Source organism: Aquimarina sp. TRL1, from assembly GCF_013365535.1.
GTDB lineage: Bacteria > Bacteroidota > Bacteroidia > Flavobacteriales > Flavobacteriaceae > Aquimarina > Aquimarina hainanensis.
The window spans coordinates 3,152,373-3,210,043 of record NZ_CP053590.1 but is presented as its reverse complement, the minus strand read 5'-3'; the positions used below and the strand labels follow the sequence as shown (position 1 = coordinate 3,210,043).

General features: G+C 34.9%; 51 protein-coding genes (2 of these 51 cut by a window edge). 19 read left to right on the top strand and 32 right to left on the bottom strand.

Annotation, left to right across the window (positions count from 1 at the left end; all coding sequences use genetic code 11):
• The 6 genes from HN014_RS12985 to HN014_RS12960 form a co-directional block, all read right to left on the bottom strand.
• On the bottom strand, positions 1–2,647 hold the beginning of the coding sequence (locus HN014_RS12985; protein ID WP_176029286.1) for a gliding motility-associated C-terminal domain-containing protein. Its footprint begins 8,969 nt before the window's first position; 2,647 of the gene's 11,616 nt are visible here — the first part of the coding sequence; the start codon lies at positions 2,645–2,647; its stop codon lies beyond the left edge, outside the window.
• 343 nt (positions 2,648–2,990) lie between these two features.
• Entirely contained in the window at positions 2,991–3,407 is a 417-nt protein-coding gene (locus HN014_RS12980; protein ID WP_176029285.1) for a hypothetical protein, read from the bottom strand.
• 166 nt (positions 3,408–3,573) lie between these two features.
• Entirely contained in the window at positions 3,574–4,527 is a 954-nt protein-coding gene (locus tag HN014_RS12975) for a MoxR family ATPase (protein WP_176029284.1), read from the bottom strand.
• A gap of 6 nt (positions 4,528–4,533) precedes the next feature.
• Positions 4,534–5,955: a peptidylprolyl isomerase gene (locus tag HN014_RS12970; protein ID WP_368660058.1), complete on the bottom strand. Its 1,422-nt coding sequence runs from the start codon at positions 5,953–5,955 to the stop codon at positions 4,534–4,536.
• The gene (locus tag HN014_RS12965) at positions 5,939–6,787 is read right to left on the bottom strand and encodes a peptidyl-prolyl cis-trans isomerase (protein ID WP_176029282.1); all 849 of its coding nucleotides are present in this window, start codon (positions 6,785–6,787) and stop codon (positions 5,939–5,941) included. The genes HN014_RS12970 and HN014_RS12965 overlap by 17 nt, the downstream gene beginning before the upstream one ends.
• Position 6,788: 1 nt before the next feature.
• Entirely contained in the window at positions 6,789–8,735 is a 1,947-nt protein-coding gene (locus HN014_RS12960) for a peptidylprolyl isomerase (RefSeq protein ID WP_176029281.1), read from the bottom strand.
• Between the two features lie 265 nt (positions 8,736–9,000).
• On the opposite strand from HN014_RS12960, the gene HN014_RS12955 reads away from it, so the two are divergent.
• The 3 genes from HN014_RS12955 to HN014_RS12945 all read left to right on the top strand — a co-directional run bounded on the left by HN014_RS12955 (position 9,001) and on the right by HN014_RS12945 (position 11,799).
• A complete protein-coding gene (locus tag HN014_RS12955; protein WP_176029280.1) occupies positions 9,001–9,246 on the top strand; it encodes a hypothetical protein in 246 nt (81 codons plus the stop codon).
• 298 nt (positions 9,247–9,544) lie between these two features.
• Positions 9,545–10,051, top strand: a complete 507-nt coding sequence (locus HN014_RS12950; RefSeq protein ID WP_176029279.1) for an OmpH family outer membrane protein — start codon at positions 9,545–9,547, stop codon at positions 10,049–10,051.
• A gap of 896 nt (positions 10,052–10,947) precedes the next feature.
• A complete protein-coding gene (locus tag HN014_RS12945) occupies positions 10,948–11,799 on the top strand; it encodes an AraC family transcriptional regulator (RefSeq protein ID WP_176029278.1) in 852 nt (283 codons plus the stop codon).
• A gap of 77 nt (positions 11,800–11,876) precedes the next feature.
• Here HN014_RS12945 and guaB read toward each other — a convergent pair whose 3' ends face one another.
• From guaB to HN014_RS12850, 19 genes are all read right to left on the bottom strand, one after another.
• The gene (guaB, locus tag HN014_RS12940) at positions 11,877–13,349 is read right to left on the bottom strand and encodes an IMP dehydrogenase (protein ID WP_176029277.1); all 1,473 of its coding nucleotides are present in this window, start codon (positions 13,347–13,349) and stop codon (positions 11,877–11,879) included.
• Positions 13,350–13,471: 122 nt separating this feature from the next.
• Positions 13,472–14,740, bottom strand: a complete 1,269-nt coding sequence (locus HN014_RS12935; RefSeq protein WP_254884000.1) for a DUF3570 domain-containing protein — start codon at positions 14,738–14,740, stop codon at positions 13,472–13,474.
• A 25-nt stretch (positions 14,741–14,765) separates the two neighbouring features.
• Positions 14,766–15,005: a DUF4266 domain-containing protein gene (locus HN014_RS12930; protein WP_176029276.1), complete on the bottom strand. Its 240-nt coding sequence runs from the start codon at positions 15,003–15,005 to the stop codon at positions 14,766–14,768.
• Complete coding sequence (locus HN014_RS12925; protein ID WP_254883999.1) at positions 14,992–15,987, bottom strand: FAD:protein FMN transferase; 996 nt, start codon at positions 15,985–15,987, stop codon at positions 14,992–14,994. The genes HN014_RS12930 and HN014_RS12925 overlap by 14 nt, the downstream gene beginning before the upstream one ends.
• A gap of 3 nt (positions 15,988–15,990) precedes the next feature.
• Positions 15,991–16,440: a thioredoxin family protein gene (locus HN014_RS12920; RefSeq protein WP_176029275.1), complete on the bottom strand. Its 450-nt coding sequence runs from the start codon at positions 16,438–16,440 to the stop codon at positions 15,991–15,993.
• Between the two features lie 543 nt (positions 16,441–16,983).
• On the bottom strand, positions 16,984–17,493 hold the full coding sequence (locus HN014_RS12915) for a ferritin (protein ID WP_176031110.1): 510 nt from the start codon (positions 17,491–17,493) through the stop codon (positions 16,984–16,986).
• 99 nt (positions 17,494–17,592) lie between these two features.
• Positions 17,593–18,594 carry an ABC transporter ATP-binding protein gene (locus HN014_RS12910; RefSeq protein WP_176029274.1) on the bottom strand — a complete coding sequence of 334 codons (1,002 nt, stop codon included), beginning with the start codon at positions 18,592–18,594 and terminating at the stop codon, positions 17,593–17,595.
• Complete coding sequence (locus HN014_RS12905; RefSeq protein ID WP_176029273.1) at positions 18,595–20,247, bottom strand: iron ABC transporter permease; 1,653 nt, start codon at positions 20,245–20,247, stop codon at positions 18,595–18,597.
• A gap of 65 nt (positions 20,248–20,312) precedes the next feature.
• Entirely contained in the window at positions 20,313–21,359 is a 1,047-nt protein-coding gene (locus HN014_RS12900; RefSeq protein ID WP_176029272.1) for a Fe(3+) ABC transporter substrate-binding protein, read from the bottom strand.
• Positions 21,360–21,488: 129 nt separating this feature from the next.
• Entirely contained in the window at positions 21,489–22,442 is a 954-nt protein-coding gene (locus HN014_RS12895) for a peptidase (protein ID WP_176029271.1), read from the bottom strand.
• 56 nt (positions 22,443–22,498) lie between these two features.
• The gene (locus HN014_RS12890; protein WP_176029270.1) at positions 22,499–24,919 is read right to left on the bottom strand and encodes a TonB-dependent receptor; all 2,421 of its coding nucleotides are present in this window, start codon (positions 24,917–24,919) and stop codon (positions 22,499–22,501) included.
• The gene (locus tag HN014_RS12885) at positions 24,900–26,261 is read right to left on the bottom strand and encodes an HTTM domain-containing protein (protein WP_176029269.1); all 1,362 of its coding nucleotides are present in this window, start codon (positions 26,259–26,261) and stop codon (positions 24,900–24,902) included. The genes HN014_RS12890 and HN014_RS12885 overlap by 20 nt, the downstream gene beginning before the upstream one ends.
• Positions 26,262–26,341: 80 nt before the next feature.
• Positions 26,342–27,457 (bottom strand): imelysin family protein, encoded by a 1,116-nt coding sequence (locus tag HN014_RS12880; protein WP_176029268.1) that lies wholly within the window; start codon positions 27,455–27,457, stop codon positions 26,342–26,344.
• A gap of 143 nt (positions 27,458–27,600) precedes the next feature.
• Positions 27,601–28,830: a DUF4856 domain-containing protein gene (locus HN014_RS12875; protein ID WP_176029267.1), complete on the bottom strand. Its 1,230-nt coding sequence runs from the start codon at positions 28,828–28,830 to the stop codon at positions 27,601–27,603.
• A gap of 150 nt (positions 28,831–28,980) precedes the next feature.
• Entirely contained in the window at positions 28,981–29,847 is an 867-nt protein-coding gene (locus HN014_RS12870) for a hydroxymethylglutaryl-CoA lyase (protein WP_176031109.1), read from the bottom strand.
• A 51-nt stretch (positions 29,848–29,898) separates the two neighbouring features.
• The gene (locus HN014_RS12865) at positions 29,899–30,525 is read right to left on the bottom strand and encodes a LysE family translocator (RefSeq protein WP_176029266.1); all 627 of its coding nucleotides are present in this window, start codon (positions 30,523–30,525) and stop codon (positions 29,899–29,901) included.
• A gap of 18 nt (positions 30,526–30,543) precedes the next feature.
• Positions 30,544–31,572 (bottom strand): quinone-dependent dihydroorotate dehydrogenase, encoded by a 1,029-nt coding sequence (locus HN014_RS12860; protein ID WP_176029265.1) that lies wholly within the window; start codon positions 31,570–31,572, stop codon positions 30,544–30,546.
• A 120-nt stretch (positions 31,573–31,692) separates the two neighbouring features.
• Positions 31,693–32,214 (bottom strand): hypothetical protein, encoded by a 522-nt coding sequence (locus tag HN014_RS12855; protein WP_176029264.1) that lies wholly within the window; start codon positions 32,212–32,214, stop codon positions 31,693–31,695.
• 77 nt (positions 32,215–32,291) lie between these two features.
• Positions 32,292–32,609: a MerR family transcriptional regulator gene (locus HN014_RS12850; protein ID WP_176029263.1), complete on the bottom strand. Its 318-nt coding sequence runs from the start codon at positions 32,607–32,609 to the stop codon at positions 32,292–32,294.
• A 100-nt stretch (positions 32,610–32,709) separates the two neighbouring features.
• On the opposite strand from HN014_RS12850, the gene HN014_RS12845 reads away from it, so the two are divergent.
• The 5 genes from HN014_RS12845 (at position 32,710) to HN014_RS12825 (ending at position 37,233) form a co-directional block, all read left to right on the top strand.
• Positions 32,710–33,177: a nuclear transport factor 2 family protein gene (locus HN014_RS12845; protein WP_176029262.1), complete on the top strand. Its 468-nt coding sequence runs from the start codon at positions 32,710–32,712 to the stop codon at positions 33,175–33,177.
• Positions 33,174–33,767 (top strand): cysteine hydrolase, encoded by a 594-nt coding sequence (locus tag HN014_RS12840; protein ID WP_217704330.1) that lies wholly within the window; start codon positions 33,174–33,176, stop codon positions 33,765–33,767. Before HN014_RS12845 ends, HN014_RS12840 begins: the two co-directional genes overlap by 4 nt.
• A gap of 11 nt (positions 33,768–33,778) precedes the next feature.
• The gene (locus HN014_RS12835) at positions 33,779–34,252 is read left to right on the top strand and encodes a nuclear transport factor 2 family protein (protein WP_176029260.1); all 474 of its coding nucleotides are present in this window, start codon (positions 33,779–33,781) and stop codon (positions 34,250–34,252) included.
• Positions 34,253–34,872: 620 nt separating this feature from the next.
• Positions 34,873–36,114 carry a peptidase T gene (pepT, locus tag HN014_RS12830; protein WP_176029259.1) on the top strand — a complete coding sequence of 414 codons (1,242 nt, stop codon included), beginning with the start codon at positions 34,873–34,875 and terminating at the stop codon, positions 36,112–36,114.
• Between the two features lie 240 nt (positions 36,115–36,354).
• A complete protein-coding gene (locus tag HN014_RS12825) occupies positions 36,355–37,233 on the top strand; it encodes a mechanosensitive ion channel family protein (RefSeq protein WP_176029258.1) in 879 nt (292 codons plus the stop codon).
• An 88-nt stretch (positions 37,234–37,321) separates the two neighbouring features.
• On the opposite strand, the gene yajC is transcribed toward HN014_RS12825, so the two are convergent.
• The 4 genes from yajC to HN014_RS12805 all read right to left on the bottom strand — a co-directional run bounded on the left by yajC (position 37,322) and on the right by HN014_RS12805 (position 40,293).
• Positions 37,322–37,618: a preprotein translocase subunit YajC gene (gene yajC / locus HN014_RS12820; RefSeq protein WP_176029257.1), complete on the bottom strand. Its 297-nt coding sequence runs from the start codon at positions 37,616–37,618 to the stop codon at positions 37,322–37,324.
• Positions 37,619–37,625: 7 nt separating this feature from the next.
• Entirely contained in the window at positions 37,626–38,105 is a 480-nt protein-coding gene (locus HN014_RS12815) for a DUF1573 domain-containing protein (protein WP_176029256.1), read from the bottom strand.
• A 55-nt stretch (positions 38,106–38,160) separates the two neighbouring features.
• The gene (nusB, locus tag HN014_RS12810; protein ID WP_254883998.1) at positions 38,161–39,072 is read right to left on the bottom strand and encodes a transcription antitermination factor NusB; all 912 of its coding nucleotides are present in this window, start codon (positions 39,070–39,072) and stop codon (positions 38,161–38,163) included.
• 114 nt (positions 39,073–39,186) lie between these two features.
• Complete coding sequence (locus HN014_RS12805; RefSeq protein WP_176029254.1) at positions 39,187–40,293, bottom strand: Glu/Leu/Phe/Val dehydrogenase; 1,107 nt, start codon at positions 40,291–40,293, stop codon at positions 39,187–39,189.
• Positions 40,294–40,433: 140 nt separating this feature from the next.
• Here HN014_RS12805 and HN014_RS12800 point away from each other — a divergent pair, with 140 nt between their 5' ends.
• The 4 genes from HN014_RS12800 to HN014_RS12785 all read left to right on the top strand — a co-directional run bounded on the left by HN014_RS12800 (position 40,434) and on the right by HN014_RS12785 (position 46,079).
• Complete coding sequence (locus tag HN014_RS12800) at positions 40,434–42,191, top strand: ABC transporter ATP-binding protein (RefSeq protein WP_176029253.1); 1,758 nt, start codon at positions 40,434–40,436, stop codon at positions 42,189–42,191.
• A gap of 79 nt (positions 42,192–42,270) precedes the next feature.
• Positions 42,271–42,660, top strand: a complete 390-nt coding sequence (locus HN014_RS12795) for a PUR family DNA/RNA-binding protein (RefSeq protein ID WP_176029252.1) — start codon at positions 42,271–42,273, stop codon at positions 42,658–42,660.
• Positions 42,661–42,771: 111 nt separating this feature from the next.
• Entirely contained in the window at positions 42,772–45,282 is a 2,511-nt protein-coding gene (locus HN014_RS12790; protein WP_176029251.1) for a M14 family metallopeptidase, read from the top strand.
• A gap of 236 nt (positions 45,283–45,518) precedes the next feature.
• Positions 45,519–46,079 carry a thioredoxin family protein gene (locus HN014_RS12785; RefSeq protein ID WP_176029250.1) on the top strand — a complete coding sequence of 187 codons (561 nt, stop codon included), beginning with the start codon at positions 45,519–45,521 and terminating at the stop codon, positions 46,077–46,079.
• A gap of 71 nt (positions 46,080–46,150) precedes the next feature.
• On the opposite strand, the gene HN014_RS12780 is transcribed toward HN014_RS12785, so the two are convergent.
• Both HN014_RS12780 and recQ read right to left on the bottom strand, forming a co-directional pair.
• Positions 46,151–47,083: a peptidylprolyl isomerase gene (locus HN014_RS12780; protein WP_176029249.1), complete on the bottom strand. Its 933-nt coding sequence runs from the start codon at positions 47,081–47,083 to the stop codon at positions 46,151–46,153.
• Between the two features lie 176 nt (positions 47,084–47,259).
• A complete protein-coding gene (gene recQ, locus HN014_RS12775) occupies positions 47,260–49,467 on the bottom strand; it encodes a DNA helicase RecQ (RefSeq protein WP_176029248.1) in 2,208 nt (735 codons plus the stop codon).
• 216 nt (positions 49,468–49,683) lie between these two features.
• Between recQ and HN014_RS12770 the strand changes: the two genes are divergently transcribed.
• The 4 genes from HN014_RS12770 to lptB all read left to right on the top strand — a co-directional run bounded on the left by HN014_RS12770 (position 49,684) and on the right by lptB (position 52,706).
• Complete coding sequence (locus tag HN014_RS12770; RefSeq protein WP_176029247.1) at positions 49,684–50,649, top strand: SIS domain-containing protein; 966 nt, start codon at positions 49,684–49,686, stop codon at positions 50,647–50,649.
• Positions 50,650–50,725: 76 nt separating this feature from the next.
• Positions 50,726–51,526: a twin-arginine translocase subunit TatC gene (gene tatC / locus HN014_RS12765; RefSeq protein ID WP_176031108.1), complete on the top strand. Its 801-nt coding sequence runs from the start codon at positions 50,726–50,728 to the stop codon at positions 51,524–51,526.
• A gap of 3 nt (positions 51,527–51,529) precedes the next feature.
• Entirely contained in the window at positions 51,530–51,886 is a 357-nt protein-coding gene (locus HN014_RS12760; protein WP_176029246.1) for a carboxymuconolactone decarboxylase family protein, read from the top strand.
• A gap of 79 nt (positions 51,887–51,965) precedes the next feature.
• Entirely contained in the window at positions 51,966–52,706 is a 741-nt protein-coding gene (gene lptB, locus HN014_RS12755; protein ID WP_176029245.1) for an LPS export ABC transporter ATP-binding protein, read from the top strand.
• Positions 52,707–52,723: 17 nt separating this feature from the next.
• On the opposite strand, the gene HN014_RS12750 is transcribed toward lptB, so the two are convergent.
• Positions 52,724–53,479, bottom strand: coding sequence for a phosphatidylcholine/phosphatidylserine synthase (locus HN014_RS12750; protein ID WP_176029244.1), 756 nt, complete (start codon positions 53,477–53,479; stop codon positions 52,724–52,726).
• Between the two features lie 466 nt (positions 53,480–53,945).
• On the opposite strand from HN014_RS12750, the gene lnt reads away from it, so the two are divergent.
• The 3 genes from lnt to HN014_RS12735 all read left to right on the top strand — a co-directional run.
• Positions 53,946–55,532 (top strand): apolipoprotein N-acyltransferase, encoded by a 1,587-nt coding sequence (gene lnt / locus HN014_RS12745; protein ID WP_176029243.1) that lies wholly within the window; start codon positions 53,946–53,948, stop codon positions 55,530–55,532.
• Between the two features lie 139 nt (positions 55,533–55,671).
• Positions 55,672–57,543 carry an ABC-F family ATP-binding cassette domain-containing protein gene (locus tag HN014_RS12740; RefSeq protein WP_176029242.1) on the top strand — a complete coding sequence of 624 codons (1,872 nt, stop codon included), beginning with the start codon at positions 55,672–55,674 and terminating at the stop codon, positions 57,541–57,543.
• 15 nt (positions 57,544–57,558) lie between these two features.
• Positions 57,559–57,671 carry the 5' portion of a hypothetical protein gene (locus tag HN014_RS12735; RefSeq protein WP_176029241.1) on the top strand. Its footprint extends 454 nt past the window's final position, so 113 of the gene's 567 nt are visible here — the first part of the coding sequence; it begins with the start codon at positions 57,559–57,561; its stop codon lies beyond the right edge, outside the window.

Here is a 57,671-nt window from a genome sequence, read left to right as displayed (position 1 = left end):
ATCCGTTCGTCGTCTGTGCTTCTATATTATCCGGAATACCATCTCCGTCACTGTCTAGATCTTTGTGATTAGATATTCCATCATTATCTGAATCTTCTACTAAAGGTAAATCATTACAAAAATTATCGAACCTGATTTTATGTTCATTCACAACACTTCCGGTTGAGGCTGTAAAACCAAAATGAACCATATTGCTTCCGCCAAAATGATTTGACACAACATCACCTGTATAACTACCGGCTGTTATACCATCAACTTTATATACTAATGTTTTAGTCGTAAAATCCCAACTCACTTCTACAGGGTGCCATGCGCCATCCTCAAGTTGCCCCAAAGAAACCGCTCCTGATAAATGAATACTTTGATCATCTGAATCCCATATCATTCCATGGTCATCTACAATATCGCCTGTACTCCCTCCGTTATTAAATGTATCTAATTCTAATACAATTCCATTTTGAATTCCTAAGGCACCTATACCATTTCCATCGCTTCCTGATGCTGATGTGCCTGCTGGATCATCATGAAAAACTATTGCAATACCATCTGCTCCTGAATTTAAAAAATCAGATTCGTTATTATTCGTTCCTAAATATGCTTCAAAAAGTATTGTAAAATTACTTTCAAAATCAATTTTGCTCACTGACATTACTTGCCCTGATTGATTTAAGCTATTTGGAGTCAATTGCATTTCTTTTGCTCCTAATTTATTAGCATCCCCGACAATATTAAAAAGACCATCAACTTCTGTTGAGGCATTTATGCCTATTTCTTCACAATCCAAAATCCCATCATTATCATCGTCCAGGTCTACAAAATCAGGAATCCCATCATTATCATTATCACTATTTGTCGCATCTCTATAATCTACATCTTCAATAGCTACATCACTATCTTCATCCGGGAAATTATCTGCTTGGGTATTATCAAAGTTACCATTGACATCAGTATAGTCATCTCCATTATCATAACTATTATCTAGCCCATTAGCTCCCTGATTACCTGATAGTGTAAGACCTGCTTCTGCTGTATCATTACCTCCTTCATTATCTGAATCCATATCCAGGTAGTCCGGATTATCCGTTCCATCAGTATTTACTGGGGTTACCCCTCCTAAATAAGCTGAATTTACTCCATTATTAGTCGTATATGTTGCTGCACTATCTGTATTCGGTGCTATATATCCGTTTGTTGCTTGTCCTTCTATATTATCTGGAATCCCATCATTATCAGAATCTAAATCTTCTGGATCAAAAATCCCATCTCCATCTGAATCTGTACATGTTACTAACCTAAATGATCTCCATGCAATTCCTGAAGAAAGTCCTGTTAAATCTAATACTTCTACTTTTGTTACATCATGAAGATCCATGGGAATTTCAAAAGGATTTCCTCCTGCATTTCCATTAGGTACTGCCACTGATGATAACGTACCAATCAAGACATCTGAACTGTTATAAAAATTAATTGTACCAATTGTATTTATTGCCTGAGGATCTCCTAATAGACTTCCTGCATTATTATAAATTCGCAATGTCTGCAACCTAGAAGAAGGATAGGTATACGTAACATCAGAATAGCCTCCTGAAGGCGCTGCATCTGCAATATAAGTTCCTAAATTACCATCTATAGTGTTTATTAAAGCTCCAGGAGTATCACTTCCGTTATTAGGATTATTAAAATCATCATCGGTACTACTAACTCCCGTTGGGATAACTTCTACAGATAGACATTCAACACTATCTAAAATCCCATCATTATCATTATCTAAATCCACATCATCTGTCACTCCATCTCCATCGGTATCTGTCGTAGTTGGTCCTGATCCCCCTGATAATCCTGCCGCAATTCCTTTAGCTTCTGCACAATTCGCCGCAACAGCATCTGTAAGTCCTGCCGGCCACATACTACATGTAGCCTGTGTAGCATTGGGACCACAAAGTGTAGCTCCTCCCTCACTTAGACTGGTTATTGTATTCATAGCAATCCAGTTGACACTGGTAGAATTCGTCAGTGTTGATCCTGACCCACCACTTACCTGAGCTTTATCTATAAAATAGGCTTCACAACTCCCATCTCCTATATACACAACACTTGGATAGGTTTCTGCCTGCTGTGTAAATGTCGAACACACTTCTACTACAGAACAATTATTCATTTCTATAGTCGCACTATGTCCTGGGTTTAAATTTCCAAAGAATGTAGGGTCGTTTTGAGTCAATGATCCATTTATAGAGAAAAAAGATCCGACACCTAATCGTAAGACTGAGGTGACTGCTGTTCCAAAAATCCCAATTTCTGATGAACCTACGTAAGTAATACCGGCCCCATCATTGACTACAACAGTTCCCTGAATTGTCAGAACACCATTTCCTTGTAATTCAAAACCGGATTCTATGTGTAATTCTCCACCAGATTGAATTGTAAGATTTGCATTACCTATATCTAAATCCTGGCTAAGACAATATACTTCTCCTGAAGCAATTGTATTAGTTGGGCTACTTGCATAATCAATTGCTCCCGCAGGGCATTGCGCATACATCGTTTCTGAAACAAATACACTAAAAAGAACTCCTATTATAAAAAAAGGAACTCTCTGTAGTGTATCGAATACTTTCGTTAAACCGGTTAAGTAATGATTATTCATATTCAATCTGGTTTTAAATTTACTTTTATAGACTCAGGACATATTTATTAAAAAACAATACGTTGTTTTAAAGCGAACAACTTCACTTCAAAACAATCATTTATAAATCAACTCTATATAAAAGTATTTATAACCTTCAGGAATCATCACTTAATTTCGACTAAACAATTCAATTTGTTCGACGAAATGCAGATTAATATCGACGAAGTGTAATTTTATGTTAAAAAATTAACAAAACAGAATAAAACCTATGTAATAAGTTTTTCTTCTAAAATGTATTCTATAAAAAAAGGCAGCACTGTTAGCGCTACCTTTCTTATGTACTATATTTTTTAGTGAACGATCACATTCTACCTTTCTTTTTTCTCATCGCTTTTATCCTTTCGAGAGTTTCTAATTGTTTTGCATCTAGCGTAGCTTCAAATTTTTCCCTTTCTTTTTCCATTCGCTCTTTATTTTTCTTCTTCAATTGCTTTTGTTCGTTTGATAATGTTGGTCTCAGTGCTTTTCTTTTTCCTACTCTGGATAAATCTTCATTAGTAACAATAGCGCGTTGCTCTTCTGTAAATGTTTCTCTAAAAGCTTCTCTATGTTGTTTTTTTAACTCTTTATGATATTTCAACTGTTCTTTTTGATGATCTGAAAGGCTCTCGAAAAAACTGTTTCTCAATTCCCTTCTTTTTTCATGATCCTGCGCATGAATTTGTGCAGATACAGTACTGATCAACATGATCATAACTATTGACAAAATCTTTTTCATTTCTTTTTTCATTTTTTTGATTCTATTGATAATGATTACAATTGCTCCTCATTATATGTTTACTTTATTTATTAATTCATGAACGTTCTCTTTTATGACATCATAAAACAAAAAAGGTTTAAACAACCGTTTAAACCTTTTTAAAATTTTCTAGCAAAAAAACTCTTTATAAAATCTTTTTTATAATATCTTCTATACCTACGCCTTCTGCTTCTGCTTTATAATTTTTTATCATTCTATGTCGTAAAATACCTAAGGCTACTGCTTGTATATCTTCTATATCCGGAGAATACTTCCCATGGATTACCGCATGTGTTTTTGCGGCCAGAACTAAATTCTGAGAAGCTCTTGGTCCGGCTCCCCAATCTACATAGTTTTTAATAATATCCGGAACGTTTTCTCCATTAGGTCTTGTTTTTCCTACTAATCCCACTGCATATTCTACCACATTATCAGCTATAGGTATTTTCCTAATTAGTTGCTGTATATTAACGATCTCTTCTGCTGTAAACAAAGGGTTAATTTCTTTAACAGAAACCCCCGTTGTGCTTTTTACCACTTCTACTTCTTCTTCAAAAGTAGGATATGACAATTCAATAGCAAACATAAATCTATCTAACTGTGCTTCTGGCAATGGATACGTTCCTTCCTGCTCAATAGGGTTCTGAGTTGCCAATACAAAATAAGGAAGGTCTAATTTATAATGATGTCCTGCTACAGTTACTGATCTTTCCTGCATCGCTTCCAGCAATGCTGCTTGTGTCTTAGGTGGTGTTCTGTTTATTTCATCTGCCAGAATAATATTAGAAAAAACAGGCCCTTTAATAAACTTAAATTGTCTGGTCTCATCTAATATTTCACTCCCCAGGATATCACTAGGCATCAGATCAGGGGTAAATTGTATTCTTTTGAAATCCAGCCCTAATGCCTGAGAAATGGTATTCACCATTAAGGTTTTGGCTAGTCCCGGTACACCGATCAACAGTGCATGCCCTCCTGAAAATACGGAGATAAGAATTTGGTCAATTACTTTTTCCTGACCAATAATTATTTTAGATATTTCTTTTTTTAGCTCGGTATACTTATTTACCAGTTGCTCTACAGCTGCAACGTCTGACATACTATTTTATTTTTTTAACCAATTTCCACTGTACTCGCAATTTTCGTATTCTCCACTGACTTTTATATAGGTATCCCTTATTTTTTCATCTTGCCATTTTCTAATAGCATTAATTTGTTTTTTACGAAGTGCTAATTCCTGAATTTTCAAATAATCCTTTGAATAATCAGCAATATGTTCATCAAAACGATTTAATACCGTAATGAGTTTAAACTTCTTTCTTCCCTGTCTATCCTGATCAGGAATGATTAAAGACACTTCATTTTCTTTTAACTTCGATACTTGATCATACAATATAGGATCTATTTTGGTAAGTTCAAAGTGTGTATCTCCTGTTGTTGGGTTTATTAGCTTTCCTCCGTTTTGCTTCGTTTCTTTTTCATCACTAAATTTTCTGGCCGCGTCTTCAAAAGAAATCGATCCTGATATGATACTTGTACGAATCGAATCGATTAGTTTTTTTGCTTTTTCTACATTTTCTCTTTCTATTTCCGGAACTAATAAAATGTGTCTTACATCTATTTCTTCTCCTCGTATTTTATCCACCTTCAATAAGTGATACCCAAATTCAGTTTCAAAGGGCTCGCTTACTTCTCCTTCCTGAGAACTAAATGCTACATCTTTGAATTCTTTTGCGAATGGCGTTTTTCTATTTAATGTATATTTCCCTCCGGTAGATTTTGATCCCGGATCCTGTGAATATAATACTGCTTTCGTCGCAAAACTACTTCCGTTTTCTACGATTTCTGTTCTGAATTGCTGTAATCTGTTAATTACTTTTTGTTTTGCTTCTTCCGATACTTTTGGCTCGATCACGATTTGAGCCAATTCTAACTCCGTACCAAATAAAGGTCTTTCATCTTTTGGAATATCATCAAAGAATTCTCTTACTTCTTCTGGTGTAATTTCTACCTCATCCGTAATCTTAGAACGCATCTGATTTGATAACTTACTGGATTTATGAACTTCGTACAATTCCTTTTTTAATGCGTCTACATCTTCCTTTTTATAGAAGCTAAGCACTTTTTCCATGGTTCCTAATTCCTGAACCATATATGCCATTTGCTGTTCTACAATAGAGTTTATTTCTCCTTCTGACACTTCCAAACTATCCTGAACTGCATGGTGTGCATATAATTTATTTTCGAACAAACTCCCTGCCAACTGACATTTATCTACTTCGTCGGTAGAAACGCCTTCACTTACTATTTGCTGATACGCTACATCGATATCACTATCCAGAATTACATAACTTCCGATTACTGCTGCAACTCCATCTATTTTTGTTTTTTGGAAAGGAACTTCTTTTTTTACAGAATCAACTTGTGCAACTACTTCTTCTTCTATGATCTCTTGAGCAATTGCAGCATATCCCATTATAAAAAATACAATGGTATTAATTGTTATCTCCCTAATTGTAAACTTCAAATTGTTTGTTTTTAATCGCATCTTTTGTAATGTCCTTTTCTAAATTCTTTATCAGCTCTAGTTTTCTCTTATTTAATATAATCTGGCGTATTGTTGGTTTTATATATTCTAAAGGGGCTTGTACTCCCTTATTCAACAACTTATCTATTTTCACCATATATATCCCCAGAGAATCACTCAACTGAATATACTTCCCTTCTTTTAAAATATTCTTTTTTTCTTCTTGTCTCAAAATAGGAATTTGATGTAATACATCTTCAAATTCCAACCAAAGACTATCATTAAAAGAATACCCTATAAATTCCAACTTTCTATTTATAAGGTCTTCTTCATCTTCTTCTTTAAAACGATCAAATTGTTTCTTCGTTGCAACAATATCATTATAATCAGTAGGCAAATGTAAGTAACGTATCTTTACCAGCTCCCTATTCAGATTAAAATTTTCAATATTTTGCTCATAATAAGCGTTCATTTCTTCATCAGATACTTTGGTATCAATCGATTTGCTAATCAATGCATCTTTATAGGCATTAATATACAAGGTATTTCTATAATCTTCTACCAGCCTATCCAGATCCCTCATTTCCAAATCACTGAGATTCACCTTTGCCTGATCTATCAATAACTGTTTTGTCGCCCATCCATTTATATATGTATTAATAATGTTGGCACTATCTTCTTTTGACACTCCATTCATTATCAATTCCTTAACATCTTCTTTATAGAGATAGGTATCATTTACTCTAGCCATTGTTCCTTTTACGCCATCATCATTCCATTTTCCACAGGAAATAAAAAGCTGTATCCAAATAAAAACTGCAATATACCTCATTCTATATAGAAAATTCTTTTTTCACTTTATTTAAGATTTTCTCATCCACTTTCACCCGATATTTCTTTCTGAGGCTATCCAGCCAAATATTCTCCAGATGTTGCTGATAATCATTGATTACCTTTCCTTTGACTGTTTCAAACTCCTTGATAGTTTCCTGTTGTATTTCTTTGACAAAAAAGAGTGTTTGATATTCTTTTTCTTCTGTAAATGTAGATGTATTCTTTTCTGCTAAAAATCGTTCCGGAAAACCATCCACTCCTTTTTCCAAAAATTCTTCTGAAAAGATTACCTGTACTCCTTTTTTATTAACAATACTTCTGATTTTATCGATACTCATTCCTTTAGACAACAACTTAGCGGTTTTAGCCAATGTTTTCTTATTGACAGAAGAAGCTTTTATTACTGTATAGGTTTCCCCTTTTTTATAGTTATTTTTATGTTCCTGATAATATTTTTTTACTCCTTCCATGTCTTCTTTTGCCCTGTCCCAGATTGTAGTTTCCATAATATCAAAAAGTAATAATCCCTCTCTGTATTCTAATAATACATTTGCAAATTCCTGATTATCTCTTTCTAAGTTATTCTTATAATATGCCAGTAATTCCTGAGACTCAAAATCATCATAGGATCTGTCTATAAATTTAGAAAGGTCTTTGAAATACTTCGCCTTATATTGTTTTTCGAACAGGAAGCTTGCAAAATCTTTATATGCATATTCTTTATCTTTAATTTTAAAAAGTACTTTTTGAAATGCTTCTGTTTTAGGGTAACTGTTCTTGTCACTTTCCGTTATAGAAGTTGCTATTTTCTTAAAATATAGTATTGCCTCTTCATTTTTTTCTACTCCGTACTTTTTCTTCAGAGATGTTAAAAATTTATCTGTAATTAACTGCGCTCGTGTATCTCTTTTTATCCGTTCTGTCAACTGTGATTTTTCTTCTTCATAGGTTCCTACAGCTTCCTTATTAAGCAATTTCAGAATATGAAGTCCGTATTGCGTTTTTATAGGTTGAGATAACTCTCCTACTTCTTTTAGGGTAAATGCTGCATTTTCAAATGCCTCAGAGTTCAACACTCCTTTTTCAAAAGGTTTTAATTCTCCTCCATAAGGTGCTGACTGTTTATCATCGCTATATTGTTTAGCGACAACGTCAAAAGCCACCCCATCTTCCAGTTGCTGTTTGATTTCTTTTATTTTATGTGCGGCTATGGAGGTCGTTTGTTTCTCATCAATTTTTGCCAAAATATGTGCTACTGTAACTTTCCCTTCATAAGGTTGCTGACCGGTAACCTTTACAATATGATATCCGAACTGTGTTCTGAATGGAGCTGATATTTCTCCTATTTTTGTTTGATAGGAAGCATTCTCAAAAGGATATACCATTCTAAAAACAGAGTACCATCCTAAATCTCCTTTGTTCTTTGTAACAGACGGGTCTTCACTATACGTTTCTGCAATGCTCTCGAAACTTTCTCCTTTTACAATTTTGTTTCTGGCTTCTGTTATCTTTTTAAATGCTTTTAATGTATCCTCTGGAGAGGCATCTCTTCGCAATTGGATAAGAATATGACTTGCTCTGATTCTTTTTTTCATTCTCTCGTAAGCCTCTCTTACCATTTCATCTGATGCCTTGACATCTGTCAGATAATTAGATGACAGTTCCCTTGCATAGCCGTCTAATTCCGTTTGATAGGTTTCTTTCTTATCCAATCCCAGAAATTTTGCTTCCTGCAACTTTAATTTATAATCTATAAAAAGTTTTAAATACTCATCAACATCTTTCTGGGAAGCATCTTTAACCAGATCAATGTTTTTCAGGTATACTCTTTTAAACTCAGATTCATAGATTGGGGATTCGCCTAACATCAATAGCACTTCATCTTTTTCCTGTGCTGTTATTGAAGAAAAAACAACCATTCCTAAAAAAAACAATACTCTTTTCATAGTTTCTTCTGATAAAGTCCGAGACCGGACAAAAATAATAATATTAACATCTTTTACAAGCCTTTATGATAACGAAACGAATGGCACTTGTAGTATTATTTTATGTACTTTTATACAAAAGCAGTTTTCAATTCTCCTCCCAACCTTACATTCGTTATATTTTCTTTGCATTAAGGAGAAAATAATTTTCTATTTTTCTTTAATATAAACTCTTTTTAGGACATCTTTGCTTTTATTGACGCGACCAACGTAAGGAATAATGACAATGAACAGAAAATTAAAATTAATTTGGGATTTTCGAGGTCCTGCAGCCAGCAAAACAGCGACCCATCACGTAATTCATCTCAAAGAATATATTGCCCTCGAAAAACTCGGGATTATTGATACAGGAGCAGAAGACCTAACCGAAATGCATAGTATTGCTTATATGGTCATAGACGAATCGATCATGAAACCTATAAGAGATGCATTGAAGCCTCACCGAGGTCAAGTGTACTCTGAAAAAAAATAAAAAATACGCAATCAAGCATTAACAGTAATCCGAATCATTAAAGCAGTAAAGCACGACCAAACAAAACCTTTACTCAGAATATTTTTAGACTATTAGGCTTCCTGCCTAGCTATTAATTTTCACCAAATCAGTAAACCTGTTCAGTGTAAGTACACAAGATATTATTCGGCATAGATATTACCTCTGGTACACTCCTGGACATTTAAATCTCTATTATTGAGTAAAAAAAATACAATTAACTGTAACTATATCAGAAGAGCGTATATATTTGCATTAGATAACACTTAAAAAATTATAAATGAAAAAAGTAGTACTTTCCATACTTTTTATGGCAGTAAGCCTTACTATGGTGGCTCAATCAAAAGTAGGAACAATAGACAGTGAGTTTATCCTTTCTAAAATGCCTGAATTAACAAAAGTACAGGAAGATATTAAAGCCTATAACGGAAAGTTAGAAGCTGAATTAAAAACAAAATTAGATTCATATCAAGCACTTGTTAAGGATTACCAGGCTAAAGAAGCTACTATGACGGATGCTTTGAAAAAAACAAAGCAGGAAGAAATTATTAAGCTGGAAGGAGATATCAATAAGTTTAGACAAAACGGTGCTCAACTGGCTCAATTGGAACAAAACAAATTATTACAGCCTTTATATCAAAAAATTGGAAAAGCATTAGAAGAAGTTGCTAAGGCAGGAGGATATTCTCAGGTTTTAACGATTTCTAACAGTGGATTGGCGTATATAGATCCTACATTTGATCTTACAAAAACTGTAATGACAAAGCTTGGAATCAAAGCTGAATAAGAAATTAGCACTTAATTTATATAAAAGACATATCTATTCGATATGTCTTTTTTTTATAATAAAAATTACTATCCTCAGCCCTGTTTTTGTTTTGCAGTACTACTCAGCAACTCAAAAAATCTTTCAACATCACTTAAATCATCTAATTTTCGCTTGTAACTAAAAGCATAAAGAAATTCAGTGTTAATAATCTCTGAAATTATGCAATCAATCTAGGAATCAATCATAAGAAATGGTATTTTGCTATTAGATTTCGTGTCTCACTTTTAACAATAGTTAATTGTTATAACGGCTTACAGTTGGCAATTTTTATAACAGGTACTATATCCAGATAATCATTTTTCGACAGAAGCACGCACGAGAACTCTTTTAAAACCTATCATGAATCGTTTTTTATCAATAATACTACTTTTTGTATTCTTATATCACAGTACCAGTGAGCTGAGAATTTTGATTCATTTTTATGCCAACCAGGATTTTATTGAAAAAAACATGTGCATCAACAGGTTCAAAGCCTCCCCTGTTTGTAAAGGGAGTTGTTTTTTAAAAGCACAGCTTTCAAAAAACAAACAAAAGAGTTCACATAAGGATTTTCCTAAAATTGAAAAACAAAAAATAGTATTATTCATACATACATCATCTCCTAACAAAAAAACAATTCTTTCATTAAAAAGAGAAAATCATCTCAGTCATTTTATCCCTCTACTTTATACCTCTGAGCATTTATTTTCTATTTTTCATCCTCCAAAAACAGCTCATTTATATTCATAAGACATATTTAATTCACACAATTGACATGAGCCCCTTATAAGCTCAAAATTTTTTTTGGACTTATACCTTATGTCTTCTAAATGATCATATGCAATATGCGAACTAATAAGTTAATGGTTTGCACAATGGAGTATTTTGAAAAGAACACCAATGGGTTTTGGCTAGATACCTTAGAGGGACTATTGGAACGTTTCCCTGAATTAGAACTACCTCACAAGCAAGATTTCTATACATTGTTATTTATAGATTCTGCTAAGGGGGAGATTATAATTGACAAAGTTAAAATAGATACAGATCAAGCTAAACTCATTATCATTAAACCCGATTGTGTAAGTAGTATTACATTAGACAAATATGCAAAAGGAAGTATTATTAATTTTACTAGTGATTTTTTTGATTTGAGATACAACACCAATTTATTATATCAATTTTCATTTCTCAAAAAATGGGAAAAACCGTTTGTTAGACTAACCGAAAAACAAGTTTACAAATGGAACTCCCTATTATTACTTGTAAAAAAAGAATATCAAAACTGTTCTAAAGGATTCAGAAATGTATTATGTTCTTATCTGAATATTTTACTTTTCGAATTCGAAAGAGCCTACAACCCAGTAAGAACTATTGAACAGAATCATAGTAGAGAAAGCAAAATCATTTATTTCAAACAACTAATAGATAAGCATTACAAGAGTAAAAAAACACCTTCTCAATATGCGAATCTATTACATGTAAGTGCCAATCACTTAAATAAGGTATGCAAAAAAGAAACTGGAAAAACGGCAGGTTCTTTGATAAGACAGCGAATTTTACTGGAATCTCAGCGATTATTACAATACACTAATTTAACTGTCAATGAAATCGCTTTAGAAATGGGGTTCGATACTCCCTCTTACTTTATTACATTTTTCAAAAAACAATACGGATGCACTCCTGAGGTTTTTAGAAAAAGACAAAATGATTTGTTTTACTTTGTTTAAATGTAATTCAAAAAACAAAAAAATCGCGAAGTGTTTAGCTTCGCGATTTTTAATAATTGTATTTTAGTAAGTCCCTATTATCTGCTATAATTAGGTGCTTCTTTAGTAATTGTCACATCATGTGGATGGCTTTCATGAATTCCACTAGCTGTAATTTTCACAAAACGACCATTGTTCTGTAGTGCCTCAATATCTTTTGCCCCACAATATCCCATTCCTGCTCTAAGTCCACCTATAAATTGATGAATACTTTCTAGCAAATCTCCTTTATAAGCTACTCTTCCTACAATTCCTTCTGGAACCAGCTTTTTTATATCATCTTCCACATCCTGAAAATAACGGTCTTTAGAACCTTTATTCATAGCTTCCACCGATCCCATTCCACGGTATGTCTTAAACTTTCTTCCTTCATAGATAATCGTTTCTCCCGGAGATTCTGTAGTACCTGCCAAAAGAGATCCTAACATAACACAATCAGCTCCTGCAGCAATCGCTTTTGGGATATCTCCTGTATATCGAATTCCTCCATCAGCAATTACCGGAACTCCTGATCCTTTTATAGCTGCTGCTACTTCCAGTACAGCTGAGAATTGCGGTACCCCCACTCCTGCTACAACTCTGGTAGTACATATTGATCCTGGACCAATTCCCACTTTTACTGCATCAGCTCCTGCATCTACCAAATATTTTGCTGCCTCTGCTGTGGCAATGTTTCCAACGATAACTTCTAATTCAGGAAATTTAGCTTTTACTTCTTTTAGTACAGAAACAACTCCTTTAGTATGTCCATGTGCCGTATCAATAACTACTGCATCTACTCCTGCTTTTACCAAAGCTTCTGCTCTCTCCACAGCATCTCCGGTAACTCCAATAGCGGCAGCTACACGAAGACGTCCTAGCTTATCCTTATTCGCGATAGGTTTTAATGTAAGCTTTGTAATATCTCTGAAAGTGATTAATCCTACCAGCGTATTATCATCATTAACTACTGGCAATTTCTCGATTTTATTATCTTGTAAGATCACTTCTGCTTCCTGTAACGAAGTTCCTTCCGCTGCTGTTACCAGATTCTCACTCGTCATGACCTCTGCAATAGGGCGCTGATTATTTTTCTCAAATCGCAAATCTCTATTGGTCACAATTCCTAATAACTTACCTGCTTCATCTACAATAGGAATTCCTCCAATACTATGCTCCCGCATATTATTTTTTGCATCTTCTACCTTTGCAGTCAGGGGTAATGTGACTGGATCTATAATCATCCCGCTTTCTGCTCGCTTTACCTTGCGAACTTTAGTCGCTTGCTCAGCAATTGTCATATTTTTATGCAACACACCTATTCCTCCTTCTTGTGCCATCGCAATTGCCATACGGCTTTCTGTTACCGTATCCATAGCAGCAGAAATAACAGGAATATTCATCGTTATATTTCTGGTGAATTTTGTTTGGATATTTACTTCTCTAGGAAGAACTTCTGAAAAGGCTGGAACTAATAATACATCATCGTATGTTAATCCCTCTCCAAGGATTTTTGAATCGTGTGCAGTCATGGCAATTAAGATTTAATTGCGTGCAAATATATGTCTTTTTTAATCGAATACCTGACAGATAGCTTTTTTTTTGATAAAAGATGAATTGCATCTACTTAGAGCACCAAAAAGATATATTTTTCTCACTCTACAACAAACGTAACTCCCCCGGAAATCAAGTTTGCCCGTAAACCGGTATTCCGCTCATACAAGCTGTATCTCAAATCAATATTTTTTACTCCCAATTTCCATATACGCATCTGCGTAAGAATATCTGTATAGGTTATTCCAAAACCAAATTGATTGGCGTTAAATTCAGACAAATCATAATCCGAAGTATAATATTCTTCTGAGGACAAATGCTTATTAAATGGTGCAAAATAATCTGCTGCAGTCTGCTTATAAAACCTGTAAGACGGATATAAGGTAAACATATCCGAAATTTTGAATGGTATTTCTATAGAAGCAGTATGTGCTTTAATCCCCCAGTCATCAGTATAGTACCTATAAAAATTTCTCAAGACAATCCGCTCATTAAGATAATAATGCAATCGTCCTCCTAGTGCTACTTTTACTCTCTGATCTGGCAATCTCTCCACATCATCTCCATAGGTAAAATCCTGTATAACAACATCTTCCACATCAGCAAACTGTATTCTTTGGAAAGGGGTTGACAATACTCCTTCCTGAAAGATTACATCCACACTCAACATCCCCTGCATATTTTTGGATAATATCTGAGAGAAGTTTGCTCCTATGGCATATGAGTTTCTTTTATTATTTGTAAATGGTTCAAAGGAAGGATTATCTCTTAACTCAGACGGATAAATTAATTTCCAGGTATCTAAAAACACATTTCCTTTTATAGTAAACTCTGTATTTTTTTCATTAAATAATTTTGTAAAACCTGCTCCTCCCCCTACAGAGGAATAATCATACTCATTAGCTACGGATACGTTAGCAGACCAAATTGTATTTCGATCATCACTATGATGAGTATATGCTGCGGACAATGTTACTAACACATCATTTTGTGAAGCTCCCGAAGATGCTACAAAAGGATCAGCTCTGTTCTCTCCATCAAACGGGTTCACATTACTGGATGATGCAGATGAATAAGCAGACACACTTCCGTCAATTGCCAGTATATCATCATCATTTAACGGAATCGTTACTACAATAGCCGGGTTTGTATCTACCAACTCTTCTGTTCCTCTTCCTCCTGTAACTGCTGCATTATCTCCTTCTTGTGTATAATAACTCATCAAAAAATCAATCTCTGTTGTTTCCAGTACTCTTTTCTTATAAGGAGTCACTGCTACAGAATCCTGTGATTGCTGTGCTTTCATCGTCATACTTCCAATCACAAAAACAAAAATAATCCACTGTATTTGAAAAGATAATTTCCTCACTTGCGTATATTTTTTTATGTCAAGATTAATTACACCCACAACCTCCTCCGGTTTTCCCCCCATTGGCTCCTACAGCCGCTTCTCTATACGCTTGAAAATTCGTTCGAAATCTTTTTATTTTTCGAGAGGCCAATTCCATATCGGGATCGTTAATCCGTACTTTCTCATACTCCTTAACAGTAACACATGAATAGCATATAAAAACAATACAAACCACAACAACCTTATATATAACAGCTAGTAACCTTACTTTATTTTTTTTCATATTCCTTATTGATTTTTATGTGGTTTGATGTATATACCATCCCTTTATCATCTATGATAATACAATCTACTCCATTTAATTGATTTATCCTATCGATTCCGACCGCTTTCCCCATCACAAAGACAGAAGTTGCCAGAGCATCAGCCATTTCTGCTCCAGGTGCAAAAACTGTAACACTTACAATACCGTAAGAAGGATACCCTGTTCTGGGATCTATAATATGTGTATACTTTTTGCCATCTAGCTTTACATACTTTTCATAATCTCCAGAAGTAACCACTGCTCTGTTTTTTATAGGTAATGTTGCAAAAACCTGTTGTTTTGCCATTGGATTCTTTATGGCTACTGTCCAATCTTCTCCATTGGGTTTCTTTCCCCAGGTATTCATATCGCCAGATGCATTTATGATACCAGCGATCACTCCCCTGGACTGTAGTAGTTTTTTTGCTTTATCTGCAGCATATCCTTTCCCTATAGCTCCAAATCCTATTTTCATCCCTTGTTGTTTCAGAAAAACAGTGGATAGATTCGAATCCAATACAATATTTTTATAACCTACATACGCAACTGATTTGACTATCTCTTTTTCTGATGGCATTTCACGCATACTTCCATCAAACTTCCAGATAGCATCCATAGAAGCATATGTGATATCAAAAGCTCCGTCTGTTAGCCTTGATATCGCTATAGATCGTTCAATCAGATCATACAGTTCCCTTGATACTTTTACAGCAGCTACTCCTGCATTTTTATTGATTAAAGATGTCTGAGAATTATTATCCCAGGAAGAAATCAATTTTTCGATGCGTTTCATTTCACCTATGGCTGCTTCTATAAATTGAGCTGCTTCTATCTCATTGGATGCGACCAGTGTGATATCGAACTGACTTCCCATCAAAGAAAAATTCTTTTTGAATATTTCCTGAGAATAACTCTGGGAAACCCAACATAAAAAAGCGACAAAAACAGTAACTGATTTCAATGATTAATACGGTATTAAGGCTTGCAATTCTTTTAAGTACATTTCAGGAGTTACTTTTTTATATCCTAGTTCTCCATATTTTCTTCCATGTGGATCCAAGACCACCACTAACGGAAATCCATTGCTCTTATTATATTTTTCTGCTAATCCCCTGTTTTGTTCTTGTATTTCTTCAGACAACTGATTCTTCTTTTTTCTTGGAAAATCTGCTTTTATCAAAACAAAATCTTTTGTCGCCAGAGCAATAAATTCTTCCGTATTCAGAATATATTTTTCAAGTTTTATACAAGGGGCGCACCAATCAGATCCAGCAAAAACCAACACTATGTTTTTATTGTTTTCGACAGCTTCTTTTTTCGATTCATCAAAATTGCTTTTCCAGTCAGTTTCCTGACCTATCAACAGACTAGTAGACAACAAAAATAAACATACAAGTGTACTATTTTTTTTCATCCCTCTTCTTATTGATTCTATAAACATTTTAATCATAATTCTCTTCTGTAATCGCTATTCTATCTTTCAACGAAAAGAACATTCTTTTTCGTATGTATTAATTTTCATCCCCTCCGTTTCTATTTACTCAAATCTACTCAAAAAAATAAAAGCAATGTGATTTAGACAAATCACATTGCTTTTATTTTTACTACAATCTTCCTAAAAAGCTTGTTTATGATTTCGTTATCGAAACGAAAAATTATACACGTTAAAAAAAATTAAAGTTTAGGGCATTTCTTACAGTTTGTCTTTCCTTTCTTTTTGTATTTCTTACAACATTTTTTCTTTTTTCCTCCGCAACTATACCCCTCACAAGAAAACATAACACAAGGAGTATGTACTGATGAAATTTCTATATTCTGCACTTCTTTAGTTTTTATTGAATCTAAATAAAGTGCAAATAAAGCAAAAAAAAAGATTCTTACAAAAAGAATCTTTTTAATTTATCAAGTGATCTTTATCACTATCAATTATATACCTATAAGGAGTAGGAATACTGTCTTATTGATTTCCTTGTTCAGAGGCTACATTAAATGTATTAATGTCTCTATCGAACAAATAATGTCCAGACTTATCATCTCCTATAATTTTTAATTTATCCAGCAATGTTCTGGCCGTAGCTTCTTCTTCTAACTGCTCAGAAACATACCATTGCATAAAGTTATGCACATTGTAATCTTTATACTCCAGGCACTTGAAAATTACGTCATTAATTTGTGCTGTAACAAATTCTTCATGCTCCAAGAATATTTCAAAAAGCTGTAGTAATGAATCAAACTCTGCTCTAGGCTTATCCAAAGCAGGAATAATTGCGGTCCCACTTCTTTCATTAATAAATTTAACCAATTTGGTCATATGGGCACGTTCTTCTTCAGACTGTGTGTAGAAAAATTCGGCTATCCCATTATATCCTTGTGCATCTGCCCAACACGCCATCGCTAAATATTGCGCAGAAGCTTTTGCTTCGTGTTTTATCTGATCGTTTAACGATTTTTCTATTTCAGGTATCATATCTTGTCTCATTTCTATTTGATTTAACTAAATTACGGTTTTTGTAGCGTTTTCATTGGTTTTAAAGTATAAATCAGACTAATTTATACTCAGACTATTTTAATTAATCTGACGTTCAAAATGAAATATGTCAGGTTGATTAAATCCTATTGTTATGTTTTTATTTTGATAATCATTTGAGGAACAAATAGTATAAAGATTCCCTTGGGGAGTCTCTACAGAAATCTGGTAATATGCTCCCATAAAGAGAACGGAGAGCACTCGTGCTGTTACTGAATAATCCGTATCTTCTTCTATTCGAAAACTTGAAGTTCTCAGCATGTAAGAAGTACTTTCAGATGCCGGATATCTAAACTCTTCTAATTCTTTTGTTGTAAAATTAACCACTGCACTAAACAGAGAAGCTACATACGGAGTCTTAGGAGCATTAAAAAGCTCAAATGCTGTAGCATTCTGAATCATTTTCCCTTTTTGCAGAACAATAATACTATCAGACACAGAAAGAGCATCATCTGTATCATGTGTTACAAAAATTGCTGTTACGCCTGTCTTATGAATGATTTCAAAAATCTCTCTTCTCAACTGGTCTTTGAGAATAACATCCAGATTACTGAAAGGTTCATCAAGGATTAACACTTCGGGGCGAGGTGCTAATGCTCTGGCTAATGCCACCCGTTGTTGCTGTCCACCGGATAACTGGTGCGGATATCTACTTTCGAAACCAGACAATCCTACCAATTCCAGAACCTCAGCTACTCGTTCTTTTTTATCATGTTGTTTATGAATTCCATACATTATATTTTCTTGCACCGTCTTATGCGGAAATAATGCATAATCCTGAAAAACCAAACCTACATTTCTTTTCTCTGCACGTACCATTATATCTACAGAAGATAGTACTGTATCATTTAGCTCGACAATTCCATCATCCGGAGTTTCTAATCCGGCAATCAAACGAATCAGGGTTGTTTTTCCACTTCCACTTTCCCCTACGATTGTCAATACACGTCCTTTTTCTAGTTCAAAAGAAACCGTATCAAGAACTTTTGTTTTTCCATTATCAAAAGACTTACTAAGGTTATGTATTTTTAACAAACTCATTTATTTGGTTATTAATCGGTTTAAAAATATCACTGGCAGAATTCCGGTAAGGATTACACATAATGAGGGTAATGCTGCTTCTGCAATCATCTCATCACTGGCATATTCATAAGCTTTGACAGCTAGTGTGGTTACTCCATATGGTTTTAGAATCAGCGTTAGAGGTAGCTCTTTCATAATATCTACAAACACTAGTAAAACCGCACTCCACATACCTTTTTTAATCAGAGGAATATCAATCGAAAAAAAAGTTCTCCACCTTCCTGCTCCCAACATCATTGAAGATTCAGATATCCCTTCTCCTACTTTCGACACACTACCCTCTATGGGAGAATAGGCTACTGCCAAAAACCGAACTGCATATGCATATATCAATCCTATGATTGTTCCATTAATCAACAAACCTACTTCCCAAGAAAATGCTTCTCTGAGCACGCGATACAGCCACTTATCAATAAACAGTGTTGGAATCATCACTCCAACAGCAATCACTGCTCCCGGAATCGCATATCCTAAGGTACTCATCTTGGCGACGAGGTTTATTTGTTTTATCTTATTCCATCGGGTAAAGTAAATCAGCTTTAAAGCGATTATCACTGTAATAACTGCTGATAATATTGCGATCCCCAAACTTTGCAACGCTGTATAAAAAAAAGCTACTGAAAATACATCTGTATAGGTTAATACTGCCCAGTATAACAATTGAGCTACAGGAATCAAAAAACCTATAAAAACCGGAATCCCTACCCAACATATAAGTCCTATTTTCTGCACTCCCTTACTATTTTTACGACAGAGAGGTCTATTGGATTTTGAGGCATTATGATATTTCTTTTTTCGTCGTTGAAATCGCTCCAATACAATTAACCCAAAAATAATAACAATTAGTATCGCAGAAAGGTATACTGCCGTATCAGGTTCTTCTAAAGAAAACCAGGATCTGAAAATCCCAACAGTAAATGTACTTACTCCATAATATTTTGCTGCTCCATAATCGTTTAATACTTCCATCAGTACTAAAATCAATCCTCCGATAATTGCTGGTCTGGCCAGAGGAAATACAACCTTAAAAAATGTTTTTAACTCTCCAGCTCCTAATAACTTTGAAGCTTCTATCAAATTCCCAGCCTGATGCAAAAAGACGGCACGTGCACTGACATACACATATGGATATAATGAAAAACTAAGAACAAAAATTAGCCCATACGTATTCATAATATCGATTTTAGGTAATGTTATATTTACAGATTCCATGAGTAATTCCAAGGTTCCTCCATAATCAAACACCCCTACATATGCATATGCTGTAATATAGGAAGGAATAGCCAACGGCAGAATCAATAGCCACTCTAACATCTTCCTTCCTGGAAAATCATATCTGGACACAATCCAGGCAGTCGATACCCCAAAAATCAGTGTAAAAACAGAACAACCTATAATTAAGGCTATCGATGTTTTTGTATATTCTGGCAATAAGGTTGCCACAATATGATCCCAGGTTTCTCCAGGTCCTGAAAACAATTTCAAAAAAATTGTAATCACTGGAAATGCTATAATAAAAACAATGGCCAATGTTGCTATTGACCACTGATTTATATCTCGTTTAAAACGTTTTATTTTATATAATAAAGAATACGAAGTGTCTTTTTTCATTTACTACTATTGCCTGCTCAATTACATCATTATTTTCAATATCAAAATACACTTATGACTTCTCTTTACTTCCATCCTACTGTATCGAAAATAAGTACTGCTTTTTTATTATTTTCTCCCAATGCTGATAATGGCAATACATCTTCTTTAAAAGTCCCCCAGGATTGCAGCAAATCAGATGCTGGTACAGAAGCGTTTACAGGATACTCATAATTAGAATCCGCAAATACTTTCTGGGCAGCAGGGCTACTTAAGAACTCAATAAACTTGATCCCATTTTCTTTATTTGGAGCGTATTTTGCAATTCCTGCTCCACTAACATTGATATGAGCTCCTCTTTCTGATTGATTAGGAAAGAAGATTCCTACTCCCTCTCCAGCTGTTACTTCTTCTGGATTTTTAGAATTAAGAAGCTTTCCTATATAATAGGTATTAACAATTGCAACATCCGCTTCTCCAGCAACTACAGCCTTTACCTGATCTCTATCATTTCCTTTCGGTGTTCTCGCCATATTATCTACAATCCCTTTTGCCCATTTTGTAGCTTCTTCTTCTCCTTTATGAGCAATCATAGAAGCCAGTAATGACTGGTTGTAAATATTATTAGACGATCGAATCAACACCTTCTTCTTCCAGGCATCTTCGGTAAGGTTTTCATACGTAGATAAAGCCTCTGGTTTTACACGATCTTTTGCATACACAATAACTCTTGCTCTCTTCGTCAACGAAAACCAATGATTATCCTTATCTCTCAAGTGTTCTGGAATATTAATTTCCAACATTTGAGATTCTACTCCCTGTAATAACCCTTTCTGTTTCGCACGTACAAGACGTCCAGCATCAACTGTAATTAAAACATCGGCAGGAGACTGCTCTCCTTCTGCTGTCATTTTTTGTATTAATTCATCTGCTGACGCATTGACTACATTTACCTTAATTCCTGTTTCTTTTTCGAAAAGTGCAAATAGTTTCTGATCTGATTCATAATGTCTATGTGTATACACATTAACTTCATTTACTTTTTCTTTTTGTTCCGGAGTTTCCGCTTTTTGACTTTTTTCGTTTTTACAAGAAATTACTAATAGTGCAAAAGCAATAATCAAATACCTCATAGATTATGTTATCTTTAATTAATAATTAAATCACGAATGCAAATATAATTTATTTAGAACTATTTTAAATAGATTGCATTCCTTTTTAGAAAGATTCTTTATTACAAATATATTGCAATAAGCGTATTTTTACCCTCCTTCTTTCCAAGCAGCATAAAACTCTTTTTCAAGTGCTTTCAGATCTTTCTCTTTATATTTTCTGGAGAAATGAACAGGAATTGCTTTTTCTACTTCTGCTTTTTTCATTATTTCTCCTGATTTTCTGGCATAACTATGATAATTTAATACCGCCAGTTCTTTATCTTCATTTTTATAAAAACTCTCTATAAAAACCGTATTGCAGTTCTTAAAAAGTTTATTGATTTTATGGTGATTTCTCTCATTTGCTGCATGATCCATAATTACCCCCAGGCTATCCCCTTTTTGCAGACAAAGTAACGAAAACAACTCTTCTGCCTTATACAATGTTCCTTCTACATCTATTTCTCTATCCACATCGTTATTCGCAAATGCGGTTTTCAATTCCCCTACCCATACTCCTCCTTTAAAGCTACAGGTATCTAAAGATATTTTTACACGATCCTGTTCTGTAAACCGATATGCTACAGATGGTGTTTTATGGTCTAATAAGGTATATGAAACCGCAAAAGCTTCATTTTCATAGATTTTATTTTCACTATCCATTTCTATTTCCTTCAATCTCCAATATGGAGGTATCACTTCATAGGTTTTTACCTGACCTTCCTCCAATATTTCGCGAATTTGATACTTAATTGCATTTTCTGCAACCAAATTCCAGGTATACCCTCTAAGTCTGGATGCTACCTGATCACTAATTCCTTTGGGACCACAAACCACAACTGTTCTTTCTATCCCGATCTGATGCCGCACAATCGTATCAAAATTAACGAAGTGATCTATATGTGTATGACTTATAAAGATCGCTCTGATTTGTTGAATTTCTTTTACAGTTAACTCACTAGCCTCTCCACATTCGCATAAATAATTCCAGGAATGATTGTCTTTCCTGATTAAGATAGATATATCTTCTCCTAAATTACTTTTTACTTCAGATATAAACATACCTAGTCATTACAATTATTATGTACCAAAAGCGCATAGACGAATTATATTACTGTTTACAACTGTAATTGCAAGGTGACATACCAAGTCAATGGTTCTGAAGGTATAATACCAGGTCCTGGATAGCCTGTTGCTCGTTGTGTAAAATAGCTTTCGTTCAATAAATTATTTATCCCTGTTTCCAGTTTAAGCATTTTATATGTGTAAGAAGCTGAAACATCCAGTATGCTATATGATGGAATAACACCTATAATTCCGCTAATATTAGGATCTACCGAATTATCTGCATCAGAAAACTGATCGGTCAACAAAGAGTATTGAACACTAGTCACCAAATTTTTATATCCAAAAGACATTCCTGTCTTAAAGTTTATATTAGGAACAAATTCCACTTCTTTATCTGTATTTTGGTACTTGGAATTAACCAAAGCTGTATTAGCAAACCAATTAAACCTCGTGTTTTTACTATTTTGTAACAGCACCTTATTCAAGTTTACATCTATCAGAGATTCCATCCCATAAATAACAGCATCTCCTACATTGGTTCTAAAGTTTTTTACTGCACCATCTTGTTGTTCTTGTTGTATCACTCCGATACGATCATTATAGAACAACCCAAAAATCCCTACATCATAAGAAACCACTTCATTCAATTTCCCTCTGGCACCAATATCCGCTGTAAATCCTGATTCATCCTGTATATCCGTATCAATTTTGAAAGAAGGGTTTACTATATTAATATCTGAGAACGTCACAGACCTATAGTTTTCGGATATATTTCCATAGAGTTCCATACCATCAAATGGCTTATAACTAGCTCCTAGTCCTAACAATACAAATGATCGTTCCAAGGATCTGTTATCTTCAATTGTCTCATCCAGAATTACATCTCCTGCCAGGTTTGTAACGATATTTCTGAAGCTTCCTTCTATTTCTGTTTTTATGTATTCAAATCTAAATCCTGGGGTTACCGAGAACTTATCTGAGAACTTAAAAATATTTTCTCCAAATACTGCCACATTGAGATTTGGATAATCAAATTTAGATTGGCTAGGATAACTGGAAAACTTATCGTGTTTAAAATCAAAATCAATCGAAGTTCCATTATCTCCCGGCCCTTGTTGTCCGTCATTATTTGCTTGATAATACTTGGTTCCTATTAAGAAAATAGACTCTTCTCCCATGAGATTATATCTGGATAATACTCTCGCCTCTGCTCCGAAGTTTTTAAAATCACCCGTTATCAAATCTCTCGGTTCATCAATATCATCTGGTTGATCTACTCTATTTGTTCTAAACCCTAAAGCATATCTAGAAGCATCCAATCCAAAGAAATTTACACTCATATCAGTTTTATCACTAAACTTGTGATCCAGCCTGAGGGAAAACAATTTCCAATCTACTTCAAACCAGTTTCGTGTTCTGTTACTTTGTGCAGGATCTTCCTCAAACATGTCATCTGTCAATCCTCCCGGTTGATGTGCTAAATATTTCAGATAGGTAAACTCTCCTGTTATTTTAGTGTTTTCTGTCAACTGATATCCCAGATGTGCATAGGCATTTTTAGAATCAAAATCAGAATTCGGTCTAAAGCCATCTCCTTGTTTATAATTAAAATATGCATAGTAACTGAATTTTCCTTTGGTTCCTCCTAAACTATTAAAACTAGTAAATAAATTATATGATCCTAATGTTTGTCTGGATACCAATTCTATTTCTTTATCAGGGTTCGGTTGTTTCATTTTAAAGTTGATCATCCCTCCGAATTGGGTCCCATATTGTAAGGATGCAGCTCCCCGGACCACCTGAATCTCACTTAATGCTTCTGCCGGAGGCGTATAATAGCTTTCCGGGTAGCCCAATACATCTGCACTAATATCATACCCATTCTGACGTGTATTAAAATTAGCTGTTCTATTAGGGTCCAACCCCCTACCTCCTATATTAAGCTGTAACCCTCCAATACTATTCTCATATATATTTAACCCAACTACCTGAGCATATACTTGCCTGGCATTATTTGCTGCCAGATTTCCCAAAGAGTTTTCCAGCAAGACTACTTCACTTTTTTTCCCTGCATAAATAGCCGTTCCTTCGACGGGTTTTAATTGTTTTAGTCCAAATATTTTTTTCTTTCGTTGTGTAATCAACACTTCAGACAGTTCTTCTCCCAGAGGTTTAAGTACAATCTTTATTTCTGTATCTGAGGAAACATCGAGTGGTTGTTCACTAATCTCATATGCGAGACCAAATACCGTGATTACATAACTTCCTTCTTTTACATCAGGAAACAGAAATTTTCCTTCCTGATCAGTTTTTACATGTACTCCCGTATTTTGATTATACACATCTGCATCAGGGATTCCTTTGGATTTTGTATCAATTACTTTTCCCGAAATAGCATACTGTCCATATGATGTATATGAAAATGCGAATACCGTGATTGCGATAATTATTTTATAAACCTTTAATTTCATCTTTGAATGGAATAATCCACGTTTTATGTTTAAATGATTCTTTTAGTTCCCCCAAGTCTACTTCCGGGTCGATATACGTAGTACTCAAGCGACCGTTTAATGTCACATAGCTCTCTACATAAACCCCGACATTCTGATGTCCCTGTGACTCGAAATGTTTCTTTAAATAATGTGCATATTGCAAAATAAAATCTGATTGAGTCGCCATTTGTTTCTGTTGAAACGTGGTGAGAAAATCATCATTATTGACATAGAAATACGTTCCTTTTTTCTTATCGACTATTTTGAAATTGGCATAACCTGCCTTTTCTATCAACATCACCCTCCATGAGAATCGAAATCCTTCTTCTGTCCAGAATAACTCCCCCGGATACAATAGATATCGAAAGGGGAACAATAGCTGAACAATAAAAAACAGAGCAAACATTCCGGTAATTATCTTACTTCGTACCGGATGCATTACCCATGCTTTTTTGGTATTAGCTACTTTAGAAGTAATCTTAAAGAATCTAGAGATAAACGCTATAATTCGATGATGCACTGAGGGGTCAAAAAATATCAAGGTACTAACAATCATTATATAAGGAAACATTCCTATAGGGAACAGGATTCTTGTTAGTACATGAAACACCACTACCATAAAAAATGCAACTCCTCTTGTTTTCTTGTATAGAAGTAAAAAAGGAATCGTCAAGTCATAAATAGCCCCTGTATAACTAAACAGATAATGCACCCACTCCTGATCCATCATCCCTCCAATAACAGGGATATCATATTTAGAAGGCAACCAAATTTTTAATGGCATTGCACGTACCAGCCAATCAGAATTCAGCTTAGCCAATCCTGCATAAAAATAGACAATTCCTAACATCAGTTTTATCGAATCTACTGTCCATTTTGGCACTTGCTGATACGAGATTCCTTTTATTTTGCTATCGATAGAATAGTATGCATTCGCAGGAAGAAATATCATCACAAAGCTCAGTAAACTTATAAAGTAATAATGATTAAGATAGGTAGTCTTATCCATTAGTTCTATATATGTAAAGCTGAGAAAAAATACAATCGCTGCAATCCTATACTTGTATCCCAAAGCAATACACAAAGCAGCTATTCCGCAAATTACAAATATCCCATAGGTATATACCCCCAAGGGTTTTACAAAATCAAAACCGTAATAAGAGAAAAAGAATGTAGGGGTTATATACAGTTTTTCAATCCAACCATAACTCCAAAAACGTACAATACTGAAAAACATCATTACTCCAAAAAAAATACGAAAAACTGCTAGTGAAGCAGCTTCCGTATTTTTTTTGAAATATTCTTTTAAGGGGTATTTCATCAGGATGATGAATTTTAATAATACATTTATTGTTGCAATCCTTAGTAGGATATACAATTACAAAAGAAAGAAGATCTTAATTAGTCTCCATCTGCGTCTACATAATCCACTCTAATACTCATTGCAGAAAACATGTCTACTTTAAGCAATGGGACATTTTTTTGCAATACGCTATAGGTTTCCAACATAGATTCATTATTATTTCTAACCTGTGCAGAAAAATCATCTCCAAGTTTATCAATTGCAGTTCTGGAAGCATCAAACTGATTATTAATCAATTTACTTAAGTCTTGTTCATTTTTAAGTGTATTCAGAAAATCCAAATACGTTTTAAAACTTTCCCCTGTTGTAGTTTTACCAAAATGAACTCCATTAAATAAGTTTTGCATTGCTGTCAGATTTTCTAACAATAATACTTTTGACAAATCCCCTTTGTACAATGCTTCTACGCTGTTATCAGAAGCCGTCCCAGTCCAAACACCTGCTGGAATTCCGACTTTTCCTGCTCTTAAGTTCTTCTCGTAATGATATACATAGTCATTAGCCATCTTATCCAGAGAACTGGTAGCAGAAGACCCACTACTGTTTACAAAAGTATCTCTGTATCCATTTGTCCAGCTACCAACCACCTCGTCTGTTAATGTCGTCATTCGAGCAACAAGGTCTGTCATATACTTCTTATAATTTGCCGCTTCTCCATCTGTCGTATAAAACACTAAAATATCTGCATCTGATTCTCCTAATCCATTAATCAAATAATCCAATGCTGGAAATCCCTGCTCATCTTGCAGAGAGATTGATGTCAGATCATATGTTCCCGAAATATTACTTTTGATATTGGTGGTATTGGTCGGATATATATTCATAAATTCCTTATACCTTAACTCTTCTGCTTTTCCGATCTCAAACATACTTACATGTTGCCAGGCTTTATATGCATCTACCCATTTTGATCGCAATGCTACCAGGTTTTCTCTTGTAGCAGTGGTGGTAAATGTGGTAGTTGCTTCCTGAAAAGACCCTAAAGCGGTTTTAAAGTTCTGGTAAGAAGGAAGAATGATATTATCTGCCATATTTTGCAGCATTGCCTTTCTGTCAAAACTGTCGCTATTTCCTCCTCCATCTGAGTTATCATCTTTGCTACAAGCGACTACTAATAAAGCAATTGCAAAGACAGATACTACTAATTTTTTCATATTTATTCTTATTTATTCTTAATAAGATTTTGCAAATGTAAAAAAAAGAGGCTGAAATATACTCCTATTCAGCCCCCTTTTATTTTATATTATTCTTTTCAAAACATTGAAAAGAAGATTTTTTACGTAATTAAGCCAATAGATTAACTTCCTGCCTGCGCAACAGTAAACCCAAATTTAGCTGCAATTGTTTCAGACATTTTATCCAATGTAGCTGGAGTTACTGTCCATAATCCATTGGTTCCTCCCATTAGATCATTCAATAATCCTTTTACCTCATCTCTTGAGAAGTAAGGCTTATTCGTTGTAGGATCTTGTGTGAATTGTAAGCTATATACAAATCCATATCCTTCAGAAAGGTCATGGAATACAGAACCATAATCCACAGAAGCAGCACCTAATCCATTCTTTCCTTGTTGTAAGTAGTATACTGCTCTTACACCAATTACTTTTGATAAGTTTTCTTTAACAATATCCGCTTGCTCATCACGAACAGAATATTGCTTCGCTACGATTGCTGCACGTCCTTTTTTGAAGGCATTAAAAATCGTCTCTGCGATCCCTGCAAAATCAGTATCTTTTTCTACTCTCCCTACATATTTATTAAGGAAGCTATCAGCATCTCCAATAGTTTCATTTGGTTTTGTTTTATCTGCAGATGCTCCATAAAGGTATCCATAAGCCTCATCCCACTTATGCTCCATATTCGTATATGTCTTACCTTCTTTTACTACTCCATTATCATTATCCTCTTTGTTTGTACCCGCATCAAGTACGTTTGTCCCCAGGTAATTGTTAATTGCCTGATCAAGCATTAACCCTCCGATCAAACTTTTTGCGAATGCCTGATCATATTCAAGACCTTTTGCATTTACATAGCGGTTTTTTCCACCACCTGCTTCTTGTATCACTCCTGCTTTACCTGCCTCAGCAGTTACTTCCCAATTAGGAAATACTTCGGTTACCTGCCCTGAAATCCAAGAATCAAATTCTGCTTTAATCTCTGCTGATACTGGTGCATTATCTGCAAAATAATCTGTAGAAGCTGCTGTTTTACTTTTTACACTTTTATCAGATGCATTTAACGCAGGGTCAGAAAAATCGTTTTTTCCTTTTTCGTGTGCATACATTGCCAACAAAGCGGCCTCTTCTGTTGTTTTCACTTTAAAAGCGTCAATAATTTCTTCTGCCATTGCAATTCTGGTAGTCTGTCCACCAAAATCCACTGTACTTTTTCCGTCACGTTCAAATACGTAGTTTACCGGCTCATCAAAAGATGGTACTGAAGATCCGTTATCATCATCAGAAGAACAAGATCCCAAGATCATAGCTCCTGATACAAATGCCATTTTAAATAGGTTATGTGCTTTCATTCCCTTTTTATTTAGATTTATTACAAATAATTAACAGGGAGCAAATATACTCAAGAAATTACTCTCAACAAACTATTACGTTAAATAAATCTAAATTAACATTACAAACTATATGGCGAAACCATCATAAGTAAAATACAGAACAGAGGCTTAATGATAAACCGAAAATATTTTTGTCGCCTCATTATGAGCAGCTTCGAAACTCATAGTCCTGATATTTGCATCTGCTTTTTCAGCTGTAAAGTAAGACAGCATTTTTTCTGTAGGCATATTCCCTGTCAGTTCGTCTTTTGCCATCGGACAACCTCCAAATCCCTGAATTGCACCATCAAACCTCCTACATCCTGCCTTATAAGCTGCATCAACCTTCTCAAACCAAGAAGAAGGCGTTGTATGCAAATGTGCTCCAAATTCTATTTCGGGATATTTTGGGATGAGATTCTCATATAAGTACGTGATAATATCAGGCGTAGAAGTTCCTACGGTATCTGAAAGCGACAAAATTTTCACCCCCATTGCGCTTAATTTCTCTGTCCATTCCCCTACAATATCCACATTCCAGGGGTCTCCATAGGGGTTCCCAAATCCCATAGAAAGATAGGCTACCACCTCTTTATTTTTTTGGGCTGCTATAGCTAAAATCTCCTGAAGTGTATCGACAGATTCTGCAATTGTTTTATGCGTATTACGCATCTGAAAATTCTCTGATATAGAAAACGGATACCCTAAATAATTTATCGCCTCATGCTGCACGGCATCATTGGCTCCCCGTACATTTGCTATAATCGCCAGCAACTTGCTTTGGGTAGCAGATAAATCCAGACGCGACAATACTTCTGCAGTATCCACCATTTGCGGAATCGCCTTGGGGGACACAAAGCTCCCAAAGTCGATAGTATCAAAACCACACTGCAACAACGATTGAATGTATTGCACTTTTTTTTCTGTGGGAATGAATGTTTTAATACCTTGCATTGCATCTCTGGGACATTCAATAAGCTTTACCTTTTCTTCCATCATATGGGGTCGGAATCTATAAAATGTTGAATTTTGAGTATAAAAATAGAATTATTTTCCAGAAAACAGGATAAAAATTCCGATTCCTGCAAACACAACTACTTGTGCCCATTTTAAAACAATTGTTGCTTTTTTATTGGTTCTGATAAAATCTGAGATAAAACCTGCTAAAACTGCAATCAACCCGAAAACAATAAATGCGACAGCCATAAAAAGAAATCCCAGTACATAAAACTGAATAACATGACTTATTGTATTGCTGAATAAAAAACCAGGAAAAAATGCCAGAAAAAAAATAGAGACTTTTGGATTGAGTACATTCATCAAAAAACCTTGTTTAAACAATTGTCCAAGGCTTTTTTTGGGCACGCCTCCATCTGAAAGATCAATAGCAGCATCACTTCTCCAAACCTTATACGCTAGGTAAAACAGATACAATGCTCCCAGTAATTTTACTGCAAAAAACAACAATTCACTTTGTTTGATAACCGCAGACACTCCAAATGCCACCAAACTTGTATGTACTAAACAACCAGAGACTAGTCCCGCTACAGTTGCTAATCCGTATTTTTTTCCATTCACCATACTTTGCATCAAAACAAAGATATTATCTGGACCAGGAGACAGTGCTAAAATTGTCGCCGCAAAAACGAAGGCGTATAAAATTTCATAATTCATCTAAAAAATGATTTTTAATCATTTCAAAAGCGCTTTATTTATCTCTTTGACAAGCTTAGGTCCTTCATAAATAAAACCTGTATACACTTGTACAAGTGTTGCGCCTGCTGCTAATTTATCCAATGCATCTTTTGCGGTGTGAATCCCTCCCACCCCAACAATAGGAAATGCATTATCCGAATGCTCTGACAGGTATTTGATAACCCGAGTACTTCTTTCCGTAATCGGCTTTCCGCTAAGCCCTCCATTTCCTATCGCATTCAATCTGGCTTCAGAAGTTTTTAACCCTGTTCTGTTCACTGATGTATTTGATGCAATCACCCCATCAATTCCCGTTTCTTTTACTACTTCAATAATTTCATCCAATTGCTGGTTATTGAGATCTGGTGCTATTTTTAGAACTATAGGTTTCGGACTAGCTTCCTTGGCATTGATCTTTTTCAATCCTCCCAAAAGCTCTAACAGATATCCTTTATCTTGTAGCTTAGCATGACTCCCTACATTCGGACAACTCACATTCACTACAAAGTAATCTACATATGGATGCAATGCTTTAAAACAAGCTTCATAATCTGCTGTATAATCATCGGGAGTAGTATCTGTATTTTTTCCGATATTTCCTCCTATTACCAGATTAGTATTTCTTTTCTTCAGGTTTTTTATTGCAGCTTCTATCCCTTGATTATTAAAGCCCATTCTATTAATAATCCCTTGATCTTCTTTTAACCGAAATAATCTGGTTTTGGGATTTCCTGATTGCGCTTTGGGTGTAATAGTTCCTATTTCGATAAAACCAAATCCAAAATTACTCAGCTCATTATATAATTTTGCTTCTTTATCAAAACCTGCGGCCAATCCCACCGGATTAGAAAACTTTAATCCAAAAACTTCTCTTTCCAACCTTTTATCCTTTACCAGATACATCTTCCTAAACAATGCAGGCATGAATGGAATCTTGGAAATGATTTTTATAAAAGCAAATGTAAAATGGTGAACTTTCTCCGGATCAAACAGAAACAGAATTGGTCGTACGAGGGTTTTATACATGAAGTTTTTTTTTCTGGTGCAAAAATAATGCTTTACCTCAGAAATAAGAAATGTATTTTCTTACACACGGTTTCTCCTTGCCATGTGTAATAACGCTTCTGTAAATACTAAAAAAAACCTTTACTGAACAGGAGCACCTTCATAAAAAGAATCTCTATACATGGATTTATAATAAGATGGATATGCTTCTGAAGAAGATCTTAATACTTCTCCTATAAATTCAATAATCCCGTCCCAAAATCTACTTCCTGTCAATAAATCAGGATCAGCATTCACCGCTCTGTTTAGTCGTCTTATTTCTCGCAATCTTTTTTTAGCCATGCGGTATTTACTCTTTTTTTTCGGTGGAGTTTTTGTAAAATACTGACCTTCAAACATCACATAATTAGCAAAACAGATTTCCTCTATTTTTCGTTTCTTTCTGACAATATCCTTAGCTTGTAAAAGGTAAAACTCTTTACTAATAGGAAAATCTCCATTAAAAAAAGTAAATTCATTATACGCTAATACCGGTACAACAATAGCAACCTCTGTTAGTGTTTTCTCTGCAAAATCAATAACATTACGGTCCTGTATATCATATTTTTTAGCACTAGAAGTTATACAAACACACAAGAAAAGGGGAATTAACAATGGTTTCATACTAACTCATTATCTTTTTTAATAATATTACTGTTTATTTGTCGTAGCAAATAAACATTCCCCCCATTAGATTCTGTTTATTTTTTAAACTTCGATAAAGACTCCTCTATCATTTTCATTCTTTTCTCTACCTTATTCACCGCTCCATCAAGACTATAACCATCATCCATCAATTCTTTTATCAGAAGAATTTTTTTTATGTTTTTATAATCATATCGCCTATTCTTCCCCTCTTCTTCTGTAACACTTTTAATGATATTCTTTTCTTCCCAATACCTTAATTGTCGAGTAGGAATGTTGGCTATTTTCGCAACTTCTCCAATCCCTACAATCAACTTTTCTAAAAACTCATAATCAAATGCCCTAGCGAGTCCTTCTTCTTCTTTTTTAGCCATAGATTGAAAATTATTTACAATTATTGTCGCTAATTTAAATAAAATATTTAATATTGCATTGTAGATTATTTACAATTAAAGAATATTAACTACAATAATTATGCAAAAACTACAATCACTACTTATTATTCTTTTTATCATACTAAATGCATGCTCCAAAAAAAAACCAAGCATGGAAGAAGAAAAAATAAAGTTACTTATTAATGAGTGTTACCTAAACGGAGCATTAAATACAATGAAAACTCAAGAAATGCGCAGAGGATATCATAAAGACTTTGCTATTTTTTATAAAGAAGGCACCTCACTTCAAAAGCTTCCTTTAGAAAACTGGATAACTATGGTTGAAACATACAAAAATGGTCCGGATCACAACAATGGACTTAGAAATTTCAAAGGAGAAATCGCACAAATAGACATTACACAGGATGCTGCTTTCGTGAAACTAAAACTTTACAGAAACAACACCTTAATCTTTACAGATTACATCACCCTATTAAAATTCGAGAAACAATGGCAAATTGTAACAAAAATCTATCATTCACATATTAAAAACCCATGGGTACTATGAAAAACACCGCTTTATTATTAATCGAATGTCAAAATGAATGGCTTGCTCCAACAGGAAAGTTAAGGAAACTTGTGGAAGACGAAGAACAGTTGATACTCTCCGAAAAAAAAATAGAAAGCGCATTGCAATTCGCTAGAAATAACAAAGGGATCCATATTCTGCATGTCACACTTAGACTACACAAAGGATACCCTGAATTTGGAGGTACAGGAAAAGCAGGACTGCAAGCTGCTATTCCTAAAGCACAAACATGGATTATCGGAGAAGAAGGAGAAAAATTCTACCCAAAATTCGCCCCCTTAGAAGGAGAGTTTGAAATATCAGGAAGAATGGGAGCTAGTGCTTTTGCAGGAACAAACCTGGATGCGTATTTGCGAAATAATAAAATCGAAAATTTATACTTAGCCGGATATGCACTCCATGTATGTGTGGAATCCACACTGCGTGAAGCACATGATAAAGGGTACAACACCACTGTTCTTCTGGATGCAACTGCTGCTTTTACAAAAGAACAACGCCAATATTTCATTGACAACACCATACATCATTTTGGACATCAAATAAATACAGATACATTTTTAACCCTATAATTACTGCACTTATGAAAATATTAATCTTTTTACTCTCTTTGATCAGCTATACGGTAGTTGCACAATCCAATCCAAAACCTCAGCGTTCCAGCAAGGAAGTTATCAATTCATTTTTTACACATTTTAGCCATGGAGATGAAGACGGTATTCTTTCTGACTTTGCCAAAGATGCAAAAATCATCTCTATCAATGAAAACGGAATAAAAGGCGCCGACCTCTATGGAACATTCACTGGTCATAAAGGAGTTCAAAAATTCTTACACATTCTTGCTAGCACCTTTGAAACAAAAGATTTCCAGATACACCACATTATTAGTGAAGATGCTATCGCTTTTGCTCAGGGTAGTTTTATTCATAAAGTAAAGGCTACCGATAAATTATTCAAAAGTGACTGGGTACTCATGTGTGAGGTAGAAAATGGAAAAATAGCAACGTATCGCTTTTTTGAGGACTCCGCTTCTTTCTTACAGGCAAGTCAAAAATAAATAGCCTCAATAATTGTCCAGCATCACCCAAATCAGGAAGGAAAAATATTTTTCCTTCCTGGTTCAAAAAAGTCAGGAACTTACTTCTGAAACAAGCTGATTTTATTAAAAAAATTGTCACAAAAAAACAACATCTGAAGACTACTACCTTCTGATGATATCTCAATCTCAGGAAGGGCTTAATCATTAGACTACTTCTCCCGAACACCATCAACCATTAGCACAAAAACTACAATCTTCAAGCACCTATGAACCGGATTATGAATGTTTTTAGAAGTTATTCAAAAAACTTACTATTTGTTTTACTTGTAGCCTCTCCTCTTTGTGCTATAAATGCGATCATTACCATCATCAAAACTCCTTTACTTCAACAGGAGCTATTTCAAAACTGGGTTTCTTTATTTTTTTACAAATTTATAATTACATACCCGTTAGCTTTATTCTTTGTTGCTATAGCTAAAAAAATTATGACACGATTCTCATAAGCATTCTTTTTCGGGCTTTTTTTTAGCTATTATTCTATTAAAAAGACAACTTCTCATTATAATTCTTCACTTATGTCAGGTAAAGTCTAAACATAATTTTATTTTTGGAGTTCAATACCATATTATTATACACATATGATTTCCAAATCACATATCACCCAGCGTTTTATCAGTTATGTTACAGTAGATACAGAAAGTGATCCTAACAGTGACACTACTCCCAGTACAGAAAAACAATGGGATTTAGCCAACCAACTCGTTCAGGAATTAAAAGATATCGGACTAGAAGATGTCTCTATTGACGAAAATGCATATATCATGGCTACACTACCATCCAATGTATCTCATGAAGTTCCTACCATAGGGTTTATTTCTCATTTTGACACTTCTCCTGATTTTACAGGTGCTAATGTAAACCCACAAATTGTAGAGAATTATGACGGAAAAGACATTTTATTAAACAAAGAGAACAACATTGTTCTCTCTCCTGATTATTTCGAAGATCTGAAACAATATGTAGGACAAACATTGATCACTACGGATGGAACAACTTTATTAGGAGCAGATGACAAAGCCGGAATTACAGAAATTATCACGGCTATGGAATACCTGATTCAACATCCTGAGATCAAACACGGAACAATACGAATCGGATTTACTCCTGATGAAGAAATCGGAAGAGGCGCACATAAATTTGATGTCGAAAAATTCAACGCTTCCTGGGCATACACAATGGACGGAAGTCAAATCGGAGAATTGGAATACGAGAATTTCAATGCTGCAGGAGCCGTCATTACTATCAAAGGTAAAATTGTCCACCCTGGCTATGCCAAAGGAAAAATGATTAACAGCATGTATATTGCACAGGAGTTCATCAATTCATTACCGAAGCTGGAAACTCCCGAGCACACCAGTGGCAGAGAAGGCTTTTTTCATCTATACCAAACTTCGGGAAAAGTTGAAGAAACTACCCTACACTACATCATAAGAGATCACGACAAAACTAAATTCGAAGCGCGAAAAAAAACAATAGAGGACGTTGTTGAAACGCTTAACAAAAAACACGGAGCAGCTACTGTTACAGCTGTGATTAAAGATCAGTATTACAACATGCGAGAAAAGGTAGAACCGGTAATGCATATTGTAGATATTGCTGAAGAAGCAATGAAATCATTAGACATTACTCCTATCATAAAACCTATAAGAGGAGGTACAGATGGGTCTCAATTAAGTTTTATGGGATTGCCTTGTCCCAATATTTTTGCAGGAGGTCACAACTTTCACGGGCGTTATGAGTATGTGCCTGTAGAAAGTATGATTAAAGCTGTAGCAGTAATCGTAAAAATCGCAGAAATTACAGCTACTAAAAACAGCTAAGTCTCACTTAAAAAAAGAAAGAATTTTCTATCACCTGTTTCCTTATTTTTTCATCAGGAAACAGGTTTTTTTTATTTAAGAAACTGGATATAACGTCATTATTACATAAATCAGTTAACACTTCATCGAAAAAAAAGGTTTCTTATCTCATAACAGCTTTCTAATTCCCCTCCTTCCTTTTCTGTCATATTTTTTATATCTTAATTTTAACAATATTAACACATAACATAAAAATAAATTATGCAAACATCTGAAAAAGTTGTGGATACAGCCGTAACGGCTACCACAGAAGCAGGAGGAACTATTTTAGATTCTCTGGGAGGTTTTTTTAACTCAATCCAAGAAGGCATTGGCCAATACGGATTAAAAATAGTTGGAGGAATCATCGCGCTGATCATTGGTCTATGGATCATCAAAATGGTAATGAAAGCTGTAAAAAAAGCTTTCAACAAAAGCAATATAGACCAAACTCTTAAACCTTTTCTTGTTACACTTGTCAATTTTATTTTAAAACTACTTCTTTTTATTTCTATTGCAGGAATTGTCGGTATTCCAACAGCTACCTTTGCTGCCTTATTAGCAGCGATAGGATTAGCTATAGGAGGTGCTTTCAACGGTTCTTTAGGTCATATGGCAGCAGGAGTAATGATTTTGATTTTCAGACCTTTTAAAGTAGGAGATCTTATTGAAACAGAAGGAAAACTTGGTTTTGTAAAGGAAATCTCCATTTTTGTAACGATATTAGAAACCTTTCAGAACAAAACGGAAATCATACCTAACGGCGCTATTACAGCAGGAACGATTACCAACCTAAGCACCAAAGGAAACTTACGTGTAGATATGCCATTTGGAATTCAGTACGGCACTGATATCAAAAAAGCAAAACAGATTGTCTTAGACGTTTTGCAGGCTGATAAAAACGTATTAAAGGACCCAGCACCAAGAGTTGCCGTAAATAACTTAGGTGCGAATGGGGTAGAGTTATTAGCCCTGCCATATTCCACCTGTGAAGATTACTGGGACGTATACTGGGACACCAGACAGAAAATTGTAGAAGCATTAGGAGAACAAAGTTATGAAGCTCCATTACCTCAACGTATTGTAACTATGAAATCATAAATACCCTACTAATAAATACAACATAAAAAAACGCAATAAACATCAAACTGTTTATTGCGTTTTTTCTTAATAAAGTAGGTAAGTAATACTACTTTTTCTTTGTATCGGCAGGAGCATTCAACTTCTGACTCATCTCAAAAGATATTGCAGACTTGTCAAAGGTCAATTTTCCTGATCCTGTTTCTATAATGACAGCATTTGATTTTTCGCTGAAATCGAAAACCTTACCATGCAGACCACTTTTCGTAATAACGCGATCTCCTTTTTTTAAGGCTTCCGTAAATTTTTTCTCCTTCTTAGCTTTTTGCATCTGTGGACGTATCATAAAGAAATACATCACTACAAAGATCAAAATAAAAGGAGCAAAGCTCTGAAGTTGTTCCATAAATATATTATTCGCTTACTGGCGTTCCGCTTACTGGTTTAGCTTTTGGCGTTACTAAAGCTTTGATTTTTATAATTTCTTTTCCTGCTTCTGTATTTGCTGTAATCGTTACCTGCTTATTTTGCTGGTTTGGTTTTCCATTAGAGTTAAACTTCACTAACAACTCTCCTGTTTCACCTGGAGCAATTGGGTCTTTAGAATAGCTAGGTACTGTACAACCACAGCTCCCTTTTGCATTTACGATTACTAGCGGAGCTTTTCCTGTGTTTGTAAATTTAAATGTATGATCTACAACATCTCCTTCATTGATGGTTCCGAAGTCAAATTCTGTTTCTGCAAAAGTCATTACAGGAAACTCTGTATTCTTCGCATCTCTTTCTGCGGCCATATCTACACTTTCTTCTTTTACTTTCTTAGAAGCATCTTCTTTACAAGACACAAAAGTCATAGCCAAAACACCTGCTAAAATTAAGATTCCATTTTTCATTTCTTGGTTTTTTTAATTAATTTTTGATAAAAATACTATTTTTTTTAATTCCTAACTACATGAGTCCCCTACCCACTTTATTCAGCTTATCGCTTTCCTTATACTCTTTGGATATCTTATCTAAGATCCCATTTATAAAAACGCTACTCTTAGGAGTACTGTATTCTTTTGCGATCTCCAGATATTCATTAATTGTTACTTTTACCGGGATCGAAGGAAACTTAACAAACTCACATATCCCCATCTGAATAATCGCTTTATCAAGCTCTGCAATTCTGTCTTTATCCCAATTAGGAGTTCTCCCTTCTATTTCTTTGGAAAATTCTGCACCATTCAGTTTTGTCTTTCTAAAAATATCCACCGCAAATTTCCTATCCTCCATATCTTTGTACAAACTAGGAAGTATCATAGATGCATCATGAGATTCTTTCACCTTCTTCAACATCTTTACGATCGCTGTATTGACCAGCGGCAAATCATCAATCCAGGTTAATTTTTTATCCTCTATATATTCATATAGTTTTTCATTAGGCGCAATAATTTCTTTAAAGATATCAATTATAAATTCTTTATCCTCTTTAAAAGAGGACTCTTTAGTACTCATATACTTAGCATATCGTGTACTTCCCAGAATATCTCTCCAAAGAATTGCTACATATTCATCGTCCAAATCCCAGCAATTAAGCTTTTTCTTTTCGATTTCACTTTGCAATTGCTCATTGTCCTCCAGCAATAACAAGACTTTATTATTTATAAACTTTAAATTAGGATTTTTTTCTTCTGAGGTCGCCAGGTATTTTCGCTGGCTTTTAGACAAGAAATCCGCCCCGTGTTTTCTAATCTCTACCAATAGCTGAAGATTGATTAGAAATAATTCATACATCTGATCAATACTGAACAATAAGAATTTCTCTTCCTTATCCAGATTATCACTCTGAGCCTGCTCCATTGAATAGAGTGACTGCATTACTTTTACTCGAATATGTCTTCTAGTTAGCATATAAAAATTACAAAGAACAATAAATAAAAAGAGCGAAAGTACATTTCACTTTCGCTCTGCAAAAATACTATTATTTTTAAACTACTCGCCTAAAGTTTCTTTTTTTCTCGTTGCGATTCTTTCTTCAGCTATCGTTAATGCCGCAACATGGGTAGAAACATTTGTTTCTTCTGCTTTTGCCAGTATCTCCAGCGTAGTATTATAAATATTCTCCGTTTTAGTCATTATCTGATCTCTTCCATACCCTGCAATCTCAGCATATACATTGATAATTCCTCCGGCATTAATCAAGAAATCAGGAGCATATACAATTCCTTTTTCCTGCAATAAAGCCCCATGAATGTTCTCGTTTGCTAACTGGTTATTTGCTGCTCCGGCAACAATTTTCACTTGTAATTTATTAATTGTTTCGTCATTGATCGTTGCTCCTAATGCGCATGGAGCGTAAATATCTGCTACTTCCGAATACAAATCATTCCCTCTGTAAATTTCAGCTCCGTACTTAGTACTAACAGCTTCTAATCGCTCTTCATTAATATCACTAATAATAACTTTCGCTCCTTCTTCTGATGCCAGACGAACAAGCTCTTCTCCTACATGCCCAATTCCCTGTACTATTATTCTCTTACCTGCTAAATCATCTTTCCCGTAAGTATACTTTGCGGTAGCCTTCATCCCCATATACACTCCATAGGCAGTAACAGGAGATGGGTTTCCTGCTCCTCCTTTTGACTCAGAAATACCTGTAACATAAGGAGTAACCTCTCTTACTGTATCCATATCAGATGTTTCCATTCCTACATCTTCTGCTGTATAATACTTACCCCCCAGAGTATGAACAAATTTACCAAAACGCTTCATCAACTCAGGCGTTTTCAATTTTTTAGGATCCCCGATGATAACTGCTTTTCCCCCTCCCAGGTTTAACCCTGTTATTGCAGATTTATAGGTCATTCCTCTCGACAATCTCAGAACATCATTTAATGCATCCCACTCTGTCTTATAATCATACATTCTCGTTCCTCCTAGAGCTGGTCCTAAAACAGTATTATGCACTCCAATTATTGCCTTTAATCCTGTATCTTTGTCTTGACAGAAAACAACTTGTTCATGATCATTAAAAGAAAGTTGCCCAAAAACAGGAGCCTCTTTCTTTAGCTGATCTGCAGTAAGTATTTCAGTTATCATCTTTAAATGTTTTTTATGTTATTATTATACAATAATCAAATTTTAGGGTCAAAAATAATGTAATTTTACAAAAACACTATTTTAGATAGTTAAATTTTAAGAATTCACTAATTTATACTCATTTTCAACGAAGCTGATTTATGCGTGCATTACGCCATTTAAACAAGTATTTTTTCAAATATAAATACCGCCTTTTAGTAGGGGTAATCATCACAGTTATTGCTCGTTTCTTTGCTATTGCTGTTCCTAAATTTGTAGGAGATTCCGTAGATATTGTCGAGCAATACATAAATAACTCCGTCACCGACATTGAAGTTGTCAAAGAAAAACTCATTCTCAATATCCTTTTTATTCTGGGGTCTGTTCTTATTACAGCCTTTTTTACATTTCTCATGCGCCAAACCTTTATTGTCGTATCCAGGTTCATAGAAGCTGACCTAAAAAATGAAATTTTCCGGCAATACCAACAACTCTCTGTCAACTTTTACAAAAAAAACCGTACCGGAGATCTTATGAACCGTATTAGTGAAGATGTTTCTAAAGTAAGAATGTATCTAGGACCAGCTCTAATGTACAGTATCAATACAATCACTTTATTTGTCGTAGTAATTAGTTATATGTTTAGTATTGCTCCACAACTAACATTATACACAATAGCACCGCTTCCTATCTTATCTATTGCCATTTACAAACTAAGTGTTTCTATACATAAACGAAGTACATTGGTACAGCAATTTTTATCTAAGCTTACCACTTATACTCAGGAATCGTTTAGTGGGATTTCTGTTATCAAAGCATACGGACTGGAAGAACAAACTCAGGAACGGTTCTCTAAACTAGCAAATACCAGTAAAGACAAACACATTGATCTGGTCAAAGTACAAGCTTTGTTTTTTCCGATGATGATTCTATTAATTGGAGTCAGTAACCTTTTGGTTATTTTTATTGGAGGAAATCAGTTTGTCAACGGGACAATCAAAGATTTTGGTATCATTGTGGAGTTCATCATGTTTGTAAATATGCTTACCTGGCCTGTAGCAACAGTCGGCTGGGTCACCTCAATTATACAACAAGCTGAAGCTTCTCAGGTTCGGATAAACGAATTCTTAAATGAGAAACCTGAAATCGTCAATACAGTTTCTTCTCATACTCCTGTTGAAGGAAATATTGTTTTCAAAAATGTATCATTCACCTATGAAGACACTAATATTACCGCCTTAAAAAATATAAGTTTCGAAGCTAAAAAAGGAGAAACAATTGCGATTATCGGAAAAACAGGCTCTGGAAAATCTACTATTTTAAATCTTATCGGTCGATCCTATGACGTGATTCAGGGAGACATTCTTATCAACAACACTCCCCTAAAATCAATGAATTTAGAGGAACTCAGAAAAAATATGGGGTATGTCCCTCAGGATTCATTTTTATTTAGTGACACCATAAAAAACAACATTAAATTCGGAAAGGAAGAAGCTACGGATCAAGAAGTTTATGAAGCTGCAAAAAGTGCTTCGGTCCATAAAAACATCATTAATTTCAAAGAAGGATATGAAACTGTATTAGGAGAAAGAGGGATCACATTATCCGGAGGACAGAAACAACGAGTATCTATTGCACGAGCTATTATAAAAGATCCTACAATCCTTCTTTTTGATGATTGTTTATCTGCTGTAGACACTGAAACTGAAGAACAAATTCTTCATAATCTTAATAAAATTTCTAAAAATAAAACAGCTTTTATTGTTACACATAGGGTTTCTACAGCAAAAAACACTGATAAAATTATCGTTTTGGAAGATGGTCAAATAATCCAACAAGGCACTCATAACCAACTAATAACCACAGAAGGATACTATAAAAATTTGTATTTAAAACAACTAAGTGAAAAAGAAAATTGATAATTAGTTGTATGATTAACAATTTTTTTGGATTTTTGAATTCACTCAATTATAATTAATCAATTAAGAAATAAGGATTATGAGCGATAATGAAATGATGGAAAAAGAGGAAATTTTTTCAAAGGTTTTACGAGCAGGAAGAAGAACATATTTCTTTGATGTAAGATCCACCAAAGCTGGTGATTATTACTTGACAATAACGGAAAGTAAGAAATTTACTAACGATGATGGCTCTTTTCACTATAAAAAACATAAGATATATTTATACAAAGAAGACTTTGCTGGCTTTACAGATATATTAAACGAAATGACTTCTTATGTTATTAATGAAAAAGGTGAAGAAGTTATCAGCGAAAGACATCAGAAGGATTATCAAAAATCATATGAAACATCTTCTTACAGTAATAACAACGAAAAAGTTGAAGCATCCGCCGGGGAATTTACAGATATAAATTTCGAGGATATTTAAAAAGAATAAACTTAAGCTTAAGTTAAATTCCAAGGACCGCTTCAATTAATGAAGCGGTTTTTTTTATCTTCCCTACTCAATAAACTATTACGAACACGCAAATCAAAGAAAATGAAACACTGTTTTACGATTATACTCCTTATAATCAATTTCCTAGTATATTCACAGGAGAAAATTTCTTTAGATTACTATCTACCCGGTGATATTTCTTATAATCCAAATATCCCTACTCCTCAAAGTGTACTTGGTTATGTTCCTGGAAAGTGGCATGTCACTCACGATAAACTCATCCAGTATATGACTGCATTAGCAAAAGCGTCTCCAAGAGTACATCTTGAAAACAGGGGACACACCTATGAAGACAGACCGCTTATTTTACTTACCATTACTGCTGAGAAAAACCAACAACAACTTTCTAAAATACAAAAAGAACACCGACAGCTAACCGAAAAAAACGCATATTCATTAGCTATTGAAAACATGCCTGCTGTTGTATATCAGGGATTTTCTATCCATGGAAATGAACCCAGTGGAACAAATGCTGCTTTATTAGTTGCTTATTATCTGGCTGCCGGAGAGGGAGAAAAAATAAACCAGTTACTCGACAATGTTGTTGTTTTATTTGATCCTGCTTTAAACCCTGACGGAATCCAACGATTCGCCTACTGGGCAAATACCAATAAAAGCAAAAACATCAGTACAGACCCTCAGGACCGTGAATACAGCGAGATATGGCCTGGAGGAAGAACCAACCATTATTGGTTTGATATGAACAGAGACTGGCTTCCTGTACAGCTACCAGAATCCAAAGCACGTATACACACATTTCATCAATGGTACCCTAATATCCTTACAGATCATCATGAAATGGGACCTAATAGTACCTTTTTCTTTCAACCAGGAGTTCAATCAAGAACGCACCCGTTAACCCCTAAACTAAACCAGGAGCTAACTAAGAAAATAGGAAATTTCCATGCGAACGCACTTGATAAAATAGGATCTTTATATTTTACCGAAGAAAACTTTGATGATTTTTATTACGGCAAGGGATCTACCTTTCCCGATATTAATGGAGGAGTCGGTATCTTGTTTGAACAAGGAAGTTCCAGAGGTCATGCACAAAAAACCCAAAATGGAATCCTCACCTTCCCTTTTACGATACGAAACCAGTTTATTACTGCCTTATCCACTCTCGAAGCTGCAAAATCAATGAGAAAAGAATTACTGGCATACCAAAGGGATTTTTACAACGACATACGAAAAACAAAAAACAACCAATCTTATGTTTTTGGAAGTGAAAAAGATGCTGCTTCTGCATATCACCTGGCAGAAATACTAAAAAGACATCAGGTAAAAATATATGATGTAAAAAATGACTTTTCCAGTAAAGGAAAAGCGTACAAAAAAGGATATAGCTACATCGTTCCTAAAAACCAGAGACAACGTAAGGTTATTGAAGCTATCTTCGAGAAAAGAACTTCTTTTACCGATAGCCTTTTTTACGATGTCTCTGCCTGGAATTTCCCATTAGCTTTTAATCTAAATTTCAATGAGAATGCTTCTTCTCATATGGGACCTGAAATCACAGATTTACGCCCCAGAAATCCTAAAAAAGTAAGCAATAGTCAGTATGCCTACCTGATGGAGTGGCATGAATATTATACCCCTAAGGCACTATACCAACTATTATCAAAAGGAATACGCGTAAAAGTAGGAATGAAACCTTTTTCCCTGGAAGGCAAAAAATACGATTATGGCACACTCCTAATCCCCGTTCAAAATCAAAGAGCACATCAAGAAGAACTACATCAGCTACTTCAGACTGTCTCATCTTCAAATCACATTGATATCACAGCAGTTTCAACAGGTCTTACACAAGGAATCGATCTGGGGAGTAACCAATTCAAGACACTTTTCCTTCCTAAGATCGCATTACTAACCGGTCAGGGAATTACATCTTATGACGCTGGAGAAATCTGGCATCTAATGGATCAGCGATATGATATTCCAATTACCAAATTAGACACTGAACACATTCAATACAGGGATTTATCAAAGTACACTCATATTATCATGTGCAATACCAGAGGTACTGTTTTTGACAAAGAAATGATCAGCAAGTTAAAATCATGGGTACATGCAGGAGGAAATTTAATCGGATATAGAAATGTGGCTAATTTCTTTAAAAATCATGAATTCATGAATATTGAATACAATAAACCAGAAATAAAGGCAACTGATGTTACATTTGAAGAAAGAGCCGACTTTTATGGTGCTAAAAGAATTGGAGGAGCCATTTTTAATGCTAAAATTGATCGTTCTCATCCTATTAACTTTGGATATACTAACGAAAATATCGCATTGTTTAAAAATACCACTTTATTCATTAAACCTACTACATACGGTTATAAAAACCCTATTCAGTACACCAGTAAACCTCTACTAAGTGGATATATCAACAAGGACAATCTAGCATCTATAAAAAATACAGTTGCTTTCAGACACCAAAACTCAGGAAAAGGAAATGTATTACTCTTTACTGATAATACTAATTTTAGAGCATTTTGGTACGGAACCAACAAGTTATTAATGAACGCTATCTTTTTTGGGAATATTATGTAAGCAACGAAAGGATAATAACATTACGCTCTCATATGGCTAGTATATGCTTTAAATTCGATATAAACTTTCAGGCATTCGCTATTACTTAATAACGAAACTTACTAAAATAAACGTATGATTTCTTTATTTTTGACAGAGAAAACAAACGATAGTCACCTGTACACTTGTAACTAATTACCATTTTTAAACACTAACCTAGTTAGAACATTTAATAGGATTAAGAAATTTCATTTATTATGGCCAGAACACCTTCTAATATGCTTCCTCTTGGAACAGTTGCTCCTGATTTTTCTTTGGTAGATACCGTCACCAACAATACTGTAGCTCTGGAACAAATCAAAGGAGAAAAAGGAACGGTAATTATGTTTATCTGCAATCACTGCCCGTTTGTAATTCACGTGAATGAAGAAATAGTTCGAATTGCCAATGATTACAGGTCTCAGGGATTTGGTTTTATAGCAATTAGCAGCAATGACATAGAAAAATATCCGGATGATGCTCCGGATAAAATGTGGAAACATGCTCAAAAAAACAAATACACCTTTCCCTACTTATTCGATGAGACTCAGGAAGTAGCCAAAGCATATGATGCAGCCTGCACACCCGATTTCTACCTTTTTGATGCCAACTTACACCTTATCTACAGAGGACAATTAGATGATTCCCGACCCGGGAATGGGATTCCGGTAAATGGAAGAGATCTCAGAGAAGCATTGGATGCTGTCCTTAGAAACAGTAAAGTAAGTGATCTACAGAAACCGAGTATTGGGTGCAATATTAAATGGAAAGAACAATAAAAAGACTTTATACTAATAAAAAAAACGTCTTTAGCAAAGCTAAAGACGTTTTTTTTATGCTGTTTTAAAAATTATTTTACATCTACTAGCTCTACATCAAAAACAAGTGTTGCATTTGGTGGAATTACTCCTCCTGCACCTCGTTCACCATATCCCATATGTGGAGGAATTACAAAACTAGCTTTATCACCAACCTGCAATAATGAAATTCCTTCATCCCATCCCTGAATCACATGTCCTTGTCCAAGAGGAAAATCAATTGGCTGGTTTCTTTTATAGGAAGAATCGAAAACAGTTCCATCTACTAAACTTCCTTTATAATGCACAGAAACAGTCTTTCCTTTTTCTGCTTTTACTCCAGCTCCTTTTTCAGTAATCTTATACCTAAGACCGCTTTCTGTTTTTTCAAAACCTACAGCTATTTCTTCTAATAGTTGTTCTGCTTTTTTCTTTGCAGCAGCTTCTCTTTCTGCCTTTGCTCCATTAAATTGTCTAAATGATTCAACTGCATTAAACGCTTCTGCTCCTGCTCCTACACGCTGGATTTCTATCGATGTAATCTCATCACCTTGTGCAATTGTATCAACTATATCCTGTCCTTCTACTACCTTTCCGAATACTGTATGTTTTCCGTCTAACCAAGGAGTCGCTACATGTGTAATAAAGAACTGACTTCCATTAGTTCCTGGTCCTGCATTGGCCATAGAAAGCACTCCTGGTCCATCGTGTTTTAAGTCGTCATGAATCTCATCATCAAAGTTATATCCTGGACCACCAGCACCTGTTCCTTGTGGATCTCCTCCCTGAATCATAAAATCTGCAATTACTCTATGAAACTTCAATCCATCATAATATGGTTTTCCTTGAGGAATTGCTTCATTTTCTAAGTTCCCTTCTGCCAATCCTACAAAGTTTCCTACTGTTCCCGGGGTTTTTTCGAACTCCAAATTAACCAGAATACTTCCTTTTGATGTATTAAATTTTGCGTATAATCCGTCTTGCATAACAGCGTCTTTTTTAGCTTTTTATATTTTTAAAGCACAAAGATACTTAATTGCCTCTCGATTATCGAATATTTTACCTCAATAAACTTCTTTATCCAAAAGAACTCTAATAAAACAAAAGAAGCTGTCTCTAATACAGAAACAGCCTCTTCTTTCTTTGTTGTTTTATCTTACTATCAATTAGCGACTTCACTAATAAATTTAATACGATACAATCGAAGCTCTTCATCATCATAGTCTCCGTCAAACTCATCCAATGCATCATCAATCTTATCATTTTCCGCTTCCAGGAAATACTCATGAATCTCTTCTTGCTGATCTTCATCTAATATTTCATCAATCCAGTAATCTATATTTAGTTTAGTCCCACTATAGACAATTGCTTCCATCTCCTTAATAAAATCATCCATTTCCATCCCTTTAGCCCCAGCAATATCATCCAATGGCAACTTCCTATCCACATTCTGGATAATATACAGTTTTAATCCGCTATTCGCTCCGGTGCTTTTTACCACAAAATCATCCGGGCGCATTATATCATTCTCTTCGACATACTTTTCAATAAGAGCTACAAACTCTTTCCCATATTTCTTCGCTTTTCCTTCTCCTACTCCATGAACATTCGCCAATTCACTGATAGAAATAGGGTATTTCAATGCCATATCTTCCAGAGAAGGGTCTTGAAAAACTACAAATGGCGGGACTCCTAACTTCTTTGCTACTTTCTTTCTTAGATCTTTGAGAATCTCCACTAATTTTGCATCTCCGCTTCCTCCTTTATTAAGTGCTTTTGCCGTAGTAATTACAGTATCATCTGCTGCCTGATCATAAATATGATCTTCTGTCATCATAAAACTTTCAGCTCCCTTGACGAATTCTTTCCCTGCATCAGTAACCTTAATAATTCCGTATGTTTCAATATCTTTTCTCAAATAACCTGCTACCAGTACCTGGCGTATCAGTGCCATCCAATATTTATCATCTTTGGATTTTCCAGAACCAAAAAAGCCTTGTTCATGCGTTTTATGAGAGATAATCAGAGCATTACTCTTCCCTATCAAGGTATTCACAACCTCTTTAGATTTATAAATTTCTCCTGTTTTTTCTACAACCTCCAATAAGGTCTTTACTTCTTCTTTTGCTTCATTCTTTTTCTTCGGATTACGAACATTATCATCCATATCAGCTCCTTCTCCATTCACTTCATCAAATTCTTCTCCAAAATAATGAAGGATAAACTTTCTTCGGGAAATTGAAGTTTCTGCAAAAGCAACCATTTCCTGTAAGAGTGCATGACCTATTTCTTGTTCCGCTACAGGTTTCCCACTCATAAACTTCTCTAGCTTCTCTATATCCTTATACGAATAATAGGCCAGACAATGTCCTTCTCCTCCATCTCTTCCTGCACGACCAGTTTCCTGATAATAGCTCTCGATGCTTTTTGGGATATCGTGATGAATTACAAATCGCACATCTGGTTTATCAATCCCCATTCCAAAGGCGATGGTTGCCACAACAACATCCGTATCTTCCATCAGAAACATATCCTGATGTTTCGCCCTGGTTTTGGCATCTAATCCTGCATGATAGGGAACCGCTTTCACCCCATTCACTTCAAGGGTCTGCGCCAGTTCTTCTACCCGTTTTCTACTCAGACAATAAACAATACCACTTTTACCACTATTTTGTTTTACAAAACGAATAATATCAGCATCTACATTCTTGGTCTTCGGGCGGATTTCATAGTATAGATTTGGTCTGTTAAAGGAGGCTTTAAATGTTTTAGCATTATGAATTCCCAGATTCTTTAAAATATCCTCCTGCACCTTGGGGGTTGCTGTCGCAGTTAAGCCAATAATAGGAATTTCTTCCCCTATTCGCTTTATAATATTTCTAAGGTTTCTGTACTCAGGTCTAAAATCATGTCCCCACTCACTAATACAATGAGCTTCATCTACTGCCAGAAATGAGATGTTCTGTTCTTTGAGAAAATCTACATATTCTTCTTTTGTCAAAGATTCCGGTGCCACATAAAGCAATTTGGTTACTCCATTGACAATATCATCTTTCACTCTTTTTATTTCAGACTTATTTAATGATGAATTTAAAACATGTGCAATACCAAACTCTGAAGAAATACTTCGTATTGCATCTACCTGATTTTTCATTAAAGCAATAAGAGGAGAAACGACAATGGCTGTTCCATCACTCATTATAGCAGGTAATTGATAGCAGAGAGACTTCCCTCCTCCTGTAGGCATAATTACAAATGTATTCTCTTTATCCAGAATACTTCTAATTACCTTCTCTTGCAATCCTCTAAATTGACTAAAGCCAAAGTGCTTTTTTAAAGCTCCCTGTAAGTCATTTTCACTCATACTCATTGATCACTATTTTATATTCCAATAAATTACCGCCATTAAACCTTTATTCCCCCAAACATTGGCTTAACGAATCCTTAAATTTTTTATTTTTAGCATGTCAAAGATAATTATAAACCTTTTTTTTGACAATATTTAAAATTCATAAGGTATTACATACCTTTGCATTTATTAAAGATAATAAAATCTTCAATTAATAACACGCAATTTTAAAAAATTTTGAATACGCAGGACACTATAATTTCATTTGCCAAAAAAACCATTTCTGAAGAAGCTCAAGCCATTTCTAACCTGGAAAGTCTGATTGACAACGAGTTCTCTGAAGCGGTTCAGAATATACACAATTCTCAAGGGAGAGTTATCATTACCGGAATTGGTAAAAGTGCCATTATCGCTTCTAAAATAGTTGCTACAATGAACTCCACAGGAACCCCTGCGGTATTTATGCACGCTGCAGACGCCATCCACGGTGACCTGGGAAACATCCTTAAAGATGACATTGTTATTTGCATCTCTAAAAGCGGTAATACCCCTGAAATAAAAGTGCTGGTTCCCTTAATTCAAAACTTTGGAAACAAGTTAATCGCTATCACTTCTAACAAACAATCTTTTCTGGGAGAACATGCCGACTATGTACTACACGCATATGTAGAAAAAGAAGCTTGCCCTAATAACCTGGCTCCCACAACCAGTACGACTGCACAACTTGTAATGGGAGATGCCCTGGCTGTTTGCTTATTAAATCTCAAAGGGTTTTCCAGTAAGGATTTTGCTAAATATCACCCGGGAGGTACTCTGGGGAAGAAATTATATCTACGTGTAAGCGATATTACTGCTGGAAATGAGAAACCACAGGTATCTCATGATGCCAATGTCAATAGTATTATTGTAGAGATGACAGAAAAAAGATTAGGAGCTACTGCAGTTACTGACAATGGAAAAATCATTGGAATTATTACTGATGGAGACCTTCGTAGAATGCTGACAAACAACAGTTCTTTTGAAGGACTAACAGCTAGTCAAATCATGTCTCCTTCTCCTAAATGCATCAATGATGATGCAATGGCGATTGATGCATTAGAACAACTGGAAGAATTTGGGATTTCTCACTTGCTATCAGAAAAAGACGGAACCTATCGTGGAATTGTTCATATTCATGATCTGATGAGAGAGGGTATCTTATAAACCACCAAGCGTCTAACCTTATTAATTTTAAAAAAATAAAACATTGAAAAATAACCCAAAAAAGAATCCTCAGACTATGTCTTTTCTGGATCATTTAGAGGATTTGCGATGGCATTTAATCAGAGCTACTGCTGCTGTGCTCATAGCAGGTATTATTGCCTTTATTGCCAAAGAGTTTATTTTTGACGTTATTGTTTTCGGTCCCAAAAAAGCGGACTTCCCTACATATAAAGGACTTTGCAAAATTTCTAAGCTATTAGGATTAGACGAAAGCTTGTGTTTCAAGGAGCTTCCTTTTAGTGTTCAGAGTCGAAAAGTAGCCGGGCAATTTTCCGTACATATATGGACTTCTATCACTGCTGGATTTATTATTGCCTTTCCGTATGTACTTTATCAGTTTTGGAAATTTGTCGCTCCAGCTATGTATGACAATGAACGCAAACACTCCCGAGGGTTTATAATCGTATGCTCTGCCTTATTTTTTACGGGAGCACTTTTTGGGTACTATATCATCACTCCATTATCTATTAATTTCCTAGGAGGGTATCAGGTTAGTAAAGAAGTAATTAATGAATTTGATATTGACAGTTATATTGCTTTATTACGTGCTTCTGTCCTCGCCTGTGGACTCATATTTGAGTTACCAGTTATTATGTATTTCCTGGCTAAAGTCGGATTAGTAACTCCAGAGTTCCTAAGAAAATATAGGAAATATGCCCTGGTAATTGTCCTTATATTATCCGCTATTATCACACCTCCTGACATTGCGAGTCAGATTATTGTAGCAATCCCAGTATTGATATTATACGAAGCGAGTATCTATATAACCAAGATGGTTATCAAAAAAGAAAAAAACACCTCTCTAACAACAAGATAAATCATGAGCGATATTGTAGATGAATTTAATGCATACCGAGAAAAAATGAATTCTCGTATTCTCGAGGACAACAATAAAATTATCAAGCGTATTTTTAATCTGGACACCAATGCCTATATGCCCGGAGCACTGGATGTAAAGACAAAAGAACTTTTAGGGTTAGTCGCCTCTGCGGTTCTTCGCTGTGATGACTGTGTCAAATATCATCTCGAAACTTCTTATAAAGAAGGTTTATCCAAAGAAGAAGTAATGGAAGCATTAAGCATTGCTACATTGGTAGGGGGAACCATCGTTATTCCACATCTGAGAAAAGCATATGAATTCTGGGATGCATTAGAAAAGAAAGAAGCCTCTTCATAAATTTCTGATGTGTTAAGAAAATTATACATTTACCAATCCAAATTTAGCAACGCTTTAAAAATAAAGAAGTCATTCTACTATGAAATTAAAAGCCGATAATTTAATCAAATCATACAAAGGTCGAAAAGTAGTAAAAGGAATCTCTCTGGAAGTCAACCAAGGAGAAATTGTAGGACTACTAGGTCCCAATGGAGCAGGAAAAACAACTTCTTTTTATATGATTGTAGGGTTGGTAAAACCCAATAGTGGGAAAATTTCTCTGGATAGCACAGACATTACCAAATTCCCTATGTATAAAAGAGCGCAGAATGGAATCGGATATCTTGCACAAGAAGCATCTGTTTTTAGAAAACTAAGTATAGAAGATAATATCCTTAGCGTATTACAATTGACTAAACTCTCTAAAAAAGAGCAGTTGCACAAAATGGAATCTCTAATAGATGAATTCAGTCTCGGGCATATCAGAAAAAACAGAGGTGATCTATTAAGCGGAGGAGAACGAAGAAGAACAGAGATTGCTCGGGCATTAGCTACAGATCCCAAATTTATTCTTCTAGATGAACCCTTTGCCGGAGTAGATCCCGTTGCGGTAGAAGATATTCAGCGTATTGTAGCACAATTAAAAAACAAAAACATAGGTATTCTAATTACTGATCACAATGTACAGGAAACCCTAGCCATCACAGATCACACTTACCTTATGTTTGAAGGAAGTATTCTCAAGGCTGGAGTACCAGAAGAATTAGCCGAAGATGAAATGGTTAGAAAAGTATACCTCGGACAAAACTTTGAACTTAGAAAAAAGAAACTGGACTTCTAGAGCACTTGTATATTTTATTAACGGTCACCTGTTTTGACTAACAGCGACATGATTACATACAGAAGGATTATACAGGGAATGGATAAAAACTTCAACCAGACAATGAAACCGATAGTAAGCACCAAAAATGCATACCTGATTTTATTGTCCTGTATATTCCACGTTTTGAACTTAAGTGCAAACAGAGGAATTTCTGCATTGAGCAAATAGCAACTCACCAACGTCAATGCTATCAAAAACCACTTATTAAGAATTATAGCAACAACCCATCCCTCATGTTGAAATTTCAGTATCAAAGGTAAACTAATGATCAACAGCGTATTTGCCGGAGTAGGCAACCCAATAAAAGAGGTCGTTTGTCTCGTATCAATATTAAATTTAGCCAATCGATATGCCGATGCCAAAACAACAAGCAACCCCAGTAAAGAAAAATAGGATGCATCTATACTGGCAAATACCTGATTTGTATTCCAGGTTGGAGGTGTTACATAAAAAGGTTTGCCAAATACTTTAGTTAATAACTGATACATCACAATTCCCGGTACAACTCCACTGGTGACCATATCAGCCAAAGAATCTAATTGTAATCCTAAAGCACTCTGCGCATTGAGTAATCTTGCAGCAAGCCCGTCAAAAAAATCAAAGAATATCCCAAGCATCGCAAAAAAAGCTGCATATTCCAGGTGCCCCTGAACAGCAAAAATAACTGCTATGGAACCGCTCAATAAATTGAGCAATGTAATACCATTAGGAACTTGTTTTTTTAACCACATATCAAACCGGATTTTGTGTAAAAATAGTAAACTATTTTAGTCTATTCCTACTATTATTTTGCCTATTCTCCATAAACTTCTTCTGTACATACACATAGGTCATCAACTAGAAACAAATTTTGAATTCCAGAACACATCTCAAGAGATTACAATTATATCAATCTGGGCAAAAAGTCATGAAGTAAACATTAAATACTTATATCCCTAAAAATCATACAAAAACAAAATTCACTAAGTAAAACCCATCTTTTTATTTTTACTATATCCCTCAAAAAAAACATACCAAACCAACAGTTCGCAATACAACCACATCGTTTCTTTTAAAAAAACTTTCTTAACCTTCTTTTTTATTTCTTCATTATTTTTTAGCACTCCACATCTTCACTTTGTCACAAAATAAGTTTACTTTCGTTTGTAATTTAAACCCTTCTGTATTCCTCAGAAGGGGATTAAAACATATTTTAGGGTGAAAAAGATTCTTTTAGCAATTCTATCCGGTGTATTACTGACAATCAGCTGGCCAACCTATGGTTTTCCTATTTTCTTATTTTTCGGCTTCGTTCCTTTACTACTTGCTGAGTATCAGCTACGGACTGCCAACATGAAAAAAGCAAAAATATTCGGACTTTCCTTTTTATCCTTCTTTATCTGGAATATAGCAACAACCTGGTGGATCTATAATTCGACTGCCCTTGGTATGTGGATTGCTGTCATCACCAATAGTTTACTGATGTCCACTGTTATCCTTATATATCACGGTGTAGCAAAAAAAACAACCTTTACAGTAAGTACCTTGTTTTTAATTTGCCTATGGATGAGTTTTGAGTACATGCATTTACACTGGGAATTCTCCTGGCCATGGCTTAATCTGGGAAATGGTTTTGCAGACTTCATCTCCTGGATACAATGGTATGAATACACAGGTACTTTTGGAGGCACTCTATGGGTATGGATTCTCAACATCAGTATTTTTAAAAGCATCCTCTTATTTCAGAAATATCAGGAAAAAACCATTTTGTATCGAGCTGCTGTAAAAAACGGACTACTCATCATACTCCCTCTAAGCATTTCACTTCTTATCTTCTACACATATGAAGAGAAAGGAGAAGATATTGAGCTAGTGGTTTTACAACCAAATATTAATCCTTATACCGAAAAATACAATACAACCGATCAAAAAATAGGTGCTTTATTGCACAAGTTAGCTACAGAAAAAATTACAGATAGTACTGATGCTGTTATCGCCCCTGAAACGGTATTTGCAGATAATAATAAACTCAAAAGGTTTTCTTATTCTATTGCCAAAAATACAGGACAGAAAATTATTGAAAATAGCAAAAAAACGCATTTTTTGGGAGGAATATCTATGTACGATCGCTTTAGAGATCCCCGTAGAGTTCATTCTCAGACAAACATTATTAGAGAAAACGATTTTTATGACGACTACAATTCTGCCTTTTGGGTTCGCCCAGATGGCGCTACAGAATTGTATCATAAAACAAAATTAGTAGTAGGGGTCGAAAATTTCCCGTATCAAAGTATTCTGAAACCAATTGTAGGGGATGCAATGATTGATCTTGGAGGAACTGTAGCAAAAAAAACTACCCAAAAAGAAAGAGAGGTCTTTTTTACCAAAGATAGTCTTGGTATTGCTCCAATTATTTGCTACGAAAGTATCTATGGAGAATTTATTACTGGCTATGTAAGAAATCAGGCTAACATTCTGGCAATTATCACCAATGATGCCTGGTGGGGCAATACTGAAGGACATCGTCAACACCTGGCATATGCCAAATTAAGAGCTGTAGAAACCAGAAGAAGCATTGCCAGAAGTGCTAATACTGGAATTTCTGCTTTCATCAACCAAAAAGGAATTGTTCTAGACTCCTTATCATATGAAAAACAGGGTGCCCTAAGAGGTGTCATCAAAACAAATAACGAGGTAACATTCTATGCTAAAACCGGAAACTTTATTCCCAGGATTGGATTGTTTCTTACACTATTTATATTTCTCTTTTCTGTCACGCGAAGAAAAAAACCGCTAAACATCTAACATCGTTCATTAACGATAAGTTCCTTTCAGAAAAGCGTTAGCATCTTTAAATCTCACTTAGCATGCAAATTCTTTAGATTTCATGCTTTTTTGTAGTTTCTTTGCACTTAGAAAAGTTCAAGATTAATACAGCGAATTTGTGAATTACGTATCAGTAGAAAATATAGCAAAAGCATTTGGCGAACGTGTCTTATTTGAGAATATATCCTTTGGTATTAACGAAGGGCAAAAAATAGGTTTTGTCGCTAAAAACGGAACTGGAAAAACCTCCTTACTCAATATAGTTGCCGCAGGAGAATTGCCTGATAAAGGACAAGTCGTCTACAGAAAAAATCTAAAAGTTGCTTTTTTATCTCAGGAACCAGACCTCAACCCTGAATTAACTATTGAGCAAACCATATTTGCTGCAGACAATGACATTCTCAAAGTAATCAACAATTATGAAAATGCATTAAAAAACCCAGACGATCAGGAAGGATATCAAAAAGCTTTCGAACAGATGGATGCATTAAACGCCTGGGATTTTGAAACTCAATATAAGCAGGTACTTTTCAAATTAAAACTCGAACAATTAGACCGGAAAGTAGGTCTCTTATCCGGAGGACAAAAAAAGAGATTAGCACTAGCTAATATTCTACTGAGCAAGCCTGATCTCTTATATTTGGATGAACCTACCAACCATCTTGATCTGGAAATGATCGAATGGCTCGAAGAGTATTTTGCCAAAGAAAATTTCACCTTATTTATGGTGACTCATGATCGCTATTTCCTGGAAAATGTTTGTAATGAAATTGTAGAATTAGAAAACGGAAAACTATACAGCTACAAAGGAAACTACGCTTATTATCTGGACAATAAAGAAGCCAGAATAGCGAATGAAGACATTGCTACAGAAAAAGCAAAGCAACTATATAAAAAAGAACTGGAATGGATGCGTCGTCAGCCCAAAGCCAGAACTACCAAATCCAAATCCAGAATTGATGATTTTTTCGAGATAAAAAAACGAGCACATCAACGAAGAAATGATCATCAAATTCAATTAGAAATTAACATGGAACGTCTGGGAAGTAAAATCCTTGAACTTCATAAAGTTTCTAAAAAATTTGGAGATCTTGTTATTTTAGACCAATTCGAATATGTTTTCAAAAAAGGAGAGCGCATTGGAATTATTGGTAAAAACGGAACTGGGAAATCCACCTTTCTCAATATGCTTACCGGGACTCTCCCTCCTGATCAGGGAAAAATAATCGTAGGGGATACGGTAAAGTACGGATACTATACCCAAAAAGGAATCAACATCAAAGAAGGTCAAAAAGTAATTGATGTCATCCGAGAGTTTGGGGATTATATCCCTTTGAAAAAAGGACGACAGATATCAGCACAACAATTATTAGAGCGATTCCTTTTTGACAGAAAAAAGCAATATGATTTCGTCGAAAAACTAAGTGGTGGTGAACGCAAAAGACTCTATCTATGTACTGTCTTGATTCAAAATCCGAATTTTCTGATTTTGGATGAACCAACAAACGATTTGGACATTGTTACTCTTAATGTATTAGAAAACTTCTTACTGGATTTTCCCGGATGCCTGATTGTGGTATCACATGATCGCTATTTCATGGATAAGATTGTCGATCACTTATTCGTCTTCAGAGGTCAAGGGATTGTTCAGGATTTCCCAGGGAACTATACCGATTACAGAGTTTATGAAAATAGTAAATCCCCGGAGCAACCTTCTAAAGAAGAAATAAAAACTCCAAAAACAAAAAACAACTGGAAGAAAGATGCAAACTCCAAGTTGTCCTATAACGAACAAAAAGAATACAACAGAATAGAAAGAGATTTAAAAAAGTTAGAACTTCAGAAAAAGGAAATAGAAAATAAGTTTCTGGAAGAACACCTGGATACCGATACCATTCGCAAAGAATCTGAAAAACTAAAAGTAATCATCAATGATATTGAAGAGAAAGAAATGAGATGGTTAGAACTATCAGAAAAAATGGATTTATAAGTCCACTACATTTATATGTTTTTTAGGTTACAACACTATTTCCGGTTTATTCTCAGGTCTACCAATCAACATGGGGTACACTCCCCTTTTATTTATCAGCTGGTCACCCGATGTTTTTATGATAAAAC

Coding starts and splice junctions, on each gene's coding strand:
- HN014_RS12880 (WP_176029268.1), bottom strand. CDS start 27,457: ATGAAAAAATTAGTAGTATCTGTCTTTGCAATTGCTTTATTAGTAGTC.
- HN014_RS12960 (WP_176029281.1), bottom strand. CDS start 8,735: ATGAAAAGAGTATTGTTTTTTTTAGGAATGGTTGTTTTTTCTTCAATA.
- tatC (WP_176031108.1), top strand. CDS start 50,726: ATGTCTTTTCTGGATCATTTAGAGGATTTGCGATGGCATTTAATCAGA.
- HN014_RS12760 (WP_176029246.1), top strand. CDS start 51,530: ATGAGCGATATTGTAGATGAATTTAATGCATACCGAGAAAAAATGAAT.
- HN014_RS12945 (WP_176029278.1), top strand. CDS start 10,948: ATGGAGTATTTTGAAAAGAACACCAATGGGTTTTGGCTAGATACCTTA.
- HN014_RS12815 (WP_176029256.1), bottom strand. CDS start 38,105: ATGAAAAATGGAATCTTAATTTTAGCAGGTGTTTTGGCTATGACTTTT.
- HN014_RS12920 (WP_176029275.1), bottom strand. CDS start 16,440: ATGAAAAAAAATAGTACACTTGTATGTTTATTTTTGTTGTCTACTAGT.
- HN014_RS12870 (WP_176031109.1), bottom strand. CDS start 29,847: ATGGAAGAAAAGGTAAAGCTTATTGAATGTCCCAGAGATGCAATGCAA.
- HN014_RS12795 (WP_176029252.1), top strand. CDS start 42,271: ATGAGCGATAATGAAATGATGGAAAAAGAGGAAATTTTTTCAAAGGTT.
- HN014_RS12980 (WP_176029285.1), bottom strand. CDS start 3,407: ATGAAAAAGATTTTGTCAATAGTTATGATCATGTTGATCAGTACTGTA.
- HN014_RS12930 (WP_176029276.1), bottom strand. CDS start 15,005: ATGAAAAAAAATAAAGTAAGGTTACTAGCTGTTATATATAAGGTTGTT.
- HN014_RS12835 (WP_176029260.1), top strand. CDS start 33,779: ATGAAAATATTAATCTTTTTACTCTCTTTGATCAGCTATACGGTAGTT.
- HN014_RS12900 (WP_176029272.1), bottom strand. CDS start 21,359: ATGAGGTATTTGATTATTGCTTTTGCACTATTAGTAATTTCTTGTAAA.
- HN014_RS12965 (WP_176029282.1), bottom strand. CDS start 6,787: ATGAGGTATATTGCAGTTTTTATTTGGATACAGCTTTTTATTTCCTGT.
- HN014_RS12840 (WP_217704330.1), top strand. CDS start 33,174: ATGAAAAACACCGCTTTATTATTAATCGAATGTCAAAATGAATGGCTT.
- HN014_RS12885 (WP_176029269.1), bottom strand. CDS start 26,261: ATGAAATACCCCTTAAAAGAATATTTCAAAAAAAATACGGAAGCTGCT.
- HN014_RS12845 (WP_176029262.1), top strand. CDS start 32,710: ATGCAAAAACTACAATCACTACTTATTATTCTTTTTATCATACTAAAT.
- HN014_RS12975 (WP_176029284.1), bottom strand. CDS start 4,527: ATGTCAGACGTTGCAGCTGTAGAGCAACTGGTAAATAAGTATACCGAG.
- HN014_RS12860 (WP_176029265.1), bottom strand. CDS start 31,572: ATGTATAAAACCCTCGTACGACCAATTCTGTTTCTGTTTGATCCGGAG.
- yajC (WP_176029257.1), bottom strand. CDS start 37,618: ATGGAACAACTTCAGAGCTTTGCTCCTTTTATTTTGATCTTTGTAGTG.
- HN014_RS12850 (WP_176029263.1), bottom strand. CDS start 32,609: ATGGCTAAAAAAGAAGAAGAAGGACTCGCTAGGGCATTTGATTATGAG.
- HN014_RS12790 (WP_176029251.1), top strand. CDS start 42,772: ATGAAACACTGTTTTACGATTATACTCCTTATAATCAATTTCCTAGTA.
- HN014_RS12855 (WP_176029264.1), bottom strand. CDS start 32,214: ATGAAACCATTGTTAATTCCCCTTTTCTTGTGTGTTTGTATAACTTCT.
- nusB (WP_254883998.1), bottom strand. CDS start 39,072: ATGCAGTCACTCTATTCAATGGAGCAGGCTCAGAGTGATAATCTGGAT.
- HN014_RS12800 (WP_176029253.1), top strand. CDS start 40,434: ATGCGTGCATTACGCCATTTAAACAAGTATTTTTTCAAATATAAATAC.
- guaB (WP_176029277.1), bottom strand. CDS start 13,349: ATGACTGCACACGATTCAAAAATCCTTGGAGAGGGATTAACATACGAT.
- HN014_RS12805 (WP_176029254.1), bottom strand. CDS start 40,293: ATGATAACTGAAATACTTACTGCAGATCAGCTAAAGAAAGAGGCTCCT.
- HN014_RS12910 (WP_176029274.1), bottom strand. CDS start 18,594: ATGAGTTTGTTAAAAATACATAACCTTAGTAAGTCTTTTGATAATGGA.
- HN014_RS12750 (WP_176029244.1), bottom strand. CDS start 53,479: ATGTGGTTAAAAAAACAAGTTCCTAATGGTATTACATTGCTCAATTTA.
- HN014_RS12785 (WP_176029250.1), top strand. CDS start 45,519: ATGGCCAGAACACCTTCTAATATGCTTCCTCTTGGAACAGTTGCTCCT.
- HN014_RS12905 (WP_176029273.1), bottom strand. CDS start 20,247: ATGAAAAAAGACACTTCGTATTCTTTATTATATAAAATAAAACGTTTT.
- lptB (WP_176029245.1), top strand. CDS start 51,966: ATGAAATTAAAAGCCGATAATTTAATCAAATCATACAAAGGTCGAAAA.
- HN014_RS12780 (WP_176029249.1), bottom strand. CDS start 47,083: ATGCAAGACGGATTATACGCAAAATTTAATACATCAAAAGGAAGTATT.
- recQ (WP_176029248.1), bottom strand. CDS start 49,467: ATGAGTATGAGTGAAAATGACTTACAGGGAGCTTTAAAAAAGCACTTT.
- HN014_RS12890 (WP_176029270.1), bottom strand. CDS start 24,919: ATGAAATTAAAGGTTTATAAAATAATTATCGCAATCACGGTATTCGCA.
- HN014_RS12865 (WP_176029266.1), bottom strand. CDS start 30,525: ATGAATTATGAAATTTTATACGCCTTCGTTTTTGCGGCGACAATTTTA.
- HN014_RS12950 (WP_176029279.1), top strand. CDS start 9,545: ATGAAAAAAGTAGTACTTTCCATACTTTTTATGGCAGTAAGCCTTACT.
- HN014_RS12895 (WP_176029271.1), bottom strand. CDS start 22,442: ATGTTTATATCTGAAGTAAAAAGTAATTTAGGAGAAGATATATCTATC.
- HN014_RS12825 (WP_176029258.1), top strand. CDS start 36,355: ATGCAAACATCTGAAAAAGTTGTGGATACAGCCGTAACGGCTACCACA.
- HN014_RS12875 (WP_176029267.1), bottom strand. CDS start 28,830: ATGAAAGCACATAACCTATTTAAAATGGCATTTGTATCAGGAGCTATG.
- HN014_RS12955 (WP_176029280.1), top strand. CDS start 9,001: ATGAACAGAAAATTAAAATTAATTTGGGATTTTCGAGGTCCTGCAGCC.
- pepT (WP_176029259.1), top strand. CDS start 34,873: ATGATTTCCAAATCACATATCACCCAGCGTTTTATCAGTTATGTTACA.
- HN014_RS12915 (WP_176031110.1), bottom strand. CDS start 17,493: ATGATACCTGAAATAGAAAAATCGTTAAACGATCAGATAAAACACGAA.